This window comes from Kitasatospora sp. NPDC036993, from assembly GCF_055607525.1.
The window spans coordinates 56,926-113,813 of record NZ_JBVJRP010000003.1; the positions used below are offsets into that span (position 1 = coordinate 56,926).

The 56,888-nt window shown below is 72.4% G+C and carries 47 protein-coding genes and 2 pseudogenes (2 of these 49 only partly in view); 20 read left to right on the forward strand and 29 right to left on the reverse strand.

Features of this window, described 5'->3' with window-relative positions; all coding sequences use genetic code 11:
• Positions 1–151, forward strand: partial view of a barstar family protein gene (locus ACZ7C5_RS06400; protein ID WP_188295769.1) — the 3' end only. The gene continues 233 nt to the left of window position 1, outside the view; 151 of the gene's 384 nt are visible here — the last part of the coding sequence; its start codon lies off the left edge, out of view; its stop codon occupies positions 149–151.
• An 88-nt stretch (positions 152–239) separates the two neighbouring features.
• Here ACZ7C5_RS06400 and ACZ7C5_RS06405 read toward each other — a convergent pair whose 3' ends face one another.
• A complete protein-coding gene (locus ACZ7C5_RS06405) occupies positions 240–1,151 on the reverse strand; it encodes a polysaccharide deacetylase family protein (protein WP_470322125.1) in 912 nt (303 codons plus the stop codon).
• Between the two features lie 205 nt (positions 1,152–1,356).
• On the opposite strand from ACZ7C5_RS06405, the gene ACZ7C5_RS06410 reads away from it, so the two are divergent.
• A complete protein-coding gene (locus ACZ7C5_RS06410) occupies positions 1,357–3,018 on the forward strand; it encodes a CehA/McbA family metallohydrolase (RefSeq protein ID WP_470322126.1) in 1,662 nt (553 codons plus the stop codon).
• Positions 3,019–3,225: 207 nt separating this feature from the next.
• Positions 3,226–3,720: an ATP-binding protein gene (locus tag ACZ7C5_RS06415; protein WP_470322127.1), complete on the forward strand. Its 495-nt coding sequence runs from the start codon at positions 3,226–3,228 to the stop codon at positions 3,718–3,720.
• Between the two features lie 71 nt (positions 3,721–3,791).
• On the opposite strand, the pseudogene ACZ7C5_RS06420 reads toward ACZ7C5_RS06415, so the two are convergent.
• Positions 3,792–4,250 (reverse strand): annotated as a pseudogene (locus ACZ7C5_RS06420) (DinB family protein).
• A gap of 277 nt (positions 4,251–4,527) precedes the next feature.
• On the opposite strand from ACZ7C5_RS06420, the gene ACZ7C5_RS06425 reads away from it, so the two are divergent.
• The 4 genes from ACZ7C5_RS06425 (at position 4,528) to ACZ7C5_RS06440 (ending at position 8,279) form a co-directional block, all read left to right on the forward strand.
• Complete coding sequence (locus ACZ7C5_RS06425) at positions 4,528–5,340, forward strand: class I SAM-dependent methyltransferase (RefSeq protein ID WP_470322128.1); 813 nt, start codon at positions 4,528–4,530, stop codon at positions 5,338–5,340.
• A gap of 283 nt (positions 5,341–5,623) precedes the next feature.
• The gene (locus ACZ7C5_RS06430; protein WP_470322129.1) at positions 5,624–6,745 is read left to right on the forward strand and encodes a replication initiator; all 1,122 of its coding nucleotides are present in this window, start codon (positions 5,624–5,626) and stop codon (positions 6,743–6,745) included.
• The gene (locus ACZ7C5_RS06435) at positions 6,745–6,951 is read left to right on the forward strand and encodes a helix-turn-helix domain-containing protein (protein WP_470322130.1); all 207 of its coding nucleotides are present in this window, start codon (positions 6,745–6,747) and stop codon (positions 6,949–6,951) included. The genes ACZ7C5_RS06430 and ACZ7C5_RS06435 overlap by 1 nt, the downstream gene beginning before the upstream one ends.
• Positions 6,951–8,279 (forward strand): tyrosine-type recombinase/integrase, encoded by a 1,329-nt coding sequence (locus ACZ7C5_RS06440; RefSeq protein WP_470322131.1) that lies wholly within the window; start codon positions 6,951–6,953, stop codon positions 8,277–8,279. Before ACZ7C5_RS06435 ends, ACZ7C5_RS06440 begins: the two co-directional genes overlap by 1 nt.
• A gap of 299 nt (positions 8,280–8,578) precedes the next feature.
• Here ACZ7C5_RS06440 and ACZ7C5_RS06445 read toward each other — a convergent pair whose 3' ends face one another.
• A complete protein-coding gene (locus tag ACZ7C5_RS06445; RefSeq protein ID WP_401091781.1) occupies positions 8,579–8,716 on the reverse strand; it encodes a hypothetical protein in 138 nt (45 codons plus the stop codon).
• 532 nt (positions 8,717–9,248) lie between these two features.
• Here ACZ7C5_RS06445 and ACZ7C5_RS06450 point away from each other — a divergent pair.
• Positions 9,249–9,599, forward strand: coding sequence for an XRE family transcriptional regulator (locus tag ACZ7C5_RS06450; RefSeq protein ID WP_401091783.1), 351 nt, complete (start codon positions 9,249–9,251; stop codon positions 9,597–9,599).
• Between the two features lie 56 nt (positions 9,600–9,655).
• Here the strand turns inward: ACZ7C5_RS06450 and ACZ7C5_RS06455 are convergent, their stop codons facing one another.
• The 5 genes and pseudogenes from ACZ7C5_RS06455 to ACZ7C5_RS06475 form a co-directional block, all read right to left on the reverse strand.
• Entirely contained in the window at positions 9,656–16,096 is a 6,441-nt protein-coding gene (locus tag ACZ7C5_RS06455; protein WP_470322315.1) for an RHS repeat-associated core domain-containing protein, read from the reverse strand.
• Positions 15,981–17,027 (reverse strand): MFS transporter, encoded by a 1,047-nt coding sequence (locus tag ACZ7C5_RS06460; RefSeq protein WP_470322132.1) that lies wholly within the window; start codon positions 17,025–17,027, stop codon positions 15,981–15,983. The genes ACZ7C5_RS06455 and ACZ7C5_RS06460 overlap by 116 nt, the downstream gene beginning before the upstream one ends.
• Positions 17,028–17,100: 73 nt before the next feature.
• Positions 17,101–17,697, reverse strand: a pseudogene (locus ACZ7C5_RS06465) (MFS transporter); the annotation flags it as partial.
• Positions 17,591–18,037, reverse strand: coding sequence for an RrF2 family transcriptional regulator (locus ACZ7C5_RS06470; RefSeq protein ID WP_401091787.1), 447 nt, complete (start codon positions 18,035–18,037; stop codon positions 17,591–17,593). The pseudogene ACZ7C5_RS06465 and the gene ACZ7C5_RS06470, both read right to left, overlap by 107 nt.
• A 214-nt stretch (positions 18,038–18,251) precedes the next feature.
• Positions 18,252–19,856, reverse strand: coding sequence for a gamma-glutamyltransferase (locus ACZ7C5_RS06475; RefSeq protein ID WP_470322133.1), 1,605 nt, complete (start codon positions 19,854–19,856; stop codon positions 18,252–18,254).
• 262 nt (positions 19,857–20,118) lie between these two features.
• On the opposite strand from ACZ7C5_RS06475, the gene ACZ7C5_RS06480 reads away from it, so the two are divergent.
• Positions 20,119–21,366: an MFS transporter gene (locus ACZ7C5_RS06480; RefSeq protein WP_470322134.1), complete on the forward strand. Its 1,248-nt coding sequence runs from the start codon at positions 20,119–20,121 to the stop codon at positions 21,364–21,366.
• A gap of 49 nt (positions 21,367–21,415) precedes the next feature.
• Here the strand turns inward: ACZ7C5_RS06480 and ACZ7C5_RS06485 are convergent, their stop codons facing one another.
• The 10 genes from ACZ7C5_RS06485 to ACZ7C5_RS06530 all read right to left on the reverse strand — a co-directional run bounded on the left by ACZ7C5_RS06485 (position 21,416) and on the right by ACZ7C5_RS06530 (position 31,554).
• Entirely contained in the window at positions 21,416–22,132 is a 717-nt protein-coding gene (locus ACZ7C5_RS06485) for a gamma-glutamyl-gamma-aminobutyrate hydrolase family protein (RefSeq protein ID WP_401091792.1), read from the reverse strand.
• Positions 22,129–23,619, reverse strand: coding sequence for an aldehyde dehydrogenase (locus ACZ7C5_RS06490; RefSeq protein ID WP_401091794.1), 1,491 nt, complete (start codon positions 23,617–23,619; stop codon positions 22,129–22,131). The genes ACZ7C5_RS06485 and ACZ7C5_RS06490 overlap by 4 nt, the downstream gene beginning before the upstream one ends.
• Positions 23,620–23,698: 79 nt before the next feature.
• Positions 23,699–25,147, reverse strand: a complete 1,449-nt coding sequence (locus tag ACZ7C5_RS06495) for an APC family permease (RefSeq protein ID WP_401091795.1) — start codon at positions 25,145–25,147, stop codon at positions 23,699–23,701.
• Positions 25,148–25,321: 174 nt separating this feature from the next.
• Entirely contained in the window at positions 25,322–25,933 is a 612-nt protein-coding gene (locus ACZ7C5_RS06500) for a TetR/AcrR family transcriptional regulator (RefSeq protein WP_470322135.1), read from the reverse strand.
• Positions 25,934–25,960: 27 nt separating this feature from the next.
• Positions 25,961–26,806, reverse strand: coding sequence for a fumarylacetoacetate hydrolase family protein (locus tag ACZ7C5_RS06505; protein ID WP_401091798.1), 846 nt, complete (start codon positions 26,804–26,806; stop codon positions 25,961–25,963).
• Between the two features lie 13 nt (positions 26,807–26,819).
• A complete protein-coding gene (locus ACZ7C5_RS06510; protein ID WP_401091800.1) occupies positions 26,820–27,755 on the reverse strand; it encodes a 3,4-dihydroxyphenylacetate 2,3-dioxygenase in 936 nt (311 codons plus the stop codon).
• A complete protein-coding gene (locus tag ACZ7C5_RS06515; RefSeq protein WP_401091802.1) occupies positions 27,748–29,211 on the reverse strand; it encodes an aldehyde dehydrogenase in 1,464 nt (487 codons plus the stop codon). Before ACZ7C5_RS06515 ends, ACZ7C5_RS06510 begins: the two co-directional genes overlap by 8 nt.
• 35 nt (positions 29,212–29,246) lie before the next feature.
• Positions 29,247–30,053 (reverse strand): acetoacetate decarboxylase family protein, encoded by an 807-nt coding sequence (locus tag ACZ7C5_RS06520; protein WP_401091803.1) that lies wholly within the window; start codon positions 30,051–30,053, stop codon positions 29,247–29,249.
• Between the two features lie 88 nt (positions 30,054–30,141).
• Complete coding sequence (locus ACZ7C5_RS06525) at positions 30,142–31,362, reverse strand: NAD(P)/FAD-dependent oxidoreductase (protein WP_470322136.1); 1,221 nt, start codon at positions 31,360–31,362, stop codon at positions 30,142–30,144.
• Between the two features lie 3 nt (positions 31,363–31,365).
• Positions 31,366–31,554 carry a ferredoxin gene (locus ACZ7C5_RS06530; RefSeq protein WP_401091806.1) on the reverse strand — a complete coding sequence of 63 codons (189 nt, stop codon included), beginning with the start codon at positions 31,552–31,554 and terminating at the stop codon, positions 31,366–31,368.
• A gap of 421 nt (positions 31,555–31,975) precedes the next feature.
• Here ACZ7C5_RS06530 and ACZ7C5_RS06535 point away from each other — a divergent pair, with 421 nt between their 5' ends.
• Positions 31,976–33,331 (forward strand): glutamine synthetase family protein, encoded by a 1,356-nt coding sequence (locus ACZ7C5_RS06535; RefSeq protein WP_401091808.1) that lies wholly within the window; start codon positions 31,976–31,978, stop codon positions 33,329–33,331.
• Between the two features lie 17 nt (positions 33,332–33,348).
• The gene (locus tag ACZ7C5_RS06540; protein WP_470322137.1) at positions 33,349–34,644 is read left to right on the forward strand and encodes a cytochrome P450; all 1,296 of its coding nucleotides are present in this window, start codon (positions 33,349–33,351) and stop codon (positions 34,642–34,644) included.
• 95 nt (positions 34,645–34,739) lie between these two features.
• Here the strand turns inward: ACZ7C5_RS06540 and ACZ7C5_RS06545 are convergent, their stop codons facing one another.
• From ACZ7C5_RS06545 to ACZ7C5_RS06560, 4 genes are all read right to left on the reverse strand, one after another.
• The gene (locus ACZ7C5_RS06545; protein ID WP_401091811.1) at positions 34,740–36,227 is read right to left on the reverse strand and encodes a SulP family inorganic anion transporter; all 1,488 of its coding nucleotides are present in this window, start codon (positions 36,225–36,227) and stop codon (positions 34,740–34,742) included.
• A 148-nt stretch (positions 36,228–36,375) separates the two neighbouring features.
• Positions 36,376–36,978 (reverse strand): carbonic anhydrase, encoded by a 603-nt coding sequence (locus tag ACZ7C5_RS06550; RefSeq protein ID WP_401091813.1) that lies wholly within the window; start codon positions 36,976–36,978, stop codon positions 36,376–36,378.
• Between the two features lie 646 nt (positions 36,979–37,624).
• The gene (locus ACZ7C5_RS06555) at positions 37,625–38,785 is read right to left on the reverse strand and encodes a serine hydrolase domain-containing protein (protein WP_470322138.1); all 1,161 of its coding nucleotides are present in this window, start codon (positions 38,783–38,785) and stop codon (positions 37,625–37,627) included.
• A gap of 317 nt (positions 38,786–39,102) precedes the next feature.
• On the reverse strand, positions 39,103–40,434 hold the full coding sequence (locus ACZ7C5_RS06560) for an MFS transporter (protein ID WP_470322139.1): 1,332 nt from the start codon (positions 40,432–40,434) through the stop codon (positions 39,103–39,105).
• A 243-nt stretch (positions 40,435–40,677) separates the two neighbouring features.
• Here ACZ7C5_RS06560 and ACZ7C5_RS06565 point away from each other — a divergent pair, with 243 nt between their 5' ends.
• From ACZ7C5_RS06565 to ACZ7C5_RS06575, 3 genes are all read left to right on the forward strand, one after another.
• A complete protein-coding gene (locus ACZ7C5_RS06565) occupies positions 40,678–42,081 on the forward strand; it encodes a condensation domain-containing protein (RefSeq protein WP_401091818.1) in 1,404 nt (467 codons plus the stop codon).
• Between the two features lie 34 nt (positions 42,082–42,115).
• The gene (locus ACZ7C5_RS06570) at positions 42,116–43,219 is read left to right on the forward strand and encodes an alkene reductase (protein WP_401091820.1); all 1,104 of its coding nucleotides are present in this window, start codon (positions 42,116–42,118) and stop codon (positions 43,217–43,219) included.
• Between the two features lie 106 nt (positions 43,220–43,325).
• Positions 43,326–44,135 (forward strand): AAC(3) family N-acetyltransferase, encoded by an 810-nt coding sequence (locus ACZ7C5_RS06575; protein ID WP_470322140.1) that lies wholly within the window; start codon positions 43,326–43,328, stop codon positions 44,133–44,135.
• A 56-nt stretch (positions 44,136–44,191) separates the two neighbouring features.
• Here the strand turns inward: ACZ7C5_RS06575 and ACZ7C5_RS06580 are convergent, their stop codons facing one another.
• The 6 genes from ACZ7C5_RS06580 to ACZ7C5_RS06605 all read right to left on the reverse strand — a co-directional run bounded on the left by ACZ7C5_RS06580 (position 44,192) and on the right by ACZ7C5_RS06605 (position 51,068).
• On the reverse strand, positions 44,192–45,721 hold the full coding sequence (locus tag ACZ7C5_RS06580) for a M1 family metallopeptidase (protein ID WP_470322141.1): 1,530 nt from the start codon (positions 45,719–45,721) through the stop codon (positions 44,192–44,194).
• Between the two features lie 184 nt (positions 45,722–45,905).
• A complete protein-coding gene (locus ACZ7C5_RS06585) occupies positions 45,906–47,432 on the reverse strand; it encodes a M1 family metallopeptidase (protein ID WP_470322142.1) in 1,527 nt (508 codons plus the stop codon).
• Between the two features lie 214 nt (positions 47,433–47,646).
• The gene (locus ACZ7C5_RS06590) at positions 47,647–48,519 is read right to left on the reverse strand and encodes a sulfurtransferase (protein WP_401091828.1); all 873 of its coding nucleotides are present in this window, start codon (positions 48,517–48,519) and stop codon (positions 47,647–47,649) included.
• 219 nt (positions 48,520–48,738) lie between these two features.
• Positions 48,739–49,821, reverse strand: coding sequence for a class I SAM-dependent methyltransferase (locus tag ACZ7C5_RS06595; RefSeq protein WP_401091830.1), 1,083 nt, complete (start codon positions 49,819–49,821; stop codon positions 48,739–48,741).
• 157 nt (positions 49,822–49,978) lie between these two features.
• Positions 49,979–50,305, reverse strand: a complete 327-nt coding sequence (locus ACZ7C5_RS06600; RefSeq protein ID WP_401091832.1) for a hypothetical protein — start codon at positions 50,303–50,305, stop codon at positions 49,979–49,981.
• A gap of 154 nt (positions 50,306–50,459) precedes the next feature.
• Positions 50,460–51,068 carry a polysaccharide deacetylase family protein gene (locus tag ACZ7C5_RS06605; protein WP_470322143.1) on the reverse strand — a complete coding sequence of 203 codons (609 nt, stop codon included), beginning with the start codon at positions 51,066–51,068 and terminating at the stop codon, positions 50,460–50,462.
• Positions 51,069–51,601: 533 nt separating this feature from the next.
• On the opposite strand from ACZ7C5_RS06605, the gene ACZ7C5_RS06610 reads away from it, so the two are divergent.
• Positions 51,602–52,462, forward strand: coding sequence for an SAM-dependent methyltransferase (locus tag ACZ7C5_RS06610; protein ID WP_188300970.1), 861 nt, complete (start codon positions 51,602–51,604; stop codon positions 52,460–52,462).
• Between the two features lie 44 nt (positions 52,463–52,506).
• Here the strand turns inward: ACZ7C5_RS06610 and ACZ7C5_RS06615 are convergent, their stop codons facing one another.
• Positions 52,507–53,376 carry an Fpg/Nei family DNA glycosylase gene (locus ACZ7C5_RS06615; protein WP_401091837.1) on the reverse strand — a complete coding sequence of 290 codons (870 nt, stop codon included), beginning with the start codon at positions 53,374–53,376 and terminating at the stop codon, positions 52,507–52,509.
• Between the two features lie 117 nt (positions 53,377–53,493).
• Here ACZ7C5_RS06615 and ACZ7C5_RS06620 point away from each other — a divergent pair, with 117 nt between their 5' ends.
• The 5 genes from ACZ7C5_RS06620 to ACZ7C5_RS06640 form a co-directional block, all read left to right on the forward strand.
• Positions 53,494–53,982, forward strand: a complete 489-nt coding sequence (locus tag ACZ7C5_RS06620; protein ID WP_401091839.1) for an SRPBCC family protein — start codon at positions 53,494–53,496, stop codon at positions 53,980–53,982.
• 108 nt (positions 53,983–54,090) lie between these two features.
• Positions 54,091–54,750 carry a hypothetical protein gene (locus tag ACZ7C5_RS06625; RefSeq protein ID WP_470322144.1) on the forward strand — a complete coding sequence of 220 codons (660 nt, stop codon included), beginning with the start codon at positions 54,091–54,093 and terminating at the stop codon, positions 54,748–54,750.
• Between the two features lie 120 nt (positions 54,751–54,870).
• Positions 54,871–55,662, forward strand: coding sequence for a DsbA family protein (locus ACZ7C5_RS06630; protein ID WP_188300966.1), 792 nt, complete (start codon positions 54,871–54,873; stop codon positions 55,660–55,662).
• Positions 55,659–56,297: a vitamin K epoxide reductase family protein gene (locus tag ACZ7C5_RS06635; protein ID WP_401091842.1), complete on the forward strand. Its 639-nt coding sequence runs from the start codon at positions 55,659–55,661 to the stop codon at positions 56,295–56,297. The genes ACZ7C5_RS06630 and ACZ7C5_RS06635 overlap by 4 nt, the downstream gene beginning before the upstream one ends.
• A 64-nt stretch (positions 56,298–56,361) precedes the next feature.
• Positions 56,362–56,888 carry the 5' portion of a dihydrofolate reductase family protein gene (locus ACZ7C5_RS06640; RefSeq protein WP_401091844.1) on the forward strand. It continues 58 nt past the right edge of the window, so the window shows 527 of its 585 coding nt (coding positions 1–527); the start codon lies at positions 56,362–56,364; the stop codon falls past the right edge of the window.

Here is a 56,888-nt window from a genome sequence, read left to right on the forward strand (position 1 = left end):
GGAGCTGCGGCTGGCCCACGCCCACCCCGCCAACCGCGAGCGCGTCACCGCCGAACTGAGCGCCGCCAGGGCGGGCCGGGGGCCGACGGTCTTCGACTGGCTGGTCCGGATCATCGAGGAGGAGCACCCGGGCGGCCTGCGGCTGGCCTGAGCCCCCCGGCCAACGTCACCCGGCTCACGGCGTGTCCGGGTCACGGCACACCCGGGTCACGGCACGTCCGGTTCACAGCCCGTCCGGTTCACAGCACGTCCGAGAGCCGGACGAAGCGCCGCCCCGCCGCCAGCAGCCCCGGCACCGCCGCCGCCACACCGGGGGCGGTGCCACCGCCCGGGTGGTTCAGGTGGCCGATCACGATCGCGCCCGGCGGGGCCGAGCCGACCTCCTGCCGCACCTCGGCGGCCCGGAGCGTCGCGCCGCCGTCCCCGTTCACGCTGAAGCCGGCCACCTGCTGGCCCAGGTCGGCGACCACCCGGGTGGCGACGTCGTCGTAGTGCGCGGTGCCGGAACGGAAGAACCGGGGCGGGTGCCCGAGCAGCTCGGCGAGCTTGTGGGCGTTGCCCGCCACCTCGTCGTAGACCTCGCCGACGCCGTCGGTGCCCGCGATTCCGTAGGCGGAGCGGCCGGTGACCGAGAGCGGGCGGTGGGCGGTGCCGTGGTTGCCGATCTCGAACAGCGGGTCGGCGGCGAGCAGCTCGAACTCGTCCGGGTTGGCGTCGACCCAGCGGGCGTTCAGGAAGAGCGTGGCCGGCACCTCGTGCGCCCGCAGGAAGTCGATCAGACCGGCGTCGTAGCCGTTGCCGCCGGGACCGCCACAGGCGTCGAAGGTGAGCGCCGTGGCGCTCTCACCCTCCGGCAGCTCGGTGACCACCCCGGAGACCTCCAGCCCCCACTCGCTCGGGGCCAGCGTGCCGTACCGCTCCACCAGCTCGGACCGGGTCGGCTCGCGCGGCGGTTGCCGCGCGGGCTCCGGCGTGCTCTCCGGCGCGGACGCGGCGGCTTCCGCAGGCCCCGCGGACGGTACCGCCGAGGCCGCCGCGGCGGAGACCGACGGTGACGGCGAGGACGAGCCGACGCCCGCCGCCCCGGCCCGGCACCCCGACAGCGCCCCTCCGGCCACCACCAGCAGCAGCGTCCGCCGACTCACCGACACGCTCGTCTCCCGTTCGCGCTCTTTCTCATATAAACCGATGACATGACTATGAACCGACCATTCGTCACTCCCCGCAACTCGCCCCCGCCCCCGCCGGGCCCCTCTTCACCGGCCCGCCCCGTCCCCGTGGGCCCCGACTCACCCCCGGTTCACCCAGCGGGGTAGGCACGCGAGCGACCCGCCCGTCCCGATCCGGAGGCCTCCGATGCCGACCGAGCCCAGCGCCCCGCGACCCGACCAGCCGACCCCCCGACCCGGCGACCCGTCGGCCGCACAGCCGGCCAACGGGCCCGCCCGCCGCGACCTGCTCCGCACCGGCCTCGCCACCGGCGCCGCCACCGCCCTCGGCCTCGCCGCCGCCACCGGCCCGGCGCACGCCACCCCCGCCGACGGCCCGGGCGCCACTTCCGGCGGCTCGCCGGGCGGCACTCCCGCCGACCGCACCCTCACCCTCACCGGCCACCTGCCCACCGGCTCCCCCGACTTCGTCCACCTCCCGGTCGAAGTCCCCGAGGGCATCCGCGAGATCGTCGTCTCCTACGGCTACGACAAGCCCCAGGTCCCGGCCGGCACCCCCGGCAACTCCTGCGACATCGGCATCTTCGACGAGCGCGGCACCGACCTCGGCGGCCCCGGCTTCCGCGGCTGGTCCGGCGGCTTCCGCACCGAGTTCAGCCTCTCCCGCGGCGCCGCGACCCCTGGCTACCTCCCCGGGCCGGTCAACCCCGGCACCTGGCACGTGGTCCTCGGCCCCTACCAGATCGCCCCGCAGGGCCTGGACTACCACGTCGAGGTCACCCTCAGGTCCGGTGCGCCCGGGCCGCGGTTCACCCCGCACTACCCGGCGGAGCGGGCCCGCGGCCGCGGCCGCGCCTGGTACCGGGGCGACTGCCACCTGCACACCGTCCACTCCGACGGGCGGCGCAAGCCCGAGGAGGTGGCCGCCGGAGCCCGGGCGGCCGGCCTCGACTTCATCGTCTCGACCGACCACAACACCAGTTCCTCGCACGCCGCCTGGGGCCCGCTGGCCGGCCCCGACCTGCTGATCCTCCCCGGCGAGGAGATCACCACCCGCAACGGCCACTGGCTGGCCCTCGGCCTGAAGCCCGGCCAGTTCGTCGACTGGCGCTACCGCTCGCGCGACGAGGAGTTCCCGCGCTTCGCCCGCCAGGTCCACCGCGCCGGCGGCCTGGTGGTGCCGGCGCACCCGTACTGCCCGTACGTCGCCTGCCAGTGGAAGTTCGGCTACGACCAGGCCGACGCCGTCGAGGTGTGGAACGGCCCCTGGACGTACGACGACGAGTCGGCGGTGGACACCTGGGACGGCCGGCTCGCCGTCGCCCTGCGCGAGGGCCGCTCCTGGCTGCCCGCCCTGGGCAACAGCGACGCCCACAGCGAGCCGCAGCCGATCGGCTCCCCGCACACCGTGGTGCTGGCCGAGGACCTCACCCGGGACGCGATCCTGGACGGGCTGCGCGCCGGGCGCAGCTGGCTGGCCGAATCCTCCGCCGTCGGACTGGAGTTCACCGTCACCGGGAACGGCCGCCAGGCGGGCATCGGCGAGGAGCTGACCGTCCCGGCCGACGCCCCGCTGGACGTCAGGGTCACCGTCTCCGGCGTGCCCGGCGGGACGGTCCGGCTGCTCACCGACGAGGGCCAGATGCACCAGGAGTCGCTGCCCGCCGGCGGCTCGGGCACCGTGGTCTGGCGCACCACCGCCTCGCTCGCCGCCTACGTCCGGGCCGAGGTGCGCCACCCGAAGGCGGACGGCACCCCGGGCAGAGGCAACGCGATGGGCCCCGACCTGCCCTGGGGGCTGATGGCGGCGCTCACCAACCCGATCGTGCTGAGCACCGGGGGCCGCTGACAACCCCCTTCCGGCCGGCCGACCCGCCCGGAACCCGGGCGGGGGAGGACTCGGACCACCCGTTTGGACTAGGTTGAACCCCGAAACGCATCAGTCGTAGGGACGAGGCGGTCGGTTGTCCGATCCGGGCCGACCAGCCCGTTCGCACGCCGACCGCCCCGCCCCGGCTACCCGTCCGACCCCGGCCCCGCGAAGGGATCAGCAGCTGTGAACCGTACGACCGTAGGTGGGCCGGAGCTCGGGGGCGGCCTGGGCGCCGGGGGCGTCCTCGTCCTCGTCGACCCGGCCGGGGCCGGGAACAGCCCGGTCGCGGAGCTGCTCGCCCGGGAGCTGAACCCGAGCGTCCACCTGCGGACGGACGACTTCCTGCGGGTCATCCGCAGCGGCCAGCTCCCGCCCCACCTGCCCGAGGCCGGCCGCCAGAACGCCACCGCGATGGCCGCCGCCGCCCAGGCCGCCTTCGCCTACGCCACCCGCGGCTACCAGGTCGTGGTGGAGTCCCCCACCGTCCCGGCCGCCCTCGACACCTTCCGCCGCGAGAGCCGCACCACCGGTGCCGCCCTCCACTACGTGGTGCTCCACCCAGGCCCGGCCGCCGAGGACGCCCCCCACACCCTCGACACCACCGACCTGGACGCCGAGGCCACCGCCGTCTCCGTCCTCGCCGTCCTCACCCGCCGCACCCACCTGCTCGGCTGGTAGGCACCGCCCCGGCGGCCGGCCGCTCTCCGGCGCGGGCCGCCTCCGGGTCGTCCTCCGGGTCGTCGGCACGGTCACGCGCCCACCGTGCCGTCGATCGCCTCCCGCAGGAAGTCCGCGTGCCCGTTGTGCCGGGCGTACTCGTGGATCAGGTGGAGCATCACCAGCCGCAGCGACACCTCGGCGTCCCACCGGGCCTGGTAGCCGGTGACGTCGAGGGAGTCCGCGGCGAGCTCGATCCGGCGGGAGTGCCCGACCTCGGCCCGTCAGGCGTCGAAGGCCTCGGCCCGGGTGGCGCCGGCCGGGTCGTACGCGGCCTGGTAGTCGCCGTCCTCGGACCAGACCAGCGGCAGGTCCTCGCCGTCGATCACCCGGCGGAACCAGGTGCGCTCGACCTCCGCCATGTGCCGGACCAGCCCGAGCAGACTGAGCGTCGAGGGCGGGCTCGCCCGCAGGCGCAGCTGCTCGTCGGTCAGGCCCTCGCACTTCAGGGCGAGGGTCGCCCGGTGGAAGTCCAGGAAGCCGCGCAGCATCTCGCGCTCACCGCCGGTCAGCGGCGGGGCGGGGCGGTCGTCGGGGACGTTCACGGTGTCGTTCTCCTCGTACCGGTCGGGAATCCCCGCGGACTGTAGCGGACCACCGGGCCGGTCCGGCGGGTATTTTTCCGGCCCGCCCCGGGCGTCGCAGCGTTCCCCGCCGTCCCGCGGACATCCCCTTATCACGTACCGTGTTCGGACCACCACAGGTTTGGGTACGTACCTCGGCGCGCCCGACCGCCGGGCGCCCACCGAGCAGGAGACCCAGCGGCCCATGGATCACAACCGCATCCCCCCGACCGTGCGCCAGACCTACGGCGCCGACGACCTCAGCACCGCCCCGTCGTTCGCCGGAGGCTTCATCAACTTCGGCTACTGGCAAGGGATCGACCTCACCGCCCCGACCCCCGAGGACCGGGTGCACAGCCAGGAGCAGCTCTACCGGCGGGCGTTGCGGGAGTTCCCCGAACCGCGCCAACGACTGCGACTGGCCGAGGTCGGCTGCGGCCGCGGCCTGGGAGCCGCCCTCGCCCTGCGGGAGTTCCGGTTCGCGGCGGTGACGGGCGTGGACATCCACCCCGACCAGATCGAACGAGCCCGCGCCGTCAACGCGAGAGCCCTGGCGACGTACCCCGATCGGTTGGCCTACACCCTGGGCTCGGCGGACGAACTCCCCTTCTCCGACGGCTACCTGGACGGCGTCTTCTCCGTCGAAGCGGCCCAGCACTTCCGCGAACTCACCGGCTTCGCCCGCGAGAGCGCCCGCGTCCTGCGCTCCGGCGGCCGCCTCGTCGTCACCACCTTCTTCACCGCCCCCGGCCCCGACGCCGAGGAACGCCTCAAGATCCTCCTCGCCAGCTTCGCCGACGGCCTCGACATCGCCCACCCCCTCGACGACTTCACCGCCGACCTCACCCGCCACGGCTTCACCGACATCACCACCGAGGCCATCGGCGCCGACGTCTGGCCAGGCCTCGACCGCTACCTCACCGACACCGTCCCCACCGCCCACTGGACCCGCCACTTCCTCCCCGCCTGGCGCGACGCCCTCCTCGACTACCACGTCCTCACCGCCATCCGCATCTGACACCAGGCCCGAGCCCGGGGTGCGATCGCCCCGCACCGCGTCCCTGGGCCCACCGGAGCGTCCACGCAGCGAGAGCCCCGCCGGACCTGTTCGGCGTCTCATGGCCGTCGCAACACCCCAGCTCAAGGGGTGCGATGGACTTCGAGATCTGTGGAGACCGGATGCCGTAGGGCGGTAGGAAGCTCCATGTCGAGCGGGCGGAATACTTCCGGCTCGCGGATCAGGGCTACAGGACCATAGAGGCGTCCCAGCTGGTGGGCCTCCACGAGTGGACCGGACGCGAATGACGCAACGGCCGGACCGATCCGAACAGGTTCCGGGCGCCCGCTCGACCGAGCGGGCGCCCACCGCCGTGTCCGGTTACTCCCGTTGCCTGAGCGAGGACGAGCGGACCCGGATCGCCGACCGGCTGCACGAACCCATCGACGCGCTGCTCGGCACGCCGTTGGACCTGAAGACCTACGGCTACCCGGGCGCGGTGCTGTTCAACGCCCACGCCGGAGCCCTGTGGGCGCGGTTCACGATCTACCTGCGTCGTGAGATCGCCGCCCGGCTCGGACTCACGCAGAAGGCGGCCCGCGCGGTGCTGCGCGTCTCCTTCGCCAAGGTCGCCGAGTACCAGAAACGCGGCCTGGTCCACTTCCACGCCGTCATCCGCCTCGACAGCCCGGACGGAAGCACCCAGCCCCCGCCCCCATCCGCCACCGTGACCATGCTCACCGACGCCATCCGGGCCGCCGCCGCCCGCGTCTCGGTCAGCGTCGTCTCGGACGCGGTCGGAGAACGCGAACTCGCCTGGGGCGAACAGCTCGACGTGCGCGAGATCGCCGCCTTCGGCACCGACACCGAGCTGACCGATCACGCGGTCGCCGCCTACGTGGCCAAGTACGCCACCAAGTCCGCCGACTCATCCGGCGCTCTCGACCGCGCCCTGTTCTGCCGCCCCTGCCAGGGACGCGGCATGACCCTGACCGGCCACGGAACCCCGCTCCAGTGCACCACCTGCGGCGGCACCGGACAGGCCCGGCCACTTCCCCGCCTCGCCGTCGAACGCCACGTGCGGCAGATGATCCGCACCTGCTGGGAACTGGGCAAGCGCCCGGAGTTCGAAGCGCTCAAGCTCTGGAAGTGGGCGCACATGCTCGGCTTCCGAGGCCACTTCTCCACCAAGTCCCGCTGCTACTCCGTCACCCTCAGCGCGCTGCGCGCCGCCCGCCGCGCCTGGCGCACCGAACAGGCCCGTGCACACGCCGGCCTGCCCGACCTCGACCCGAGCACGATCCTCGTCATTGGCCACTGGGCCTACCACGGCTCGGGCTACAGCCCCGGCGCGGAACTCCTCGCCGCCGCCGTCTGGCACCGCCGAGAACTGGCACGGCGGTTCACCGCAGAGGGCGGCTGCTGATGACCACGCGCCTCGGGCCAGGTACGGGCGGGGAGCTGCTGACGGTCCCCCAGGTCATGGCCTGCCTCCAGCTCGGGCGCTCCGCCGTCTACGACCTGCTCCGCACGCGGCAGCTCGCCTCCATCACCCTCGGCCGCGCCCGCCGCATCCCCGCCCACGCCCTCACCGACTTCATCCGCACCCGACTCGAACAGGAAGCCGCCTGATGACCGCACCCCGCGACACCCCCACCTCCCGCCGCAGCCGCGCCAATGGCGATGGAACCGTTTACCAGCGCAAGGACGGCCGCTGGGAAGCCGCCGGATACGTCCTCGCCCCCGGCAACACCCGCAAGCGCATCCGCGTCTACGGCACCACCCGTAAGGAAGCCCTCGCCAAGCTCACCGAGAAGACCGCCTCCAGTAACCGCGGCGTCCCCGTCGTTACCTCCCAGGGCAGCCTGGCCGCCTATCTGACGTACTGGCTGGAGAACGTCGCCGTCCACCAGCTCCGCGAAACCACCCACACCCGCTACACCGCCTGCGTCAACCAGTACCTCACCCCCGGCCTCGGCAAGAAGAAGCTCGCCAAACTCACCGCCAAGGACATCCGCACCTGGCTCAACGAGCTCCGCACCGTATGCCAGTGCTGCGCACGTGGCATCGACGCGCGGCGCAAGCCCGACGCCCCGGCCGGCCGCCAGCCGCGCTGCTGCGCTATCGGCAAGTGCTGCCGTAAGCACCTCTCGCCGCTGACGCTGGCCTACATCCACTCCGTGCTCAAGTCGGCTCTGGAGCATGCCGTCCGTGAGGAGGAGATCCCGCGCAACGTCGCCCGCAACGTCCGCACCGGGACGCCCCGGCCGCGCCGCTTCAACCCGCTCACTGCCGACGAGGCCCGCACCTTCCTCACCGCCGCGCGGGGCCACCGGTTGCACGCCCTCTTCGAACTCGCCCTCCGCACGGGACTTCGCAAGGGAGAACTCCTCGGCCTGCGCTGGGAAGACCTCGACCTCGACGCCGGCGCCGCCACCATCCGCCGCACCCTCCAGCGCACACGTACCGGCGGCCTCACCACCTTGCCGACCAAGACGATCAGCTCGGAGCGCCGAATCGCGCTGCCCTCGTTGTGCCTGCGTTCTCTTCGTGCCCATCGCGAGCAGCAGGCCCAGGATCGGGTGAAGGCCGGTAGCGGGTGGACGGACAGCGGTCACGTCTTCACCCGGCCCGACGGGCACCCGATCGAACCCGCTACCCTCACCCGCCACTTCAAGGTGTTACTCGGCCATTCTCGCCTCCGGGCGATCCGTTTCCACGATCTTAGGCACTCGACCGCGACTCTCCTCCTGGAACAAGGCGTCGAACTCGTCGTAATCAAGGAACTCCTCGGCCACGCCCACATCGGCGTCACCGCCACCGTCTATGCCCACGTCCGCCTTCGCCTGCAACGGCAAGCCATCGACCTCCTCGGCTGTGCCCTTCGCGAGCCCGCCGACGCTGCCGGCCAACCCAAGGACGGCGACGACCCGCCGCTTGGTGCAGCACCCGTCCGCTGACGTTGCCGTCAACTACTGCCGTCAAGGCACGACGAAGCCCTCCCCGCGAGCCTGTGTGGGAGGGCTTCGTCGTGCCTTGAGATGGTTTCTTAACAGGGAGCATTGAGAGCAATCTCGGAATGCGGGAATAGCGCCCACTAAACCAAAATTCCAGACCGAATGATTCCATCGAGATCGACCCTAGTCGATAATTCCAATGGCCTCAGGAAGTCCAATGATCGCACTCCTGCGGTCAACACCCTCTTCCTGTTCCGCACTCTCCAGAATCAAGGAGCAAACCTACTGTCGATCTTCTTCAGTCAGCCCTGGAAGAAGACGGCTGGCGGTTCGAGGATCCCCATCGCGACATCGGGATCGATTCCCTCATCGTCGGCCAAGTCGATCGACACGGCAATGCTGAAGAACGCCTGCGCCAGGACCTTGTTCACGCTCATCATGGCACCACTCTCACTCGAATGATCAAGAGATTTCCAAGAATCTTCCGCGCCCTCATGGCCGCGGCAACAGTTGGAGCTCCCACCGGCCTGCGCAGCCGCTCCACTCAAGCGCCAGGGGTTGGCTAGCAGGCTTGCCCGCACGACTTGCTGAACGTTGTGACGGCTATCTTACGGCCAATCAGTACGCCGTTCACTTCACCGAGTCCGTCAAACCTGATCTGCCGCGTCTGGCCAGAGGGGTAAATATAGTCGAGCGCCAGCCCTGCACGTGAGAAAGCAGTGATCCTGCGCAACCGGTCAAAACTGACACACTCGCCGTGATCGACCCCCTAGACCCCGCCCCCATCCATCCAGACCGCCAATCCATCGATAATCTCAACGAGACCCGTGGATACCGATGATGGCTCCGACGAACCACCGGCCCCAGCAGACGTCCACCGATGTTGCGGCCACTGCTGGATGCCACACCAACGCAGCGACGTTCACACCTGGACCCTGGCGCCAGACTTGGTTTACTCAGTAAGCTACAAGAATGACTCAACGGTTTGCCGACATCCTGCAGGGCCTCATGGACAACCGCGGATTGTCTCCTCGAAGTATTAGCCGAGCATCGGCGCGAGCCGAATCTACCATTTTGCAGTTGCTCCATGGAAGCATTCCACCATCGCCGGAAATAATGAAAGACATCGCGCCGGCATTGCAAATCTCCGAGGTCGATCTGCTCGTAATTGCCAACCTTTCCACGAGGCAACCCTCAAGCCCTGCCAAACCCTACCGTAATTCGATGGAAATCGGCGAGCTTGTTTCGATCGCAAGCTCACTGGAAGACGAGAAGATTCGGCAATTGATCGATTTCGCCCGAAACCTAAAGTCGGAAGATTAAACCCGAGCCAAGCGTCTGCCCCGCCTGCCAGGCAGGCAGGGCAGACGAGCGGGAACTCACTTAAATTTAAATGGATCCCAGGCTGCTCCACTCGCGTCGAATCCATTCCTGTTCAGAGCGCCTCGCGCCACCAATTCCATCCCCTCCCCGTCCGGCCTATAATGGCCAGAGAAGTTGCCAAATTTTACGATGGATCCGTCCAGTACATTAAATGTGCCGGCCATGGATACAGGCATGCCGCCAGATAGGCTCGTATGCCCCGCCCAAACCTCGGCATCGTAGATGCTTTCGTGAAACGCCCTCACTGAACCACCCGGCATCACTACGTAGGTGTACTCGCCTTCCCGGAGATTTCCTCCCCTCGTCACCAAATCGCCCTCCCGGAGGGGAGCCTGCGGCGTAGTGTCGGCGCCAGGGCGCCCCGTGGGATACATCCTGGTCTGCTCTGCGCTCAGATCGCAGTTGTGGACGAGGATGGGCGAGGAACCCGCCAGCACATAGTACGTGTGGAGCTGGTCGATGGTGAGGTTGTAGGTGACCTCGTCGGCCTGGTGGTAGTTGCGGACGGCTGTGAGAGTGATGGTGCTGCCGTCGGGCTGGCGGAGCTGGTCGCCGGGGGTGAGCTGGGAGGCGTCGGTCCAGCGGTCGGTGCTGACGTCCCAGAAGGGGTGGTGCCAGGTGGTGGTGAGGGTCTGGGCCGGGGCGAAGGGGACAGCCGGCGGGGCGCGGTCTCCCGGCTTGGCCTCGATGGTGAGGTCGGTGAACTCCTGGTCGTCGGGGGTGGTGATGGTGGCGACGATGGGCTGGGGAATCGTTTCGCCAGTGGTGGGCGCGGTGGCCGTGACCAGGTCACCGACAGCCAGCCGGTCGATGGCCTTGGTCGTTCCGTCAGCGAGCAGGACCTGGGTCCCGGCGGGGAAACTGTTACACGCCCCCGCGCCCAGACGGGCAGCCAGTGCGCCGAAGGCGGCTCCGTTGGCTGCCGCGGTCGCCTCTTCCGTCAACAGCGCCTTGGTCGAATGGTCTGCATTGCCGTCCAGAATGTTGTTCAGTCCGGCTCCGAGCGCCGCTACTGCCCCGCCGCATACCGCACCGGCCGCGACCGCGCTGGCGCCACCGGTGGCGAGACCGCCGACGGCCCCGCCCCCATAGCAGACCACGCCCGCAATGGTGGTGACGGTCGCGACGACGATCTCACGGACCACCGGATGGTCGGTGGTGAAGTTCTGGGCGCGCTTGGCTCCGTTGCTGGCGTGGCAGCCGATCCCTGAAAGGGACGTCCACGATCCGCACTTCTTGGTTCCTCGGCCGTTGCCTCCTCCTCCTCCTCCTCCTCCGCCGCCGCCGCCGCCGCTGCCGCCACCACCGCCACCGTTGCTGCCGCCATTACCCGCGCTGCCCGCACCATTGCTCACGGTGGTGGGAGGGAAGGCCCCCGGATCGGTACCTCGGGTCTGTTCGGCACACTCCAGGGTGGCGCAGAAGGAGGCCGAGCTCTTGGTGGTCTGTTCGGCACACTCCTGACTGGTACACCAGCTGCCATAGAGGCCGCTGGGATCGCTCATGTTGATGGGGTCGTTGTTGCTGTAGGCGTATCCGTTCCACTGCTGGGGATCGGAGTCGCCGAGCAGTGGGTCGGGGTTGAGGAAGCGTCCGGTGAGTGGCTGGTACTCGCGGGCACCCAGGTTGGTGAGCCCGGTGGACGGGTCCAGGGTGCCGCCGACGAAGCCCTTGTCGCCGGCCCAGGTGGAGGGGTCGGGCTGGGTGCCGCGCGGGTTGCCGAACGGATCGGTGGGACGACGGGACACCGTCTGGGCCGCGCCGGTGTCGATCTGAACGCCGTTGGTGCCGTGCGGGTCGGCGCACTGGTAGACGATCCTGCCGCCGCCGGTCGCCGCGGTGACCCGGGTGATGGTGATGCCGCCGGGCGCGCTGTAGTAGCGCACGTCGGACATCGACCGGGACGGGGACTTGGTGTCCAGGGTGAGTTCGTCGGCACCGAGGTTGAGCGTGGTGCTGCCGGGGTTGCGCCGGATCAGCTGGTTTCCGTCGGCGTCGTAGAGGTACGAAGTACCTTCGGCCTCACCTGTTTTGGTGACCGAGGCGAGCTTGTCCTCGCCGTCCCACGTCAGGGTGGTGGTGCCGGTGGTGTCGGTGACGGCCGTGGTGTTGCCGAGCGCGTCGTACTGGTAGGTGGCCTTCTTCGTCCCGGCGGACGAAGTGGTGGTGCTGGTCAGCAGCGCGTGCGGACCGCCGGTGCCGCCACCCGTGTTCGGCGCGTTGGTCCTGGTATTGAAGGAGCCGGGAGCGCCGAAGGTCTGGACAGTGGTGACGTCCTTGGTCGTGTCGCCGGCAGGGTCGTGCTGGGTCAGGCCGGTGCGGTTGCCCGTGGCGTCGTAGGTGTAGCTCTGCCAGTAGGGAGCAGGACCACCGACCGATGGCTTGGCCGGGTTTCCGCTGACGGCCGGGCCGTTGGCGTTGTTGCACCCGCCGATGCCGGGGACCGAGGTGGGGGCGCCACTGCCGGTGGTACTGCCGCTGGTGTCCGACCAGCTGCCGCTGGGTCGGGTGACGGTGCCTCCGGTGTCCGTCCAGGCGTTGGTCAGGCGCCCGAGGTGGTCGAAGGTGAAGCACTGGGTGTCGGTGCCTGTGGCGTTCTGCAGGTCACTGACGGAGGTGATCCGGCCGGAGGGCGTGTAGGTGTAGGAGGTCCGGTCCAGTGTGGTTGTGCCGAGCTGTCGGTCCAGGTAGGAGTTGATGAGGCGGCCGGTCGCGGCGTCGTACTGCTGGGTGGAGACCACCTGGGTGCCGATGTCACCGACGGTGGTGACGATCGGTCGCCCCTCCTCGTCGTACTGGACGTCGGTGACCAGGGTGCTGTTGCCGCCGGAGGTGATCATCAGACCGGTGTTGAGGTAGAGGTACGCGACGCTCTCCGCGGGCAGACCTCCCATGGCCGGCAGTTCGGTGCGCTTGAGAGAACCAAGGATGGGCGAGTATTTGTTGCTTGTGGTGTATGTGCCCGCGAGCTCGAGCTCGTTCGACGGGATGGTCGTCGTGGTGCCGAGCGGGTGATAGGCGGTGTCGTAGCCGGTGACAGCCTGGGTATAGGCCTTGCCGCCGTCGGCGCCCCCCACATAGCGGGTCGAGGAGACGGGCTTGCCCTTGGCCCCGGGCAGCGTGTCGTAGGTCCAGCCCGCGAGCTGGTTGGCGCGGCTGACCGACCCGGCGTACATGCCGGTCTTGCGTCCGAGAACATCGTAGGAGTAGGCGAGGACGTTGCCCCTGCCATCCGTGGTGGACGCGACGTTGGAGGCGGCGTCGTAGGTGGTCAGTGACGTGCCGGTGTCAGGGTCGGTCGAGCTGACCTTGCGGCCGCGCAGGTCGTAGACGTAGGACCAGGAGTTGCCCGAGGAGTCGGTGCGCTTCGCGACCTCGCCGCTGGGCGTGTACGCGTACGAGGTGACGTCCGCGTCGGCTGCCACCCCGGTCGGCGTGGGCGTCCGGTACTGCCACAACTGGGTCGTCTTGCCCCGGGCGCTGGTGAACACGCTGGTAGGGAACGCGCCCTCGGGCGGGGTGGTGTCGGTGCGGTCGACGCCGGGGTAAGCGGTCGTGGTCGCCCACTGCTGATGTCCGTACGAGACGAGAGCGCTGGTGGTGGCACGTCCCAGGCCGTCGTACGTCACCCAGGTCTGGGCGGGCACCTGGGAGTCCTGCGACACGAACACCGTGCCGTTCGGCTGGCTCTTGGGGTCGTAGTGCGCCGCAGAGGACTTGATCGGCCAACCGTGCGAGTCGTACGCCGTGTCGGTGATCAGCCGGCCGTCGTCGCCCAGGGCAGTGCTCCGCTGGGTCTGCCGGATCCGGCCCAAGCCGTCGTACAGCTCGGTCTGGACGTTGTAACTCTTGTCCTCACGAATGGACTTCGAGGTGACGGTGGACGGCGCAGTGATGCCGTTGACCGCGTACTCGAAGACGTAGTTGGCAGCCTCATTGGTGGGCCGCTCGGGCTGCCACACCGCGACGATCCGGCCGAGGGCGTCGTACTTCCGGGTGAGGGCGCGCCCGTTCTCGTCGGTGGCGACCAAGGGCTGGCCGCGTCCCGGATCGACGGTCTGGTTGGTGGCCCAGGTGGCGCCCATCGGCCCGGTGACGGTGGTCTTGACGGGTAGGGAGCCGGTCGCCGGGGTGTAGGCGGTCGTGGTGACGGCCCCGTCCGGCCCGGTCACGGAGACCGGTCGCCCGTAGTCGTCGTAGGTGGTGGCGGTGAGCTGGGTGTAGACCGGCTGGCCGCTGCCGTCGTAGTGGTCGACTGTCCAGGAGGAGGTCTGGTTCCCGGTCGCCAGTGCCTCGCCGAAGGGCTTGCCGTCGAAGTAGCCACGGGACTCGGCGATGGTCGTGGCCGTACCGGCCTTGGTGGTGCACGGGCCGGCCACCGTGAGCGTCCCCGAGGACAGCATCACCATCATGGGGTCGGCACTCTTGGCGTAACTCGTGGTGGTGCAGGTCTCAGGTGCGGCGGAGGTCCCGTCGCCCTGGTCGTCGACCTGGAGCGGGCGGTTGCCGTGGTCGGGGTCGGCGTCCGACGTGCGGACCCTGCTGGTGGTGCGCCAGGTGCCGTCCGCCAGGCGCCCCCAGCTCTTCTCCGTGACCTTGGTGGCGCCGAAGCGGGCGACGATGTCCGGCAAGTTTCCGGACTGACTGCGGGTGGCGGTGACGACGTCGCCACTGGTGAAGGTGGAGTTCGCCGAGACGACGGAACCGCCGGCCCGGTCGTAGGTCTGACTGCCCAGCACCGTTCCGGCGAGCCACTGGTCATCGGTGTGGGTCACGGTGGCCGCGCCCGGGTACGGGGTGAAGGAGACGGAGGCGTTCCTGGTTCCGCTGCCGGTCGCGTCCCCGTTCATCCCGCGCAGGTAGGTACTGACGGCCTGGGTCCGGGGTGCCTCGGTCGCATTGCCGCTACCGGTCGTGGTGGTGACGGTCTGGTAGCCGCGGAACTCGTCCCAGGTGCGGGTCTTGGGGTCGACGAGCTCGCTGTCGTTGCGGTGCCAGGCCGCTCCGCCGCCGTAGGCGTAGTGCGTGGACTTGATGAGGTCGGTGCCGGTGATGGAGTCCTGCTCGGTGACGTCCGTCACCAGGACCTTGTTGAACCAGTCGCTGACCGGGTCCGGCGAGTCCGACCCGGGCAGGTGCCACTTCACCGGCATGCAGGCCATCTGGTTGTCGTCCGCGGAGGCCGGCATGTGGCCACTCGTACGACTGCACTCGGACTCGGCGTAGACGACGTTGATCTGGCCACCGGTCTCGGTGGTGATCTGCTGGATCCGAGGGCGCTTGAACATCGGGGCGGCCACCGCCAGGCCGTCGACCCGGTTGGAGATCTGACGAGGCGTGAAGGTGACCGCCGGCAGGGCGATCGGCTGCTGACCGTTGCTTCCGGTTCGGGTGATGGAGGACAACCACAAGGACGGCTTGGTCTCGTCCCCCGGAGCGGGGAAGGCGTACTTCAGGTCCCAGGTGTCGACCGTCGTGTACGTGGACCCGGTGAGCACCTGGGTGGCGATCTTCGACAGGCGTAGCGGAGACCAGTAGGTGGGCGAGTAGTTGGTGCAGGCGCCGCTGGAGGCGCAGGCCTGGTCGAGCGGAGTGTCGGGCCAGTTCAACTGGTTGGCGACGACACGCTCGGCCGGGGTGCAGGTCACCTTGCCCGAGGCACTGCATCGTTCCTCGGTGCTGAACACGATCTTGGCGGCCGGCTTGGCGCTGCCGTTGGCCGCGAGTTGGTCGGGCAGACGCTGGCCGTAGCCGATCTCGGTGACCTGGTCGGCCCGCACGTAGGGGGTCAGCGTGCCCGAGGCGCTGTTCTGGCCCCCGCCCCGGCTGTAGTAGTTGACGTCCTGCTTGTAGGCGAAGGTGGTGAGGTTCTGGTGCGGGTCGACGATGTAGTCGAGGTTCCAGCGCCATCCCTCCTGACACCACGAGGACGTGCCCTTGGCCGCGTCATAGCAGTCGTCCCCGCTGTTCGGGGAGTAGACGGGCTGGTAGTCGACGGAGTTCGCTGCCGGATCGCTGTGGTTGCCGCCGGGCAGGTGGTTGAGCCCGAAGTAGTACTGCGTGCCGTCGGTGATGGTGACGCGCCAGTACTCTCCGTTGCGGGCCTCGTTGGCGGCACCGGTGAGTCGCTCGATCCGGGTGCCGTCGTCGTGCTGCAGGCGGTAGGTACCGGTCTTGTCGGGCACCAGGGCGCCCGAGTGGCCGCCGAGGTTGAGTGAGGCGATCTGCCCTGCCCAGCACTGGTCCCCGGAGTTGGCGATGCCGGCGTTGGCACAGCCCTTGTAGCTGCGCTCGATGTAGCCGGGTCGGTAGTCCCAGCCCTCACCCATCCAGGACGACTGCGCGTTGGTCGAGGAAGTCTTCCCGTCGACGGACGAGGAGTCGTAGAAGAGGCCCACCTCGGCCGACGCGCCGCCGATCGAGGCCGGTGTCTCGATCGGGTAGGAGTAGGTGAAGTTGCCCATGTTCGAGCCCGCCCCCCACGACGCCGACGGCGTCATCGGGGAGGCCGAGTAGCTCCCCAGCGGGCCGCCGGCCGTCGGGGCAGCCGTCAGCACCACCGGGGAGCCGGCCGGCGACGAGCCCGCGGAGAGCGCAGCCGGAGCGCCGGACACGGCGCTCGGTAGCCTCACCTCCGCGCTCAGCACTCCGGTGGCGGCGTCCACCGTCGACGGAACCGGGGTCTGTTGCCGGCACTGGGGCAGGTCGGGCGTACTCAGCACAGTAGAGGGGGTTGACTGCGTCACTGGCGCCCTGCTGCCTCGCGGACACCAGCACGCCGAACACGGCGGGGCCGGTACCGGCCCCGAGGAACTGGGCCCCCTGGAGGATCCCGAGGCCGGCACCGACCTGCTCGGGGGGCAGCTCGCTCGCCGCGGCGCCGATGATGCTGGTCATCACGAGAATGAAGCCGATGCTCAGCCCGAGGATCCCGACGCCCGCGAAGACCACCGAGGAGCCGCCGGTGAAGGCCGAGAGGAACAGCGAGAACAGACCGATGAGGCCGAGCCCGGAGAGCACCAGGACCCGCGTGTCGACGCGGCCGGCGAGGCGTCCGATCCACGGCGAGAGCAGCGCGGTCACGACGCCGGCCGGGATCATGACCAAGGCGCCCTGGCCCGGGGTGAGTTCGTTGACCTCCACCAGCAGCAGCGGGACGAACACCAGACCGCCGAGGTTGACGACCATGGCCAGGAACGCGACGAGGATGTCAGTCCGGTAGACGCGATGGGTGAACAGCGCCGGCGGAACGAACGGCTGGTCGACCCGGACGGTGCGCACCCCGAAGACCACGAGCGCCGCGATCGCGACCACGAGGCTGCCCCAGGACAGGGGGTCGGTGAAGCCGGAGACCTGCGCCCGGGTCATGCCGAACAGGACGAGACCGGCTCCGAGGCCGAGGAGTACGCCGCCGGGGAGGTCGAGCCGGACCGCGCCGCTCCGGCGGCAGCAGCGTCGTGACGGCGAGGACCGAGAGCACGGGGATCGCGGCCGCGCCGATGCCCGTCACGATCCGCCCGGCCACGAGCACGGCCAGGCTCGGGGAGATCGCGCAGATCAGGCTCCCGACGGCGTAGGTGAGGAGCGCGAAGGCAAAGAGACGACGCAGGCTCACGCGGTCCGAAATGCGGCCGTACAGGGGAATCCCGACCGAGAACATCAGCAGGAAGCCGGTGACGACCCAGGCGAGTTCGGCCTCGGAGGCCCGGAACTCGGACCCGATCGTCGGAAGCATCAGATTGACCATGTCGCTGGCCGTGACCGTGGCGAGGATCGCCGGCATCAGCACGGCCAGTAAGCCCAGTTCCGAGCCGGTCTGCCCGGTCGTTGTCGACGTGGAAGTCATAGGAGGCCCTTCGGGTGGCTTTCCGCCACCGTGATGGTTACAGTTAGGGCACAAGAAAGGCGGAGGACACTGCCTCCGCCATCGGTCAGTCGGTGACGTGCTGCACGGCCTCGCGCTCACTGTCCCGCACCTGCCGGACGAGGTGGGCGATCGTCGTCCGCCCGAGCCGTTCTTCCAGGGCCCGCTCCGCATCCTGGAACTCCGCCTCGAGCAGCTTCTGCATGTTCCGCCCCACCTCGCATTCGGCGCTCGGTGGATGCGGGTGCCGCGACAGGATCGGCCCCGCCTCCACGGCGGTGTACACGTCGTAGAGCGTGATCTCGCGGGCGGGACGGGCAAGCGACCAGCCGCCGTTGCGCCCCTCGGTGGACCGGACCAGGCCGGCATCCCGCAGACTGCCGAGGATCCGCCGCACCAGCACCGGATTGCCGGCCAGGCTCTCCGCGATCTCCACCGAGGTCAGCGAGCGATCCCAGCGCCCCAGCATGGTGAGTGCGTGGATCGCGACCGCGCTCCTGCTGCTGATGCTCACGACTCCCCCTTCGCGACGGACGCCCCGCCGATCCAACTGTAACGACGCTAGTAGCAGTTTGAATCAGGTGTCAATCCGGCGGCGACGCCCCGGCGTTCGAGGGACGTGTTCGGAGCACGGGGCATCCGCCGGAACGACACCTCGGTCGCCGCACCCAGGGAGGCCATGGCGTTGCCGGCCCCGGCCACGCGCAGTGGTGCGCCGCCGGCGGCTCTCAGCCGTCGGCGCGCGGGTCGGAGGCGGCGCGCGGGCCGTCCGGGGTCTCGCGCACGACCTGGAGGTGGCCCGCCGCGTCGTCGAGGGCGGCGAGTGCGGTCGTGTGGAAGCCCGCGGCCCGCAGGCCGTCGGCTGCCGCGTCGCCGGCGCCCTGCTCCACCGCGATGCCGAAGCCGTCCTCGCCGGGGCGGGCGCCGGCCGTCAGCCGGCCCACGATCCAGCGGGGCCGGGCGACGGCCTCGCCCGCGGTGAGACCGGCGGCGAGGTTGAGTGCCAGGTGGGTGTGGATCTGGGGCTGGGCGCGGCCGCCCCTGGTGCCGTGGGCGCCGACCAGCCGGCCGTCCCGGCGAACGAGGACCGGCATCAGCGTGTGCGCCGGCCGTCGGCCCGGCCCGATCTCGTTGGGGCTCCCGGCGACGCCGCTGAAGCAGGCGCCCCGGTTGTGGAGGAGGATGCCGGTCTCCGGGTCCACGACGCCCGACCCGAAGGTGTGGAACACGCTCTGGATCAGGGACACCCACCGGCCCTCGCCGTCCGTGGTCACGATGGCGACCGTGTCCCCGGAGGCGCGCGCGGGGATGTGCGGCGGCCGGCCGTCGGCCCGGGTGGAGAGCAGCCGGTGGATCGGGGTGCTCCCGAGGGCGGCCTCGACCAGATCGGAGACCTCGCCGACATCGCCGACCTCGCCGTGGTCGCCGTGGTCCGGGGAGAACCCCGGATCGCCGAGGAGCCGGTCCCGCTCCGCGGCACACAGGGCGAGGACGCGCCCCACCGGTGCCGCCTCGGCCCCCAGGGCGTCGGGGACGCGCACCCGGCGTTGCCGGATCACCTCCAGGGCCACGAGTCCGCGCAGGAAGAAGCGGCCCTGGCTGTTCCCTCCCGAGCTGAGGTACTCCTCGCCGGCGAAGCGGGCGCCGAGCGGCGCGGACAGGGACGAGGTGTGCGCCGCGAAGTCCTCGGCGTCCAGCGCGCTGCCGCCCGCCCGCAGGGTGGCGACCACGCTCGCGCCGAGGGCTCCGGCGTAGAACGCCCCCGTCCCCTCCGCGGCCAGGGTGCGGAGACTGTCGGCGAGCCGCGGAAGCGTCACGTGCTGTCCGGTCCGGAGCAACTCGCCGCCGGGGAGGAACAGTTCACGGGCGCCGGGATCGGCGGCGAGGGCGTCCGCCTCGTGCTCCAGGCCGCGGCGCAGACCGGGCGCCACCGCGAACCCCTCGGCCGCGATCCCGGCCGCGGCGAGGAGGGCCGCGCCGAGCGGACGGTTTCCCCACCGGTCCGCCAACTGCTGCCAGAGGTCGAGGACTCCGGGCACCGTCACGCTCCTGGCGCCGGTCACCGGCACCTGCCCGCCGGCGTCGAGGTGGTCCGCCCGTCGCCACCCTCGGGCGCTGCGGCCGCTGCCGTTGACGACGACCGGTTCGTGGTCCGGCCCTCCCACGAGTGCGAAGGCGTCGCCGCCGATCGCGCACTGGTGCGGGTAGACCACGGTGAGGACCGCGGCGGCCGCCAGGGCGGCGTCGACGGCGTTGCCTCCGTCTGCGAGGACCGACTCGGCGGCCCCGGTGGCGGTCCGGTGGGGAGTGGCGACCGCGCCTGGGTGGTTCATGTCGGCCCCTTCGTGATTCGTCGTCGTCCGTCGTCGTGCGGCTGTGGGACAGGAGGGATACGGCTCCGGAGATGCGCCGGTGAAGGCCGGAGGGGTTGGTCACGCCCGTCACCACCATCCACCGAAATCCACGATTCCGGTTGCGCGGAGCGGGTGGAACGACGCGATCCGGACATCAGGCCCGGCCGTCGCCCGCGTCGGGCCGCCGTCGGACCGGGTACGCCCCGTACCGCGGGGCACCACGGGCGCGTACGATCCGGGCGTGCCCCGTAGGACGTCCGTCGCAACCGCCCCCGGCATGCCGCACCTGCTCCTGCTGGCGCTCTCCTGCGCCTCGGGCTTCGCGCTCCTGCTGCCCGTCTCCCCGCAGTGGGCCGTGCACGGAGGCGCCGACGCGTTCGGCGCCGGACTCGTCACCGCCACGCTGATGGCGACCACCGTGCTGGCCCAGCTCCTCGTCAGGGCGGCGCTGCGCGGGCTGGGCTGGTCGCGCACCCTCGCCCTGGGCGCCCTGCTGCTCGGACTGCCCGCACCGGTGCAGGCGTTCAGCGACGGCCTGGGGGCGATCCTGCTCACCACCGCCCCGCGGGGGCTCGGCTTCGGCATCCTCACCGTGTGCGGCTCCACCGCCGCCGCGACCCTGGCTCCCCCCGGGCGCCAGGGAGCGGCCATCGGCCTGTACGGGCTGGCCCTCGCCCTGCCCCAGACGGTGCTGACGCCGGCCGCCCCGGCGCTGGCCGCGGCGCTGCCCCTCCCCGCGGTCATCGCCTGCGGCGCGCTGCCCGTCCTCGGCCTGCCGTTCGCCCGCGGCCTGGGACGCGCGGTCGAAGCCCGCACCGCGCCGCCCGCACCGGAAAGGACGGCCGCCACCGCCACGGTGCTCCGCCGCATCCTGCTGCCGCTGGCCACCCTGCTGCTGGTGACGTCGGCCGGAGGTGCCGTGCTGACCTTCACGCCCCAGTTCGCCGGCCGCCCGGCCCTGGCGGCGACGGCGCTGTTCGTCTTCACCGCCGTCGCCGCGGGGGCCCGCTGGGTCTGTGGAGTCCTGGCGGACCGCTTCGCGCCCCGCCCGCTGACCTGCGCCCTCCTGGTCGCCGCTTGCGCCGGCCTCGCGCTGATCGCCCTCGCCGTCCGCTCCGAGCGGCCCCCGCTCCCCGGGCTGCTGACCGGTCTCGTCCTGCTGGGGGCGGCGTACGGCGGGCTGCAGAGCATCACACTGGTGCGGGCCCTCGACGAGGCCGGGCCGGAGAACCGGCACACCACGTCCGTCGCCTGGAACATCGGCTACGACTCCGGAACCGGCCTCGGCTCCCTGCTGCTCGGTGTCGCCGCACAGGTCGCGGCCTTCTCGACCGGGTTCACCGTACTGTCCGGAGTCGCGGCGCTGGCCGCGGTCGTGGTCCTGTCGGCGGGCAACCGGCCGCACCACGGGCCCGCAGCGTCCGCCGGGGCCGCCAAGGCAGAGGCCGCGGACCGCGAGACCTGCCGGCCGCTGTCCGGCCACCCGTAGCATCGGACGCCGACGGAGAACTCCCGGACGAAGCCCTCCCCGCGACGGCTCAGCCTGCGGCCCGCACCAGGGCGTCGAAGAGGCGCTGCTGGGCCGGGTCCTCGTCGGCGGTGTCCTCCGGGTGCCACTGCACGGCCGCGAACCAGCCGTCGTGCTCAGGGAGTTCGACGGCTTCGACGGCTCCGTCGGCGGCCCGGGCGGTGACGGCCAGGCCCGCCCCGAGCCGGTCCACGTGCTGGTGGTGGTAGCAGGACGCCTCGACCCGCGCGGCGCCGGTGATCCGGGCCACGGCGGAGCCGGGGGCGAGCGGGACGGGGTGCCGCAGGTGCCGGTGCTCGCGCCCTGGGCCGCCCATGTCCTGGTGCAGGGTGCCGCCCAGGACCGTGTTGACCACCTGGAGTCCACGGCAGACCGCCAGCAGCGGCACCGCGTCCGCGAGAGCCCGCCGGGCGAGTTCCAGGTCGAACCCGTCCTGCTCCGCGTCCACGTCGTAGACGGCCTCGTGGGCGTCGGACGCTCCGTAGCGGTGCGGGGCGAGGTCGCCGCCGCCGGGGAGCAGCAGCCCGTCGAAACGGGAGAGCCTGGCGGCCACCTCGGCCGGGTCGGCGACGCCGCCCGGGGCGTGCGGGTGCAGGGTGACGGGCTCGCCGCCGGCCCGCCAGACGGCCTCGGTCAGGGCCCGGGCGCTGACCTCGGCGGCGTACCGCAGCGCGGAGGTGGAGGCGGCGAAGCGGGCGGGGATCGCGATCAGCGGTCGGTGGTTCACAGCTGGATCCAGGTGGTCTTGAGTTCGGTGTACTTCTCCAGGGCGTGGGCGGACTTGTCGCGGCCGTTGCCGGACTGCTTCATTCCGCCGAAGGGCACGGTGAGGTCGCCCTCCTCGTAGCAGTTGACCCAGACCGTACCGGCTCTGAGTGCGCGGGAGACCTTGTGCGCGGTGGAGAGGTCGGAGGTCCACAGCCCGGCGGCGAGGCCGTACTCGGTGGCGTTGGCGAGGGCGACGGCCTCGTCGAGGCCGTCGAAGGTGAGGACGGCGAGCACCGGGCCGAAGACCTCCTCGCGGGCCAGCCGGCTGTCCGGGGCGACCCGGTCGAAGACGGTCGGTTCGAGGTAGCAGCCGCCGGTCGCGGTCAGGGTGCGCGCGCCGCCGGTGCGCAGCCGGGCGCCGTCGTCCAGGGCGGTGCGGACGTGGCCGAGGACCCGGCCGAGGTGCTGCTCGCCGACCAGGGCGCCCATCTCGGTGGCGGGGTCGAGCGGGTCGCCCACCCGCAGGGCGCGGGCGCGGGCCACGACGGCCTCGGTGACCTGCTCGGCGACGGAGGTGTGGACGAGCAGCCGGGAGGGCGCGGTGCACATCTCGCCCTGGTTGAAGAAGATGCCCCAGGCGGCCGTGGCCGCGGCCCGTTCCAGGTCGGGGGCGTCGGGCAGGACGATGTTGGGCGACTTGCCGCCCAGTTCCAGCCAGACCCGCTTGAGGTTGGAGTCGGCGGAGTAGCGCAGGAAGTGGCGGCCGACGGCGGTGGATCCGGTGAAGGCGAGGACGTCCACGTCGGGGTGCAGCCCGAGGGCCCGGCCGGCCACCGGTCCGTCGCCGGCGACGACGTTGAGCACGCCCGGCGGCAGCCCGGCCTCCAGGCCGATCCGTCCGAGCAGCAGGGCGGACAGCGGCGAGTTCTCCGAGGGCTTGAGGACGACCGTGCAGCCGGCGGCCAGGGCGGGTGCGATCTTCCAGCCGGCCAGGGTGAGGGGGAAGTTCCAGGGGACGACCGCGCCGACGACGCCTGCGGGCTCCCTGGTGACCAGGGCGAGGGCGTCCGGCGCGGTGTGCGGGGACTCGTCGGTGAGCTTGTCGGCGAGGCCGCCGTACCAACGGAACGTGCCGATGACGGCCCGCAGTTCGATGTCGTGGGCGTCGGTGACCGGCTTGCCCGTCTCCAGGCTGACGGTGAGCGCCAGTTCGGCCCGCCGCTCCTCCAGGAGGTCGGCGAACCGCAGCAGGGCGCGGCCGCGGTCGGCGGGGGCCAGCCGGGGCCAGGGGCCGTGGTCGAAGGCGCGGCGCGCGGCGGCGACGGCCGCGTCGACCTCGGCCGCGCCGGCGTCCGCGACCTCGGCCAGCACCCGGCCGTCCCGGGGCGACACCACGGCGAAGGTGTCACCGCCGCCGGCTTCGTCGGCGCCGTCGATCAGATGCACGCCGGTGGGCCGGAAGGCCCCGGCCCGGCGGAGCCAGTCGGCGTGGGTGGCGAGGGTCATGCGGTCCTCCAGACCACGTGGGGGAAGCGGAAGGCGGAGGGCGCGCGCCCGGATTCGGGACGCGCGCCCTCCGGGCGGGTCAGCCGGAACGTCGTTGCCGGATCCGCTGGTTGGCCACGCCGAGCGCCATGACGACGGGCACCGACAGGACGAGCCACAGCGCGGTGCCCGCCGCCCCGCCGATCAGGGTGGTGAAGTTGGCCAGGATGAGCCAGATGGCGCCCGCGATGCCGAGCGCGCCCAGTACGGGGGCGACCACGGTGTTCCACACCCGGGTGTCCACCCGTCTGCGGCGGAAGAACACCACGACCGAGACCGAGGTCAGCAGGTAGATCAGCATCATCGCCAGGACGGCGAGTCCGCTGAACCAGGAGAAGAGGGTGAGCACCGGGTCCTGGCCGGCCAGCGCGAAGGGCGCGACCAGGAGTGCGGCGATGGCGGTCTGCACCCGGCCGGCCGCCGACGGGGCGTGCCGGCGGTTCAACCGGGAGAGCCGTACCGGAAGTTGGCCGTCCCGGGAGAGGCAGAAGAGGTAGCGGGCGGCCGAGTTGTGGAAGGTCAGCACGCCGGCGAACAGCGAGGTGGCCAGCAGGACCGGCAGGACGCCGCCGATCCAGCCGCCGAACAGGTCGGTGACGGGGGCGAAGACGAAGCCGGCCGAGTCCCCTGCGGCCAGGGCCCGTTCCGCCGCCGCCGGTGCCTTCGAGGCGCCGTGGGCGGAGATCAGCGTCCACGAGGTGAGGGCGAAGAAGCCGGTGACCACGAGCACCGAGAGATAGGTGGCCCTGGGCACCGTCCTCTTCGGGTCCTTCGCCTCCTCGCCGTAGATGGCGGTGGCCTCGAAGCCGAACATGGACGCCAGCGCGAACATCACGGCGACGCCCGGCGCCCCCTGGAGGGCCGCCGACGGGGAGAAGCTCTCGGCCACGCCGAGCCCTTCGGGTCCGCCACCCCTGACCAGGGTGACCAGGCCGAAGACCAGCAGGATGCCGAACTCGGCGAGCACGAAGGCGGCCAGCACCCGCGCGCCCATCTCGATCCCGGCGGCGCCGAGGGCCTGCACGACGGCCATGGTGACCAGCGTGTAGACCCACCACGGCAGGTCCAGCGGCGTGTGGTCGGCGACGAGGGCGCTGACGATCGAGCCGTACAGGCCGTACATCGCCGCCTGGATGACGCAGTAGGCGAACAGCGCGACGCTCGCGCCGCCCGCACCGGCGGCCCGGCCGAGGCCGGTGCCGATGTACGTGTAGAAGGCGCCGGCGTCGACGACGTGCCGGCCCATCGCGATGAACCCGACGGAGAAGAGCAGGATCACCGCCCCGGCCACCACGTAGGCCGCGGGGGTGCCGGAGCCGTTGCCGATGGCGACCGAGATCGGGGCGGCGCCCGCGATGCCCGTCAGCGGGGCCTGGCCGGAGAGGACGAAGAAGAGGATGCCCAGGACACCCAGGGCGTCGGCTTTGAGCGTGGTCGCTGTGGGGGCGTCCCGCTCGGTCCGCGCTGTGGAAGTCGCCCGACGGTCCACAGGGATCACCTCCGAAAGAGGGGTGGGGGATCGTTTCAGGTCAAACGAATTGCCTCATCGTGGGGTGCGCTCACCCGTTTGACAAGGGGTCGGGAGACGGGCCCGCCGGCGCCCGGCAGCTCAGGTCAGGGCACGTCAGGTCGCGGCAGCACAGTCAGGGCACGGCAGCGCCGGTCAGCGCCCGTCCGGCTCTCCGTCCGACCCGGACAGCAGACTCCTGAGCGCCGCCAGCGCCTCCTCGGTGGCCGCGCTCTCGCCGAACACCAGCTGGTGCAGCACCAGACCCTCCAGCGCGGCGAAGACCAGCCGGGACGTGCCCGGGTTCACCGGCCCGGGCAGGATGCGGTCCAGCTCGCGCCGACTGGCCTCGAAGTACTCCTCGTAGAGGCCGCGCAGGTGCGCCAGCAGCTCGGGCCTGCGCCGGGCCTCCAGCAGCAGCTCGTACTGGAAGGCCTGGAGCTCGGGCCCGGTCTCGACCATGTCCACGAGGCCGGTGGCGAAGTCGGCCGCCGTGCCCTCGCCGGCACCGAGCGCGCTGATGCTCAGCGAAGAGTGGATGGCGTGGGTGAGTGCCTCCTCGATCAGCGCGTCCCGGGAGCCGAAGTAGTGCACGACGAGCCCGTGGGTGACGCCGGCCTCATGGGCCACCGCCCGGTACGTGAGTTGGCGCAGACCGCCCCGGGCCACCACGCGGACGGCCGCGTCCAGCAGCGCCGTCCGGCCCGTCCCGTAGTTCGTCACGCGCTTGCGGGGGCCGCGCGCGGCGGACTCGGCGGGCTCGGTCATGGCGTCGACCCTACCGGGGCGTCCCGGTCACCGCTTCGGCGGCCTGACGCCGCGGAACTCCCAGTCGCCGCCCAGCGCGGTGGACAGCACCTCCTCCGACTCCGTGGGCTGCGCCCCCACGTCGGTGCGCACCGGGGTCGGCCCGGTGACGACGTGGTTGGTGAGCCGGCCGAGGCCCTCCACCTCCACCTCCACGACGTCCCCCGGCCGGACCGGCCTGGAGTTGGCCGGGGTGCCGGACAGCAGCACGTCGCCGGGGTACAGGGTGATGGTGCGGGCGATGTCGGCGACGAGGTAGTGCATGTCCCAGGTCATCTCGTCGGTGGAGCCGTCCTGGACGACCTCCCCGTTGACGTGGGTCCGCAGCCGCTTGCCGCGGAAGTCCCAGTCGGTGACCAGCCCGGGGCCGAGCGGGCAGAGGGTGTCGGAGCCCTTGACCCTGAGCATGGAGCCGGCGTCGGTGTCCCGGAAGTCGTGGAGGCCGAAGTCGTTGGCCACGGTGTAGCCGGCGATGTACTCCCCCGCCTCCTCCGGGGAGATGTTGCGCGCCGTGCGGCCGATGACGATGGCGACCTCGCCCTCGTAGTTGAGCCACCGGCAGCCCTCGGGGCGGACGACCGCGCCCCGGTGGGAGTTGAGCGCGGAGGTCGGCTTGTGGAAGTAGGTGGGCGTGTCGGGCAGGCCGATCCGGAACTCCTCCACCCGGCTGCGGTGGTTGAGGTGGACGGCGATCACCTTCGACGGCTCGACGGGCGGCAGGTGGTGGGCGTCCTCGATCGCGACGCGCCGGCCGTCGCCGGCGACCAGTTCCTCGCCGTCGCGCACGGTCCGGACGATGGCGCCGTCGAGGAGGATACGGCGGTACTCGGGCATGGCGGGGGCCTTTCTAGACGAGGCTGTGGGGGTTGCGGGGCGTGCGGGAGGAGGGCGCTCCGGTGCCCGTCCAGCCGTTCTCGGGGCGGTCGAACCAGAGGTGCGCCTGACCGGTGCCGATCGAGTTCTCGTACTCGCCGTACTGGCGCGCCTTCGCGGTGCAGGCCTGCTCGCCGAGGGCGCCGGCCATCATCAGGTAGTGGGAGAACCTGGCCTCGGGCTTGTACCGCCAGAACTCGTCCATGGTGTCGAGGACCCGGTCGTGGCGGCCCTCCTTGAACCAGGCGATCCGTTCCCGGTCGGCCGCCCTGGCCTCGGGGGTGAAGATGTGCGACGGGTCGCCGTCCTCGTGGTCGCGCAGCTCGCGCAGCGGCCAGAAGGTGTGGGACAGCGCCCCCGAGGCGATCAGCAGCACCCGCCGGCCCGGGGTGGCGGCGATGCCGTCGGCCAGCGCGCGGCCCAGCCGCAGGTGGTCCTCCATGTCGCCGGTCTGGCAGACGCCGATCGTCACCCAGCGCTTGTCCGGCAGGCCCTCGCCGAGGTACTTCCAGAGGTTGATCGTGGCGTAGTAGACCGGCAGGTAGGCGTCGTCGATCGGGGTGATCCAGGTGCCGTGCCGGTCGGCGAACGAGGCGATGCTGCGGGCGAGTTCGGGATCGCCGGGGTAGTCGTAGGGCATCCGGCACATGCCGCGCGGCAGCTCCTCGGAGGTGAACAGCCCGGCCCGGCGCCGCTGGGCGGTGACCACGAACTCGACGGTGGTCGCCCAGTGGGAGTCCAGGACGACGACGGTGTCGTAGTCCGCGCGCCCGAAGACCTCCTCGCGCAGCCGCCGCAGGCCGGAGACCAGGGTGAAGTCCCTGCCCCCGTTCAGCTGGAGCCTGGTCTCCTCCGGCAGCACGATGGTGGGGACGTGGGCGAGCAGGCCGGCTCCGACGATCTCACCCATGGTCCCGCCACCCCTTCGGCGAGGTGACGGTGTTCTTGAGGTCGCAGTAGAAGTCGAAGCTCCAGGTGCCGCCCTCGCGGCCGACGCCCGAGTGGCGGGAGCCGCCGAACGGGGCCCGCAGGTCCCGGACGAAGAAGCAGTTGACCCAGACGGTGCCCGCCACCAGCCGCCCGGTGACGCGCCGGGCGCGCTCCTGGTCACCGGTGGCCACGGTGGCCGCCAGACCGAAGCGGGTGTCGTTGGCCAGCCGCACGGCCTCCTCCTCGTCGCCGAAGGTCTGGAAGGTCAGGACGGGGCCGAAGACCTCCTCCTGGACGATCTCCGAGTCCTGGGCGACACCGGCGAGCAGCGTCGGCTCGAAGTACTGGCCCTCCCTGCGGTGGCCGCCGATCACGGCCCGGGCGCCGGCCTCGACCGCCCGCCGCACGAAGCCCTCGATCTTCTCCAGCTGGCGGGGGTGGATGGTGGGGCCGATGTCGGTCGCCTCGTCGCGCGGGTCGCCCTGCCGCAGCCGGGAGGCCCGGTCGACGAAGCGGCGGGTGAACTCCTCGGCGACCGTCTCCTCGACGAGGATGCGGGTGGCGGCCAGGCAGACCTGGCCGGCGTTGTCGTACTGCTCGACCGCGAGGTCGACGGCGAGGTCCAGGTCGGCGTCGGCGAAGACCAACAGCGGTGACTTGCCGCCCAGTTCGAGGCTGAGCGGGGTGAGGTTGGCGGCGGCCGACGCCGCGATGCGCCGGGCGGTCGGCACGGACCCGGTGAAGCTGATCCGGCGCACGTCCGGGTGCGCGGTGAGGGCGTCGCCGATCTCGGAGCCGTACCCCTGCACCACGTTGAGGACGCCGGCCGGCAGCCCGGCCTCGGCGGCGATGTCGGCGAGCAGCGAGGCCGTCAGCGGCGACCACTCGGCGGGCTTGAGAACGACGCTGTTGCCGGCCGCCAGCGCCGGGGCGACCTTCCAGGTGGCCAGCATCAGCGGCGCGTTCCACGGGGTGATCAGCACACAGGGGCCGGCCGGGTCCCAGCCGACGTGGTTGGTGTGACCGCGGGTGTCGAAGTCCTCGTGCCCGAGGCGCAGCAGCCAGTCGGCGAAGAACCGGAAGTTGTGCGCGACCCTGGGCATGACGCCGCGCCGGTGGGAGCGCAGCAGGGCGCCGTTGTCGGCCGTCTCCACGACGGCCAGGTCCTCCAGCCGGCGCTCCACGCCGTCCGCGATGGCGTGCAGGACGCGGGCGCGCTCCTCGCGCGGGGTGGCGGCCCAGCCGGGGAAGGCCTCCCTGGCGGCGGCGACGGCCGCGGCGGCCTCCGCCGCGGTGCCCCGGGCGACCTCGCCGAGGACACCGCCGTCGACGGGCGAGACGTCGGTGAAGGTGCCGGCGGAGGCGACGCGTTCGCCGCCGATCCAGTGCCGGGTGTCGACGGCCACTCCGGCGACGGTGATGGTGTGTTCGCTCATGTCTCGGGGCTCCTCGTGGTCGGTGCGGCGCGGGTTCACTCGGCGCCGGAGGCGTTCGACTCCAGCAGCCGGCCGCCGTCCCACACCACGCCGACCTGCCGGTAGTAGGCGGCGATCGGCTCGCGGACCTCCAGCCGGGCCAGCTCCTCGGTGGGCGCCTCGAACAGCTCCAGCTCGGCGTCGCCCACCCAGGACTGTCCGGCCTCGAAGGCGGCGGCGCCGGACTCGACCAGCTCGTCCAGGGCGAGGCCGCCGCCCTTCTCGATGGAGGGCAGCCAGCGGTGGTGGGCCATCGGGTGGCTGTTGACGAAGCCGTTGGTCCCGGACGGCTCGCGCAGTGTGACGACGGCCTGGGCCAGGCGCCGGTCCGCGGCGGCGAGGGTCGCGCCGAACCGGGCACCGGCCTCGATGCGCGGGGCGGGCCCGTACGGGTGCGGGCGGGTCTGGTGGATGGAGCCGAGCTTCTTCGGGTAGCCCTGGTGGAGTCCCCGGGCGATGGCGAAGTCCTTGTCGACCCAGATGTGGACGCAGCGCGAGTAGGTCTGCCCCCGGTACGTGCAGCGGACGACGGCGAACGCCTCCTTGTACTGGGCGAGCACCGGGTCGAGGAGTTCCTGTCCGGAGGCGGAGCAGGACTGCCAGTCGGCCCAGATCAGCGCGACGGCCCCCGGGTCCTCGTCGGCGAGTTCCAGTGGCTCGGGGAGCAGTTCGCGCACCCGGGCCGGGTCGGTGCGGTACTCGATGGTGAGCAGGTCGCCGGAGTAGCGCCACGGCGGCGAGGGGATCAGCGACGAGGCGCCCGTCGCCGTCTTGGGGTGGAAGTATCCACGGACACTGGCCACTTGGGGTTCCTTACGCGGTGGGAGCGGGTTGCTGGGAAGCGGGTTGCCGGGAAGCGGGTTACCCGGAAGCGGGTTGCCGGGAAGCGAGCTACTGGAGAGCAGGCTGCTCGTCGGCGGGCTGCCGGAGCAGTTCGGCGCGGTAGCGGGCGGCGGCGGCCGCGGCGCTCTGACCGCCCAGGGCGACGACGCCGACCAGGCGGCCGGCCCGGTGGTAGCCGACCAGGACGTCCCCGTCCGGGTCGCCGCCCAGGACGCGCACGTCGTCCCTGCCGAGGGCGGGGGCGCCGAAGGACTGGAGCCGGAAGTCGTGCTGGTCGCTCCAGAAGGTCGGCAGCGGTGCGAACGGCGCGAGGCCGTGGCCGGCGCCGGCGAGGTGCGCGGCGAGCACCCTGGCGCCGTGCCTGGCCGTGTCGGTGGGGATGGACCAGTGCTCGACGCGGCGCGGGACGCCGTCGTACCTGGGGTTGGGGAAGCGGGCGACGTCGCCGACGGCGATCACCTCCGGGCGGCCGCCGGCCCGCAGGTGCCCGTCCGTCAGCACGCCGTCGGTGAGGTCCAGGCCGTTGCCTTCGAGCCACTCGGTGTTGGCCACCGAGCCGACCGACTCCACCACCACGTCCGCGGCGAGCACCCTGCCGTCCGCCAGGACCACCCCGGTGACCTCGCGCTCGCCCTGGAAGGCGGTCACCCCGGTGCCGAGCGCGAAGCGGACGCCCCGTTCCCGGTGGCGGGCGAGCAGCGCCCGGCCGAGCAGTTCGCCGAGTGGTCCGGCCATGGGCAGCGGCAGCGGGTCGACGACGGTGACCTCGGCCGCGCCGAGGGCCACGGCGGTGGCGGCCACCTCGCAGCCGATGAAGCCGGCGCCCACCACGACCACCCGCACGCCCGGCCTGGTCAGCGCCTCGCGCAGCCCCCTGGCGTCGGCCAGGGTGCGGACGGTGTGCCGTCCGGCGGCGGGGCCCGGGCAGCGCAGCCGCCGGGCGCGCGTGCCGGTGGCCACCACGAGTCCGCGGTAGGGCAGGGTCTCGCCGTCGTCGAGTCCGACGGTCCTGCCGTCGAGGTCGGCCCGGACGACCGTGCTGCCCAGGCACCACCGCACGTCGGCGACGCTGGGCCGGGGCCGGAAGGCGAGCGACTCGAAGGACGCCTTGCCGGCCAGGACCTCCTTGGACAGCGGGGGCCGGCTGTACGGCGGGTGGGGCTCGTCGCCGACGAGGGTGATCGGCCCGTCCCAGCCGGCGGCGCGCAGCTGCTCGGCGGCGCGCAGCCCGGCCATGGAGGCGCCGGCCACGACGATGGGTGCGGTCACGGCTCAGCCCTCGATCCGGATGGCCTGGAGCGGGCAGACGTCGGCGGCCTCCTCGACGTCGGCGCGCAGGGCCTCGTCGGGGTCGGCGACGTACGCCAGGCGTCCGTCGTCGTCGAAGCGGAAGACGTCGGGGGCGGCGAAGACGCACTGGCCGTGGTCCTGGCACTGGTTCATGTCGACGACGACCTGCATGGCCGGTCCTCCTGGGGCTGGGGGAACGCAAGGAGACGGGGGAGGGAAGGGGCCCGGCCCGGGACCACCGGGGCCGGATCTCGGCCGAGGGGGTGCGGGGCGTGGGGGGCGTGGGGGGCGTGGGCGGGAGAACATCCGCCATGGCTCATTTGGTGTCAAACAACATAGGAACCGCCCGGCCCGCGGTCAAGAGTTATCCGGATGGATAATTTCTGCGGCAGACCCCTTGCGGCCGGGCGATCGCTGTCCATACGGTGGGCCACCAACGAGCGAGCGGTGTCCTGCGCCACCCCGCAGTCCCGAACCCGCCGCCCCCTTCCCCCCAGTGCCGCGGGCTCGCACTCCCCCAGTGCCGCGAGTCCCCGTTCCCCCAGAGCCGCGAGCCCTGGGAGGCGCCCCACTTCCCCCAGAGGAGACGCCGGTGAGCGCATCCGACATCCCGCCCGTCCGCCACCACGTGGAGCGACTGGCCGCCGAGGGCATCGACGTGGTCCGGGTGACCTATCCCGACCTCACCGGCAGCGAACGGGCCCGGGACGTCCTGCTGGACCACCTGCCCTCGGTCTGCGACCACGGCCTCGCCTTCTGCCGCGCCGTCTACCACACCAGCCCCCAGGGGGACGTCGTCGCCGTCCCCGGCGGGCTGGAGGCCGGCCTGCCCGACATCTGCGTACGCCCCGACCTCACCACCCTGACCGCCCTGCCGTGGGAGCCCGGCGTCGCCACCTGCCTCGGCGACGTCACCGACCCGGCCACCGGACGGCCCGCGCCCGAGTCGCCGCGCGACCTGCTGCGCCGGGTCGTCGACCGCTGCCGGGAGCACGGCCTGCACCCGGTCGTGGGGCCGGAGTTGGAGTACTTCCTGTGCGACGAGGCCCCCGGCACCGCCCGGGGCTGGCGCCGCTACAGCGACGCCACCGGCGCCGTCTACACGGCGGGCCTGCGCGCGGACGGCGACAACCACCTGCTGCGCACCCTGCGCCTGCTGCGCGACCTGGACATCGGCGTCAGCAGCGGCAACCACGAGTTCGACGGCTCCCAGTTCGAGATCAACCTGACCCACTCCGACGCCATGACGGCCGCCGACCGCGCCTTCCGCTTCAAGTCCGCGGTCAAGGAACTCGCCCGCAGGGAAGGCCGGCTGGCCACCTTCATGGCCAAGCCCTTCCAGGGCGCGGGCGGATCGGGCTTCCACCTCCACCTGTCCTGCGTGGACGCCGGGGGCGGCAACATCTTCGCCGACCCGGCGGCCCCGTACGGCCTGAGCACCACCGCGCGCCACGCGGTGGCCGGCATCCTCTCCCACGCCCCGGCACTCGCCGCGCTGGCCAACCCGACGGTCAACTCCTACAAGCGCTTCGGCCCCGGCACCCTCGCGCCCTGGCTGATCGACTGGGGGCTGGACAACCGCAGCGCCATGGTCCGCATCCCGCCGGAGCGCGGCCCGGGCGCCCGCTTCGAACTGCGGCTGGGCGACGCGAGCGCGAACCCCTACCTGCTGATCGCGGGCACCATCGCGGCGGCCCTCCTGGGCGTCCTGGCGGGCGCCGAGCCCGCCGCCCCGCTGGAGGGCTACGGCTACGACCCCGCCAGGTCCGCGGTCCTGCCGGTGTCGCTGCCCGACGCCCTCGACGCGCTGGAGGCGGACACCGCCCTGACCGACGTCCTCGGCGAGGACTTCACCACCGCCTACCTCGCGTACAAGCGCGACGAGGTCGCACGCTTCCACCGGCACGTCACCGACTGGGAGTTCACCGAGTACGCCCACCACCTGTGATGCCGAGGAGCGAACCCATGACCACCGCGCCGACCGCGCCCGCATCCGGTGCCGCCCACGAGCCGATGCCGCTGGACCAGGTGAACCTGGCCGATCTCGACAACTTCACCGACGGCGTCACCCCGTGGCGCATGTTCCACACCCTCCGCCACCAGGACCCGGTCCACTGGCAGCCGGAGGAGGCGCCCGACTCCGGCTTCTGGGCCGTCACCCGGCACGCCGACATCGCCCGCGTCGACCGGGACGCCGAGACCTTCACCTCGGCGAGGTTCGTCAACCTGGAAGAGGTCGACGACGACCAGATCAAGAAGCGCGCCTCCATCCTGGAACTGGACGGAGTCCGCCACCGCGCCCTGCGCGGCATCCTCCAGCGCCAGTTCGGCGCGAGCGTCATCAACAGCTACGCCGACTTCCTGCGCGGCCTGACCGCCACCACCCTGGACGCGGCCCTGTCCAAGGGCACCTTCGACTTCGTCGAGGAGGTCTCCGCCGACTTCCCGATCAACGTCCTCGCCCGGCTCCTGGACGTGCCGCCGGAGGACAACCGGCAGCTCATCGACTGGGGCAACCGGATCATCGGCAACACCGACCCGGACTACGCCGACGTCCTGCTGCACAGCGCGGAGAGCGAGAAGTACCGCGACCTGCCCTTCCGTTCGCCCGCCTCGCTGGAGGTCTTCGGGTACGGCCGCGAACTCGCCCGGCAGCGGCGCGGCGGCACCGGCACCGACCTGGTCTCCAGGCTGGTCAACGAGGTCCCGCGGGACGGGACGCCACTCTCGCCGCAGGACTTCGACAACTACTTCCTGCTCCTGGTCGTCGCCGGCAACGAGACCACCCGCCACACCATCAGCCACTCCATGCTGGCCCTCCTCCAGCACCCCGAGCAGCTGGCCCGCCTCCAGGAGGACCCCTCCCTCATCCCCGGGGCGGTCGAGGAGTTCCTGCGCTGGGCCTCCCCGGTGTACCACTTCCGCCGCACGGCCACCCGCGACGTCGAACTCGGCGGCAGGCGGATCAGGGAGGGCGAGAAGGTCGTCATGTGGTTCGCCTCCGGCAACCGCGACGAGGAGGTCTTCGGCAACCCCTACGACTTCGACGTGACCCGCCGGGACAACGACCACGTCACCTTCGGCAAGGGCAGCCCCCACCTGTGCCTGGGCAACCTGCTCGCGCGCACCGAGATCCGGATCATGTTCGAGGAGCTCATCCCGCGCCTGGCGGGCATCCGGCTCGCCGGCGACGTCCCGCGGGTGCGCTCCAACTTCGTGAACGGCATCAAGAGGCTGCCCGTCGAGGTCACCCCGGCCTGACCGGCCGCGCCGCCGTACGGCCCGGAGGCCCGCGCCCCGGGCCGTACTCCCGTGATCGTCGGGGGTACGGCCCACAGGGGGCGCGGGCCCTCGGGTCAGGCCACCGCGGCGGGCAGGCCGAGGAGTTCGGCGGAGCCGCTGCGGTTGTGGCGCTCCTGCCAGAGTTCGAGCGCGCTGCGACAGGCGTGGTCCAGGTGCCGCACGCCGCCGAGGTCGAGGCGCACCGGACGGTCGGCCGGCAGCCCCTCCAGCGATTCGAGGGTCTCCAGGAGACGGGGCAGCCGCAGGAACGTGGCGTTGCCGTGGAGGATCACCCGGACCGCGCCGTCCGGCAGTTCGGTGACCGCGACCTGGAGGTGGGAGGTGTCCCAGGCGCTCTTGAACACCGCGAGGAGCAGGCCCAGCAGCACCCCTTCGAGCAGGTTGGTCACCACGATGGCGACCGCCGTGACGGCCAGGATCACCGCCTCGCCCCGGTCGGCCCGCCAGAGCGGCCGCAGGGTGCGCAGCGGGACCAGCTTGGCTCCGGCGTGGACCAGGACGCCGGCCAGCGCGGCGAGTGGGATGGCGGAGAGCGCGGCGGGGAGCAGGGCCGCGAAGAGCAGCAGCCACACGCCGTGGATCACCCGGGAGGCCTTGGTACGGGCGCCGGCCTGGACGTTGGCGGCGCTGCGGACGATGACGGCGGTCATCGGCAGGGCGCCGAGCAGGCCGCAGACGGTGTTGCCGACGCCCTGGGCGAGCAGTTCGCGGTCGTAGTCGGTGCGCGGGCCGTCGTGCAGCCGGTCGACGGCGGCCGCGCTGAACAGCGTCTCGGCCGAGGCGATCAGCGCGAACGCGAGGGCCGTGCCGAGGACGCCGACACTGCCGAGCGCCGCGAGGTCGGAGGCGCCGGGCAGGTCGATGACGCCGGCGAGTCCGGCCACCTCGACCCGGGCGACGGGCAGGTCGAACAGGGCGGTGACGGCCGTCGCGGCGGCCACCGCGGCGAGCGGGGCGGGGACCGCCCTGACCCTGGCGGGCAGCCGCGGCCAGAGCAGCAGGACCGCGATCGTCCCGGCGCCGATCGCGGCGGCGGCGAGCGCGTGCGGCCGGCCGGCGACGTCGGCGACCAGTCCGGGGAGCCCGGCGAGCTTGGCGGGGCCGCTCGCCGGCCCCTTGGTGTCGGCCAGTGCGTAGAGCTGGCCGGCGATCAGGACCAGGCCGATCCCGGCGAGCATGCCCTGGACGACCGAGACGGAGATCGCCCGGAACAGCCGGCCCAGGCGGGCGGCGCCCATGGCGAGTTGGAGCAGGCCGGCGGCGGCGGTGATGACGCCCAGGGTGGCGAGGCCGTGTTCCTGGACGGCGGCGAAGACCAGCACGGTCAGGCCGGCGGCGGGGCCGGAGACCTGGAGGCTGCTGCCGGGCATCAGCCCGGTCACCAGGCCGCCGACGATGCCGGTGACCAGGCCGAGTTCGGCCGGGACGCCGGAGGCGACGGCGACGCCCACGCAGAGCGGGAGGGCCACCAGGAAGACGACGAGGGAGGCGGGGAGGTCGGCGCGCAGAGTGCTCAGCCGGAGGGCGGGACGACGAGTCATCGGGTCCTCGGGGCGGTGTCGGTACGGACGGCGGTGGTCCGGAGGCGGACAGTGGTGGTCGGAACGTCGACGGCGGACGGGCCGCGGAGGGCCGGGCCCGGGGCCGCGGGAATCGGAGTGGTCACCGGGATCACGGCGGGCACCGGGATCACAGCGGCAGGAAGAGGCCGGCGCCGGGCCGGTGCGCGAGCACCAGCCCGGTGTGGATCTCGTAGAACCAGCCGTGCAGCCGGATCTCCCCCGTGTCCAGCCGGCGGGCGACGGCCGGGTAGCCGCGCAGCCGGTCGAGCTGGTTGAGCACGTGGCGCTGGACCGGCCCCGCGACCGTCGGGTCGAAGACGTCGGTCTCGTCCGCGCGGAGCACGGCCTGGTCGGCGTGGCGCAGCCAGGCGCGGACGGCGGGCACCACACTGAGGTCCTCGTCGCGGACCACGGCGCCGACGGCTCCGCAGTGCGAGTGGCCGCAGACCACGATGTCGCGGACGCCGAGCACCTCGACGGCGTACTCGATGGTGGCGGTCTCGCCGGAGGACCCGTCGGCCCGGTAGGCGGGGACGATGTTGCCCGCGGTGCGGAGTTCGAAGAGGTCCCCGGGGTCGGCGCTGGTGATCAGGGCGGGCACCACGCGCGAGTCGGAGCAGGTGATGAACAGGGCCTGCGGGGCCTGGCCCGCGGCGAGTGCGGTGAGTTCCCGGCCGGTGTCCCCCGCGCGCTGCGGGAACGCCCTGGCTCGGTCGATGAGCGGTTCCATCAGGGTGGATGCCTCCTTCGGTGACCCTCGCGGTGTGGTCCGGGAGGGGCGGTGGGCGGGCAGGCACGTCGGAACCAGTTGTCCCCGGCAGAAGGGTGTGACGGCGGCGGGCGCGGAAATGCCCGGGCCGCGTCGGTGCCCCCCGGCGACCTGTTGACGCGTCAAGGGCAAGTAAAGCACGGGCATGGGGAAGGCAAAAAGCATTCCAAGGGCGGGGAATGTGCCGATCTGGTTAACATCGTGTCACCTGAAACGGGATCCGGCCTTCCGCCCTGGAAAGCCTCGCACGGAAGGAACCTGACGGACCGTCGGGACGTTGGGGTGCGCGCGAGGGCCGCCACCGTTCCGGGAACGGTGGCGGCCCGGGAGCCCGGCCGGGACGGCCTCGCTGTTCCGGCCGAAGCCGAGCAGCGTCTGCCGCACCTGCTCCTGCTGTCCCAGTGCGTAGGTCTCGGCGATGGCGGCGTCCCCCAACGGGTCTCCGGTACCGCGCATCCGGTCGAGCAGGTCATCCGTCCGGCCATTGGCGGCCATGTGGTCCTCCGTCGGGATCGGCACGTGATCCGCATACGTATCACCACGTTCCCGGCCGGCCCGCCAGCCTCACTCGTTCGAGGGCGCGCCGCCCGGGCGGCACCGGGGCGGCTCACCCGGAGCCGGGGCTCCCGGCGCACAGCGCGTGGTCGATCAGCGCGCCGGCCGCGTCCTCCTGGGCCAGGATGTGGTCCCAGGTGTCGCCGCGCGCTTCGGACATGGAGACCACGGCACTGCGCCGCCCGTCCCCGGTGACGCCGTTGAGGGTGATGTAGCCGCCGTCCCCGCCGTCGTGGCCCCAGTACGTTCCCCCGCAGGTCAGCGAGCGTTCGACCAGACCGAGCCCGTACTGGCCGCCGTGCCACATCGTCGCTGTCTCCTCGTCCACCTCCACGGTCTCCTTCATCTCGGCCAGCTGCCGCGCCGGCAGCAGTCGGCCTCCGAGCAGTGCCCGGAGGAAGGCGTTCTCGTCGCGCGTGGTGGTGACCCACGAGAGCCCGCCGACCAGCGGCACCTGCTCGGTGACGTCCACCCGGCCGTCGGGGGCGGGGAAGAGCTGGTAGGCCTGGGCGTGCGGCCGGGGCAGGGTGGGGGAGGCGCCGATCGACCGCGTCCGGTCGAGGCCGAGCGGGCGCAGGACGCGCTCCTCGATCTCCCGCTCGGCGGCGCGCCCGGTGGCCCGCTCGATGATCATGTCGAGCAGGATGTAACCGGTGTTGGAGTAGCGCCAGTTCGTGTCGTCGAGGAACTCCGCCCCGGCCACCAGCTCCTCGGCACTGTGGACCTGGTAGCGCTCCCGCTCGTACTCGTCCCTCGTGTTGTATCCGGGCAGGTGGTCCTTGATGCCGCCCTCGTGCCGGAGCAGTTGGCGAACGGTGATCCCGCTGCCGCCCTTGGCCCGCGCCACCTCCGGCAGCCGGTGGCCGAGCGTGTCGTCCAGCGACAGCCGGCCCTCGGCCTCCAGTTGGAGGACCACGGTCGCGACCATCGTCTTGGCCGTACTGGCCATCCGGAAGTAGCCGTCCGGTGAGACCGGGCGGCCGGTGGTCACGTCGGCGGTGCCGCTGGTGGCGACCGTCTGCCGGCCGTCGGGCCCGACCACCCGGGCCTGTACGCCGGCGATGCCGAGGTGGTGGATCGCCGCGGTGTCCTGGCGCAACCGCTGGGCGACGGAGGAACCGGCGGGTCTGGCAAAGGCGTTGGCCGTGCCGGCCGCCAGCAGCACGGCGACACCGGCCGCCACGACGAGGTGCTTTCGCAGGATCGAGGTCATGGCCGCACGCTAGCCAGTCCAGGACCGGACCGGTCGCGGTCCGGCACCACCCGGGGGCGGATTGGGGGATGTCCCCGAGTGCGCCCCCGAGAATCCCCTGCCGTTCCCTCGGGGCTCAGCCGGGGAACTCCCCCAGGGCGGGACCCGGAGCGCGGGAAAGGACGTGGGAGCGCGGGCTGACCACGAGCCCTCACGTCCATGGGCGCTCACGCCCGCAGGAACGCCGGCACCGCCGGCACCAACCGGACCAGCGCCGCCCGGCCGCCCGCCAGGGCGCGCCGGAGCGCAGGACCGGCGTTGCCGCCCGGCCCCCCGCATCAGCCCACCGAAGCCGTAGCCGGCCGCGGTGACGGCCCGGCACCGGCCCCTGCGGCCACCGCGTCCAGGGCCGCCAGCCGCCCCAGGCTGGCCCGGCGCTGGAGCGCGCCGAGCCCGACGGCCGCCACGCCGAGCCCCACCCAGCCGACCGGCCCGGCCGCCATCACCACCCCGGTCAGCAGCAGCGGCCCCACCGACTTCTGCACCGACTGGGACATCCCGGCGACCCCCAGGTACGAGGCCCGGGCACCCGGCGGCGCCAGCACGACCGCCAGCTCCCAGGAGCTCACCGAGCGCATCAGCTCCGCCACCGTGACCAGCACCGCCGCGGCCAGCAGCGCGACCGAGGCCACGACCGGCCCGGCGCCGGTGGCGAGCACGATCAGCAGGCAGCTGCCCAGCACCGCGACCCCGTACCAGCGCACCGCCGTGGCCGCCCCGCGCGGGCCCTCCGCCCAGGCCGAGACGCGCAGTTGCAGCAGCACCACGAGCACCGTGTTGAGCACCAGGAAGGCCGGGACGACGGCGTGCGGCGCGCCGGTGTGGTGCACCAGCCAGAGCGGCAGGCCGACGCCCAGGATCGAGTCGTCCAGGTTCAGCGGGATGTCCAGCAGGACGAACCGCAGGTAGCCGCGGTCGCGCCAGGGGCTGGGCGCGGCGGACGGCTCCCCGGCCCGCCCCTCCGCGCCTTCGGCCCCGCCTCCCGCACCGCCCTTCGCCGCGACCAGGCCGCGCCCGGACGGCTCCCGGGCGCGCCAGACCAGCACGGCCGCCAGCACGTACGACAGCCCGTTGGCCAGGATCAGCACCCGGTAGGCGGTCGTGCTCCCGACCGCGAGACCGATCGCCGCGACGCCCGCGCCGAGAGCGACCCCGGCGTTGGCCACACTGCGGAACAGGGCCTGGTAGGTGGTCCGCCGCTCGCCCGCCACCCTGGTCGCGAACAGCATCTCCAGCGTCTTGGCGGCCCGTTCGGCCAGGCAGATCAGGGCCACCACGGGCAGCAGCGCGGCGAAGTCGTCGACCACCAGCAGCAGGCCCATCGCCCCCAGCCGCAGCAGGTGGCAGCCGATCAGCAGCAGGCGCACCGGCACGCGTTCCGCCAGCCGCCCGGCCAGCGGCGAGCCGGCGATCCCGGCCACCGCGCCCACCCCGAGCAGCAGTCCCAGCTGCCGCGCGTCCATCCCGCACACGTACGTGAAGTAGAGCACCGAGGCCGCCGACCACACCCCCGTGCCGGTCCGGTCGACGCCCTGCGCCAGCAGCATGATCCGCGCGTCCCGCCCGCCGGGCGGCCGCCGCAGCTGCGCTATCAGTCCGTTCCCCCGCATGGCAGGCCCCCGTCGCATGAGTCACATGAATCGCGTGGTCACGATCAATCTCGACATCAAGATACTTCACATCAAGAGACCTGCGGAACCCCCGAGCCGCCCCGCCCGGCACGGCACCGCAACCCTCGACGCACGGCGGGCCGTACGCCACACTCTCCCCAGCAGCACCCGCGCTCCCAACGCACCCGCGCTCCCAACGCACCGGCACGACGCCATGACCACCGCACAACGGAGAGCCGATCGGTGACCACTCGCCAACTGCTGGAGATCGCCTTCTCGTCCGGACGGACCGGGTCCGGACCGGCCACCTGGGGCCAACGGGCCATCTGGGACAACGTACGAAAGCTGCCGCCGGCCGACGCGCCGCGCTACAACATCGCCACCGCGGCGCCGCTGGACCCAGGACTCCCGGTGCCCGTCCTGCTCGCCGCACTGGAGCGGCTGCTGCACCTGCACGACTCGCTGCACACCCGGCTGCTCCCCGACGAGGACGGCGGCCTGCGCCAAGTCGTCGACGGCGAAGGAACCCTGGGCGTCCACCTGCTGCCCGCCGCGACGCACCAGGACCCGGCCGAACTCGGCGCCCGGCTGCACGAGGAGCTGGCGGCGCAGGCCTTCGACACCGCGACCCAGTGGCCGGTCCGGGTCGGCGCGGTGACGGCTGACGGGCTGATCCGGCACATCAGCCTGGTGCTCTCGCACACCGCGGTGGACGGCTCCGGGATGAGCCGCCTGGTCGCCGACCTGTCCGCGCTCTGCCTCGGCAGCTCGCCCGAGGAGCTGGCCGAGCTGCGCACACCCGCCCGACAGCCCCTGGAGGAAGCCGAGTTCCAGACCTCCGAGCGGGGGCTGCGGCGGGACGCGGGGGCCCGCAGGCAGTTCGTGCGCAAGCTCCGGCTGGGCCCGGCCAGGCTCTTCCCACCGGCCGCCGGACAGCCCGCCCGCTTCCCGAACGCGGTGCTCCGCTCCCCCACCCTGCCCCGGGCCGTGGAACGGGTGGCCGCCAGGCACCGGGTCAGCACCGGCTCGGTCCTGCTCGCCGCGGCGGCCACGATGACCGCCAGGCTCGCCGGCTCCTCCGAGGCCGTGCTGAACGTCGTGGTCAACAACCGCTTCCTGCCCGAGCTGGCCAACGCGGTGAGCGTGGTCGCGGGCGACGGGCTGTTCCATCTCCCGGACGCCGCCGCCGAGTTCGGCGACGTCGTACGGCGCACCCACGCGGCGGCGATCGGCACCTACCGCCACGCGTACTACGACAAGCTGGCGCTGGCCGCCGAGGTCGCCGCACTGACCGCCGAGGGAGTCGAACCGGCCGACCGCTCCTGCGTGTTCAACGACACCCGCGAGCTGCTCCCGGTCGTCGCCGACCCCGGCGACGACCGGACCACCCTCAGCTGGCCGGTGGAGTTCGAGCCGCGCCCGGGCCTCACCTACGCCCTGGACGCCCTCCAGTCGGCCGAGGCACTGAGCCTGGCCATGACGGCGGACCCGTCCGTACTCCCGAGACCCGCGATGGAGCGGTTCCTGCGCGGCATCGAGGAGTTGATCCTCACCGAGGCCGACACGGCGACCGACACCGCGACGGACACCGCGACCGACGCACGGACGGACGCACCGCACGACGCACGGACCGCCGTCGGCGCTTGAACCTGACACCGGTGTCAACTTCTACCGTACCGGCATGACCACGACCACCACCGCATCCCTGCTCACCCCGTACCGCCTCGGCCGGCTCGACCTGCCGAACCGCGTCGTCATGGCTCCGATGACGCGGTACCGGGCCGCCGAGGACGGTACGCCCCTGCCCGTCGTCGCCGAGCACTACGCCCAGCGCGCGGGCGCCGGCCTGATCGTCACCGAGGGCATCTGGCCCAGCCGGCAGGGCCAGTCCGGCTGGCGCCTGCCCGGCCTGGAGACGCCCGCGCACCTGGCCGGCTGGCGCGCGGTGACCGGGGCGGTGCACGCCGCCGGCGGGCGGATCGCCGCCCAGCTGATGCACGGCGGACGCCAGGGCCACCCGTTCAACCGGCTGCTCGGCGACGTCCCCGCGGGCCCCTCCGCCGTCCCCGCCCCCGGCCCGGTGCACATCAGGGACGGCGGCAAGGCGGAGGCCGTCACCCCGCGCGCCATGACCCGCGAGGAGATCCACCGCACCATCGCCGACCACGTCGACTCCGCCCGCCGCGCCCTCGCCGCCGGCTTCGACGCCGTCGAACTGCACGGCGCCAACTCCTACCTGATCCACCAGTTCCTGGCCGACAACACCAACCTGCGCACCGACGAGTACGGCCCCCGCACCCTCCCCGACCGGCTGCGCTTCGCGATCGAGCTGGTCACCGCCGTCGCCGGGGCCGTCGGCCCCGACCGCCTCGGCCTGCGGCTGTCCCCCGGCAACCCGCAGTTCGGCATGCACGAGGCCGACCCGGCACCGGTCTACCGCGCGCTGCTGGCCGAACTCGACGGCCTCGGCCTGGCCTACCTCCACCTCACCGACAACGACGACTACCCGGCCCTGGCCGACCTGCGCCCGCGCTGGTCGGGCCCGCTGATCGCCAACGTCGGCGAGAACCGCGCCGCCACCGACCGCGAGCGGGGCGAGGCGGTGCTCACCGCGGGCCTGGCCGACCTGGTCTCCTACGGCCGCGCCTTCATCGCCAACCCGGACCTGCCGGAGCGGTTCGCCGCGAACGCGCCGCTCGCCCCCGTCGACCCGGTCCACCTCTACGGCCAGGAGGCGGCCGGCTACACCGACTACCCGCGATTCCGGCCCGCCGACCGTCCCTGATCCGGCGGAGGGCACCCCGTCCTGACCGGTTGTCAGTGCCACCCGCTATGGTCGGCCCCGAACGATTCCAGTACGAACAGCACCACCGCCACCAGGGGGCACCACCATGACCGCACCGGGCACCGGCCCGCTCACCACCGCCGACCTCGTCGAAGGCTGGCGCCGGGTGGGCGTGCGCGAGGGCATGGCGCTGATCGTGCACTCCTCGCTCTCCAGCCTCGGCCGGGTCGAGGGCGGCGCGGCGGCCGTGGCGGCCTCCCTGCGCGAGGCGGTCGGGCCCGGCGGCACCGTCGCCGCGCCCACCTTCACCTCCGACACGGTCCGCGACCCGGCCCCCGGGCACGCGGGCCCGCCCACCCCCGGGATCGCGGAACGGCGGGCCGCCGTCCCGCTGTTCCACCCCGGGCTCCCCTGTTCCACCGGCGCGGTGGCGGAGGCGCTGCGCGCGCTGCCGGAGAGCCATCGCAGCACCCATCCCCAGGTCTCGGTGGCCGCCGTCGGCGCGCACGCCAGGGAGGTCACCGGCCGCCGGTCGCTCGGCTTCGCCGTCGGCCGGGAGTCGCCGTTCGGCGCGCTGCACGACCTCGGCGGCCACGTGCTGCTGGTCGGCGTCGGACACGACCGCAACACCTTCCTGCACTACGCCGAGACCTTCGCACCCAACCGCCGGCTCAAGCTCCGCCGCTTCCCGATGGCGATCCAGGGCGAGCGGGTCTGGATCGAGGCACCGGATGTGGCGGACGACAACGGCACCCACTTCCCGGTCGTGGGCCGGGAGTTCGAGGAACGGACGGGCATCCGCGAGGCCTTGGTCGGCAGCGCGCCCTGCCGGCTGCTCCCGGTCCGCGACCTCATACCCTTCGCCGTCCGCCGCCTCACCGAACTGCTGGCGGCCGACGGCCCCGGAGCGGCGTAGGCCGAGCCGGCGGTTCGCGTCGCACACGCGGCCCGCCGGCCCGATCCGTCACGCCGTCAGTTGCGCGCCTCGTGCACCGAGCCGGCCTCCTGGATCTTCTTCCAGGACTTCGGCTCGGCCGGCGGCTTCCCCTGGTCCGCACCCGCGCCCAGGGCCGGCGAGGCCACGACCGAGGCACCCGGCGGCACCGGCCCGACGGCCGGCTTGCTCGCGGTGAACAGCCAGGTGTTCAGCAGGTCGCCCAGCTTCTTGCCGGAGACCTTCTCCGCGTACGCCTGGAACTCCGGAATGGTGACGTTCCCGTAGCGGTGCTCGGTGGGCCAGCCCTTGAGGATCCGGAAGAACGCGTCGTCCCCGACGGCGTTGCGCAGCGCCTGGATGGCCACCGCGCCGCGGTAGTACACCGCGAGGGAGAACTGGTTCTCCTCTCCCGGGTCGCCCGGCTTGACGCTCCAGAACGGGTCGTCGGCCGGGAACAAGGCGTATACGTAGTCGGCCAGTTCCTGCGCGGTGCCCTCGTTCTCGTGCTCGGACCAGAGGAACTGCGCGTACTGGGCGAAGCCCTCGTTCAGCCAGATGCCGTTCCAGTCCGAGAGCGAGACGCTGTCGCCGTACCACTGGTGGGCCAGCTCGTGCACGACCACCGAGGCGTTGGAACCCCGGGCGAACAACCGGGGGCCGTAGGTGACCCGGGTCTGGGTCTCCAGGGCGCCGCTGGACTGGGTGTTGGGGACGTAGCCGCCGACCGAGCTGAACGGGTACTCGCCGAAGTAGCCGCTCAGCCAGTCGACCAGCTCACCGGTCCGCTCGACACTCGCCCTGGCCGCGGCGGCGTTCTCGCCGAGGTCCTTGCTGTACGCGTTGTAGACCGGCAGCCCGCTCGCCGTGGTGTCCGTGGTGATGTCGAACTTGCCGATCGCGAGGGTCGCCAGGTACGTCGCCTGCGGCTTGTCCTCGCGCCAGCTGTACCTGGTCCAGCCCGCCTGCGAGGAAGTGCCGGTCAGGACGCCGTTGCTGATCACCTGGCTGCCGTTCGGCACCTGCACCGAGACGTCGAAGGTGGCCTTGTCGCTCGGGTGGTCGTTGCTCGGGAACCACCACCCGGCCGACACGGGCTCGCCCGCCACCACGGCACCGTCCGGGGTGCGGTGCCAGGCGGTGAAGCCGCCGTACTTCGTCACGGTCGACGGCACGTCCTTGTAGCGCACCACCACGGTGGCCTGGCTGCCCTTGGCCAGCGGCCGGGCCGGGGTGATCTCCAGCTCCTGGTCCCCGCTGGTGGCGAAGGCCGCGGGCCGCCCGTTGACCCGGACCTCCGTGACGTTCAGCGCGAAGTCGAGGTTGAACCGGGAGAGGTCCTGGGTCGCCGTGGCGAGGATGGTCGTGGTGCCCTCCAGCTCGTCCGTGGCGGGCTGGTACTTCAGCCGGCTGTCGTAGTGCGAGACGCGGTAGCCGCCGTTGCCGAGGGTCGGGTAGTAGCTGTCACCGAGTCCGTCCGCGCCCGGCTGGAAGCCGGAGGCCGAGGCGGGGACGGCCAGGAACAGGCTCAGGGCACTGGCAGCGGAGACGATCAATCTCTTGCGCACGTGGTCCTCCAGGGATCACCAGAGTGATTGGGCTGAATCGATCCTTGTCCTGACTGCCCATCACCCACCACCCGATCGCGAGATCTCCATGGAAAGAAACACGCCGAAATGACGGCTTCGCAGCGGTGCGGCGAAGCCGTCATCCCGGCGCGTACGCGAACCGCCGATCCGATACTCGGGACCGTCAGTTGTGCGCCTCGTGCAGCGAGTTGCTCTCCTGGATCTTCTTCCAGGACTTCGGCTCGGCCGGCAGCCGCCCCTGGTCCGCACCCGCGCCCAGGGCCGGCGAGGCCGCCACCGAGGCACCGGCCGGCACCGGCCCGACGGCCGGCTTGCTCGCGGTGAACAGCCAGGTGTTCAGCACGTCACCGAGCTTCTTGCCGGAGACCTTCTCCGCGTACGCCTGGAACTGCGCGATGGTGGCGTTCCCGTAACGGCGCTCCGTGGGCCAGCCCTTGAGGATCCGGAAGAACGCGTCCTCCCCGACGGCGTTGCGCAACGCCTGGACGGCGACCGCGCCCCGGTCGTACACGGCGCCCGCGAACTGGTTGTCGGGACCGGGGTCGCCCGGCTTGACGGTCCAGAACGGGTCGTCGGCCGGGTGCGAGGCGTAGACGTAGTCGGCCAGCTCCTGGGCGGTGCCCTCGTTCTCGTGCTCGGACCAGAGGAACTGCGAGTAGCGGGCGAAGCCCTCGTTCAGCCAGATGTCGCTCCACTGCGAGAGCGAGACGCTGTCGCCGTACCACTGGTGGGCCAGCTCGTGCACGACCACCGAGGTGTTGGAGCCCCGGGCGAACTGCCGGGGGCTGTAGAAGATCCGGGTCTGGGTCTCCAGCGCGAAGCCGGTCGGCACGTTGGGGACGTAGCCACCGACCGAGCTGAACGGGTACTCGCCGAAGTAGCCGCTCAGCCAGTCGACCAGCTCGCCGGTCCGCTCGACGCTCGCCCTGGCCGCGTCCGCGTTGTCACCGAGGTCCTTGCTGTACGCGTTGTAGACCGGCAGGCCCTTCGCCGTGGTGTCCGTGGTGACGTCGAACTTGCCGACCGCGAGCGTGGCCAGATAGGTCGCCTGGGGCTTGGTCTCGCGCCAGCTGTACCTGGTCCAGCCCGCCTGCGAGGAGGTACCGGTCAGGATGCCGTTGCTGATCACCTGGTTGCCGTTCGGCACCAGCACCGAGACGTCGAAGGTGGCCTTGTCGCTCGGGTGGTCGTTGCTCGGGAACCACCACCACGCCGACTCGGGCTCGCCGGCCGCCACCGCGCCGTCCGGCGTGCGGAGCCAGGCCGTGAAGCCGTACTTCTTCACGCTGGACGGCACGCCCTTGTACCGCACGACCACGGTGGCCTGGCTGCCCTTGGCCAGCGGCCGGGCCGGGGTGATCTCCAGCTCCTGCTCACCACTGGTGGCGAAGGCCGCGGGCCGCCCGTTGACCCGGACCTCCGAGACGTTCAGCGCGAAGTCGAGGTTGAACCGGGAGAGGTCCTGGGTCGCCGTGGCGAGGATGGTCGTGGTGCCCTCCAGCTCGTCCGTGGCGGGCTGGTACTTCAGCCGGATGTTGTAGTGCGAAACCTGGTAGCCGCCGTTGCCGTAGGTCGGGTAGTACCGGTCACCGACCCCGGCCGTGCCGGCCTGGAAGTCGGATGCCGAGGCGGGAACGGCCAGGAACAGGCTCAGGGCACTGGCAGCGGAGACGATCAGCCTCTTGCGCACGTGGTCCTCCAGGGATCACCGGAACGATTGGGTTGAATCGATCCTTGTCCCGGAGGCGCCTCGTCCACTCCCCCATCGTGAGATGTTCATGAAAAGAAACGCGCCGAAATGACGGCTTCGCAGCGGTGCCGCGACGTCGTCACGCCGCCCCGCCCGTCACTCGCGCTCCATCCCCCAATCGCACTCCGCCCGTCACTCACACACTGCCCGCCACTCACGCCCCGAGCACCACGGGCGCCCGGACCAGCGAGCCGTACTCCGTCCACGAGCCGTCGTAGTTCTTGACGTGCGGATAGCCGAGCAGCTCGGTGAGCGCGAACCAGGTGTGCGCGGACCGCTCGCCGATCCGGCAGTACGCGATCACCTCGCGCTCCGACCCCACGCCCTTCCCGCCGTACAGCTCCCGCAGCTCCTCCGCCGAGCGGAACGACCCGTCGTCGTTGGCCGCCTGCGACCAGGGGATGTTGACCGCGCCGGGGATGTGCCCCGGCACCTGGGCCTGCTCCTGCGGCAGGTGCGGCGGTGCGATCAGCTCGCCCCTGAACTCGGCCGGGGAGCGGACGTCCACCAGCACCGCGTCCGCCCCCGGTTTGGCGAACACCTCCGCCTTGGCCAGCACCTCGTCCCGCATCGCCCGCAGCTCCGGCCGCTCGGGCCCGCTCAACCGGTAGCCGGTGTGCTGGTAGTCCATCACCTCCGGGGTGAGCTCCCGCCCCTCCAGCTCCCACTTCTTGCGCCCGCCGTCCAGCAGCCGCACCGGCCCGAAGCCGCGCAGCCGCAGCAGCCAGTAGGCGTAGGCGGCGAACCAGTTGTTGTTGCCGCCGTACAGCACCACCGTGGTGTCGTCCTCGACCCCGGCCGCCCGCAGCAGGTGCTGGACGCCGTCGCGGTCGGCGTAGTCACGGCCGACCTGGCTGTGCAGGTCGGTGGTCCAGTTCCAGCCGACCGCGCCGGGGATGTGGTCCCGGTCGTAGGCCTCGGTGTCCTCGTCCACCTCGACGACCCTGACCGTCCCGTCGTCCAGGTGGTGGGCCAGCCATTCGGTGCGGACCAACGCCTCGGGGTGCGCATAGCCGTTGCCGGTCATCCCAGGCCCTCCTTCGCTCTGCCCAGGCTGCGGCGCCCGACCACGGACACAGCGGGCCGCACCACCACGACAGGGCGTACGGGCACGGCGAGGCGCCGGCGACCGGGCCGGACAGTTCGAACCTACGCCGACAGCCCGGCCCGGGCCACCCCGGCGAGCCCCTGCGCGAGGCGCCCGACCGCCCCGGCCCGGCGAGCCCCGGCCCGGCGAGCCCGCCCGTCAGCCGTTCGCCGCGCCGTCGAGCCGCGCCACGTAGTACAGGTTCAGCACGTCGCCCTCGACCCGCTTCGTCTCGACCGGCCCGAACCCGGCCTCCGCCAGCATCCGCCGGGCGGTCTGCTCGCCCCAGACCGTCCCGAGCCCCTCCCCGCCCTCACCGAGCGAGACCGTCATGCAGTAGAAGGTCGAGAAGGTGTAGAGCGCGGGCGCCAGCGGGTGGCCGATGTTCTCCGCCAGCTCGCTGCTGGCGGCGATGTCACCCATCAGGAAGACGCCCCCGGGCCGCAGCGCTCCGGCGACGGCGGCCAGCGTGCGGGTCGGGCGGGCCAGGTCGTGGATCACGTCGAAGGCGGTGACCAGGTCGTACTCCCCGGTCAGCGCGGCCGAGTCGGCGACCTCGAACCGGGCGTTGCGCAGGCCCAGCCGGGCCGCGGACGCGCGGGCGGCGGCGATCCCCTCGGCGGAGATGTCGATGCCGGTGAAGCGGCTCTCCGGGAACGCCCGGGCGAGCACCGTGACGGCGTGCCCCTGCCCGGTGCCGATGTCCACCGCGTCGATCCCGGCCCGCAGCCGCTCGGTCAGCCCCGCCGCCAGCGGCACGATCGCGTCCACCAGGGCCAGGTCGTACACCCGGGCGGTCTCCTCGGCCTGGAGCCGCTGGAAGCGCGGGTACGCCGAGTACGGCATCCCGCCGCCGCCGCGGAAGTGCCCGAGCAGCTCCTGCTCGACCTCTCCCATCATCGCGAGGAAGGGCATCATCCCAGCCAGGTTGTCCGGCCCGGCCGCCCTGGTCAGTGACGCCGCGTGCTCGGGCGGCAGCAGGTAGGTGCGCTCCCGCGGGTCGTACTCGACGAAGCCCGCGACGACCATGCAGCCCAGCCACTCGCGGACGTAGCGCTCGTTCAGCCCGGCGGCCCGCGCGATCTCCTCGCCGGTCGACGGGGCGAGCCCGGCCATCAGGTCGTACAGCCCGGTCTGGTGGCCGAGGCTGGTCATCAGCCCCAGACAGGCGTCGTTGAGGACCTCCAGCACGCGCCCGCCGAAGGCCTCCTGCTTCACCGCGTCCGGTTCCCGTACGGACATGACGTCCTCCTCAGCGGCCGGGATGGCGCCCCCCTCCCCAGTCACGCTACGCCACTCACCCGAATGGCCCCACCGGAAGTGCGGTGGAGCCGATCACGGGTGGCCCGGCGGCTCCTGACCGCTCGCCGGACCGCCGTGGTCCGCGGTGACCGTCCGTTCAGGAGAAGAGGACGGAGCGCAGCTTCAGCCGGTCGCCGAGCTTCTTGCCGGGGGCCATGTCGTAGAAGACGTCGCCCGCGCAGCCGGCGGCCAGGAAGACGGTGGCCGTGGAGCGGGTGAGGTTCTCCGGCGCGAAGCCCGGCGCCGCCTCGGTGGTCCACGGCAGGTCGACGCACTCGCCGCTCTTCGGGTCGGCCAGGCCGGCGAGGACCCCGGGGCCGACCTTGTAGAGGAAGTCGCCCTCGGCGGCGTTGGCGGAGAACGGGACGGCGAGGACGAGGGCGATGGCGCTGGCGGCGGCGAGCACGGCGTTGCGGAGACGCATGAGTGAGGGCCTTTCAGGTGGTACTCGGCGATACCCGGTTAATCGGTGCGAGATCACCCTAGAGGCCCAAAATCCGCAGAAACGGTTCTCCCTCCTCACCTTTTCGAGTGGTTCAAGGGTTGAAGCCGCCACCCCGGATTCACCCGAAATGCTCTCAGTTCGGCGGAGCCGTGAAGTAGTACCCCGAGTCGACGAGCACCGGCAGGTACGCCTTCAGAGCCGCCACCGTCTGCGACCGGTCCCCGCCGCCGTCGTGGTTGAGCACGATCGACCCGGGCCGGACGCCCTTGAGGACGCGGTCGGTGATCGCCGAGGTCCCCGGCCTGGCCCAGTCCCGCGGGTCCACCGACCACGCCATGTTCCGCATCCCGAGGTCGGCGGCCACCTGGAGCGACTCCGCGGACCAGTCCCCGCCCGGCGCGCGGAACCAGGTGGGCAGCCGACCGGTGGTCCGGTGCAGCAGGTCGGAGGTGCGTTCCAGCTCGTCCCGCACCTTGGCCCCGGACAGGTGCCGCAGGTCCGGGTGGGTCCAGGTGTGGTTGGCGATGTGGTGGCCGCGGTCCGCGATCTCCCGCACCAGCGCCGGGTGCTCGACCGCGTTCTCGCCGATCAGGAAGAACGTCGCCCTGATCCCGTACTGCTCGAACAGCGCCAGCACGGTCGGCGTGTACCGGGGGTCGGGACCGTCGTCGATGGTGAGCGCCACCACCCGCTGCGCCGGGTCCAGGTCGTACACCGGCTTGCTCTCCGCCTCGGTGAGCACCCGGCGCACCGGCACCGCGCTCGGCGCGGCGGACGGGGGCGGGGCGGACGAGGGCGCGCCCCCCGAAGGCGCGGCGGACGGCGGTGGGGCGGACGAGGGCGTGCCCTCCGGGGCCGCCGCCGAGGGCGCGGCCGGAGCGGCGCCGGGCCCGTCGGGCGCCCCCTCGGGCCCCGCCGAGGCGGACGGGGCGACCGCATCGGCCGCCCCCGCTCCGCCCTCCCCGCCACCCCAGGGGTTCCGGCATCCGGCAGCCGCCCCCAAAAGGGACATTCCGGCCGCAACCAACAGCAATCTTCGCGAAGTAATCTGACGATCTGACAGCATTCTGGATGCTTCCCCCGGCCGTCACCTCGGTTCCCCGGGGGCAACTCAGACGGACCCGATCACCACTCCGACGGCCCAGGCGCGACGGGCGCACACCCCGCGTCCCGATCCCTTCCGCAGATCTTCCCCGACCGGACGCTTCACCTCCCGTCCGGACCGCTACGCTGTGCCTTCCCCAGTGTGATGATCTGCCATCAGAGGACGTGGCCATGACGACAAGTCAGGACTTCCCCCACCAGGGCCCGCAGGAACAGGACCCCGCCGAGCTGAGCCAGTGGGAACGTTTCGGCGTCGACACCACCGCCCCGCACTCTGCGCGCGTGTACGACTACTGGCTGGGAGGGAAGACCAACTTCCCGCCCGACCGCGCCATGGGGCAGGCCATCGAGCAGGCCGTGCCGAGCGTCAAGGAGATGGCCAAGGCCAACCGCGCCTTCCAGGGCCGGGCCGTGCGCTATCTGGCCCAGGAGCACGGCATCCGCCAGTTCCTCGACCTCGGCACCGGCATCCCGACCTCGCCGAACACCCATGAGATCGCCGAGGCGGTCAGCCCCGGCACCCGGGTGGTCTACGTCGACAACGACCCGATCGTGCTCGCCCACGCCCGCGCGCTGATGGTCTCCAGCCCGGCCAGCCGCACCACCTACATCCACGCCGACCTGCGCAAGCCCGAGGAACTGTTCGCCGACCCGGCGCTCACCGCCACCCTCGACCTCACCCAGCCGGTCGGCCTGCTGATGATCGCCGTCCTGATGCTGATCGCCGACGCGGACGACCCGTGGGGCCGGGTCGCCGCCCTGCGCGACGCCCTGCCGGCCGGCAGCTGCATCGCCCTGACCACCCCCACCCCGGACTTCGACCCCGAGGCCGTCGGCAAGGTCGCCGAGGCCGCCCGGGCCGGCGGGATGACGCTGGTGCCGCGCGGCTACGACGACGTGGTCCGCTTCTTCGACGGCTGGGAGCTGGTCGAGCCGGGCGTCGCCCCGGTGCTGGCCTGGCGCCCGGACGGCGAGCCCCCGGCCGACCCGAAGGCCGCGTACTACTGGGGCGGCGTCGCGATCAAGCGCTGACGCCCGCGAACCCGGGGGGACGAGCCGCACGCCGTCCCCCCGGGTCACTTCAGCAGCCGCGAGAGCCGCCGGTCGGCGAGCGGTCTGCCACCGGTCTGGCAGGTCGGGCAGTACTGCAACGAGGAGTCCGCGAAGGACACCTCGCGGATGGTGTCCCCGCAGACCGGACAGGGCTGACCGGTCCGGCCGTGCACCCGCAGCCCGAGCTTCTTCTCCGCCTTCAGCTCCCCCGCCGCCAGCCCGCGCGAGCGCTCCACCGCCTCGCGCAGCGTGCCGCCGAGCGCCTCGTAGAGCCGGGCCACCTCCTCCTCGCCCAGGCTCGCGGCCTGCTTGTACGGCGACATCCGGGCCGCGTGCAGCACCTCGTCCGAGTAGGCGTTGCCCACCCCCGCCAGCGCGCTCTGGTCGCGCAGGAGGCCCTTGAGCCGGCGCCGGTCCCCGCCCAGCAGCGCGGCGAAGTCGGCCAGGGTGAAGGCCGGGTCCAGCGGGTCGGGGCCGAGCCTGGCCACCCCGGGCACCTCGGCCGGGTCCCGCACCACGTAGACCGCGAGCCCCTTCTTCGAGCCGGCCTCGGTGAGGTCGAAGCCGTCCCCCGCCTCGCCCGCCAGCCGCACCCGCAGCGCCAGCGGGTTGCGCGGGCTCGGCCGCGGCGGCTCGGCGGGCAGGCCGTCCTTCCAGCGCAGCCAGCCGGCCCTGGCCAGGTGGATCACCAGGTGCAACCCCTCGGCCTCGATGTCCAGGAACTTGCCGCGCCGGCCCACCGGGCCGACCGTCCGCCCCTCCAGCGCCGTCACCGGCGGGTCGTACGTCTTCAGCGCGCTGATCGCCACCGGCTGCACCCGGGCGATCACGCGCCCGGTCAGCCGCTCGGACAGGAAGGCGCTCAGCGCCTCGACCTCGGGCAGCTCCGGCATGCGCCCAGTCTCCCGCAGCCCGCGTTCCGTCGCCCGTCGCCCGTCACACGCGCTGCCCCCCTTGGCCGGCTCCGGCCCCGAGGCGCAGGCTGGAACGGAGGGAGGTACCGCGCCACCATGAGCACCCTTGAGGAACAGATCGACATCGCCGTCCCCGTCCTCGCCGCCTGGGAACAGCTGCACCGGGTGCACGAGTACCCGCAGTTCGTCGACGGCGTCCGCAGCGCCCACCCGCACGGCCGCAACCTCGCGCACCTCGGGGTGCGGATCGGCGGCGCCGAGCGCTCCGTCGACACCGAGATCACCGACCGCGGCCGGGGCCGGGTGATGGCCTGGCGGACGCTGGACTCCGTCCGGCTGCGCGGCGCCTTCGCGCTGCTGCCGCTCGACGCCGGGCACACCCGGGTGCAGATCCGGGTGGAGTACGACCCGGACTCGATGCACCGGGAGTTCGGCGGGCCGCGCGGCTTCGCCCAGGCGGGGGCGGTCGAGCGGGCCGTACGCGAGGACCTGGACCACTTCAGGGAACTGGTCGAGACGCGGGGTGAACGGAGCCGCCGACGGTCGCCCGGACTCCCCCGACGCCGCCCCTCCGACTCCCCGTGAACACCCGTAAGCGCCGCATAAGCCCAGCTCAGCACGGTTGGTGAGGCTCTTCACAGCCGGCCGTCCGGCAGACCGTTCCACTTTCAACCTGTGGCAGACTCGGATGCCATGGACATCGGCCCGGTCACCAGGACGCTCCGCGCGGCGGTCTTCGCCGCGCTGGTCGTGCTGCTCGCCGGGCTCGGCCAGGTGCTGGTCACCGGCCGCTCGCTGCCGGTCGGCCCGATGCTGCTGGCCGCCACCGCGGTCTTCGCGGTGGCCTTCGCCCTGGCCGGCCGCGAGCGCGGCTACCCGGCGATCGCGGCGGTCTTCCTGCCCCTGGAGCTGGGCGCCGGCGCGCTGTTCGACCTCGCGCAGAGCACCTGTCCCTCCCTGCCGCCCGGCGCCGGGCACGGCCTCCAGCCGCTGCTGTGCGGCGGCGGCTCGCTCGGCGGCCTGCTGCTCGGCCACGGCGTCTCCCCGCAGACCGCCGTGCTGCTGCTCCTGCTGCTGCACACGGTGATCGCGCTGGCCGGCGCCTACTGGCTGCGCCGCGCGGACGCCGCGCTGTGCTGCCTGGCCGGCACCGCCCGGATGCTGGGCGGGTTCCTGCACCGCCACCTGCCGGCTGCCGCCCGCTGGCTGCGGCTGCTGACCGCTCCGCGGCCGGCCCGTCCCGTGGTCCGGGTGCCGTTCCCCCGGGCCAGCCGCGCGCTGGTCCCCGCCGAGGACGTCGTCGTCCGCCCGGCCGTCCGGCGCGGTCCTCCGGTGTTCGCCCTGGCCGTCTGAGCCGTCCGAGCCGCGGGTATCCCGCCCGCTCGGTCCCGCCCGGTCGGCCGTCTCTCTCCCGCGCGGGCCCCGACGGGCCGCGCGCCTCCCCGTACGCCCGAGAGCACAGGACGACACCCCATGAGCAACACCCGCAAGACCGCCACGAAGGCCTCCGCCACCGACCGGATGCGGGCCGCCCGCCTCCAGGCCGAGCGCTCCGACCGGATCCGCCGCCGGGTGGTGGTCGGCGGCGCCTCCGCCGCCGTGCTCGCCCTCGTGGCGGGCGTGGCCTTCGCCGTCGGCGGCTCCTCCGGCTCCGGTCCGGGCGCCGCGAACGGCCCGCTGGTCGTCCCGGCCAACGCGAGCGGCACCGGCGGCACCGTGATCACCTACGGCAAGGCCGACGCCCCGCACACCCTGGAGGTCTACGAGGACTTCCGCTGCCCGTTCTGCGAGCAGCTGGAGACCACCACCGGCAAGGCCGTGCAGCAGCTCGCCGACGACGGCACGTACAAGGTCGAGTACCACCTGGCGACGTTCCTGGACAACAACCTCGGCGGCAAGGGCTCGCGCACCGCGCTGGCCGCGGCCGGCGCCGCGCTGAACGAGGGCGTGGACAAGTTCAAGCAGTTCCACGACGTGCTCTACGCCAACCAGCCGGACGAGCGCAGCGACGCCTTCGGTGACGTCAACCACCTCCTGGACCTGGCCGGCCAGGTGCCCGGCCTGAAGACCGACGGCTTCGTCAAGGCCGTCCAGGAGGGCACCTACGTGCCGTGGGCGGCCAAGGTCAACGAGCAGTTCAACAAGAGCGACGTGACCGGCACCCCGACCGTCAAGCTGGACGGGAAGAAGCTGGACGTCCTCACCAACGGCAAGGCCGTCTCCCCCGAGCAGTTCACCGCGATGGTCAAGCAGGTGACCGGATGACGGCCGGCTCCGCCGCCGTACGGCCCGAGGCCACCGGGCCCCGGACGTACGGCGCGAGCCGCCCGTTCGCCTGGCTGCTGCTGATCGGCGGCGCGGTCGGCCTGTTCGCCTCGGCGGTCCTCACCCTGGACAAGATCCGGCTGCTGAAGGACCCGTCGTACGTCCCCAGCTGCAACATCAACCCGATCATCAGCTGCGGTTCGATCATGCGCAGCGACCAGGCCGAGGCCTTCGGCTTCCCCAACTCGCTGATCGGGCTGGTCGCCTTCGGGGTGGTGATCGCGGTCGGCGCCGGGCTGCTGTCCGGGGCGGCGTACCGGCGCTGGTTCTGGCTCGGCCTCCAGGCCGGGACGGTGTTCGGGGCCGGCTTCGTGACCTGGCTGATGTACCAGGCGCTGTACCGGATCGGCGCGCTCTGCCCGTACTGCATGGTGGTGTGGGCCGCGGTGATCCCGCTGTTCTGGTACACCACACTGCACAACCTGCGCTCGGGCGTGATCCCGGTGGGCCCACGCCTGCGGGTGGCCGTCCGGGAGGCGGCCCGCTACCACTGGGTCGTCCCGGCGCTCTGGTACGCGGTGATCGCGCTGCTGGTCCTCGACCGGTTCTGGTACTACTGGAGCACCCTGATCTGATCCCGTCCGCCGCCCTCTCCTCCGACCCGGGGCGGGCGGCGGCCATTCCTCCCGGTGGGGTGCCATGCGACGCAGGATCGTGCTCTTCGTCTCCCTATCGGTCGACGGCTACTTCGAGGGCCCCGACCACGACCTCGGCTGGAACCTCGTCGACGACGAGGTGCACACCCACTTCAACCGGGAACTCGCCCGGATGGGTGGTTTCGTCTCCGGCCGGGTGACACACGAACTGATGGCCTCCGTCTGGCCCACCGCCGACCGGGACCCGGACGCCGACGCCCCGATGATCGAGTTCGCGGGCATCTGGCGCGCGATGCCGAAGACCGTCTTCTCCCGCACCCTCGAACGCGCCGACTGGAACACCACCGTCGTCCGCGAGGTCACCCCCGAGTCGGTCGCCGCCCTCACCGCCGGCCCCGGCGGGGACCTCGCCCTCAGCGGCGCGAACCTGGCCGAGTCCTTCCTCGCCCAGGACCTCGTCGACGAGTTCCGCCTCTACGTCCACCCCGTCGTGCTCGGCCGCGGCACCCTCTTCTTCCGCCCGGGCGGCCACCCCACCCCGCTCACCCTGAAGGACACCCACCGCTTCAC

What these genes read in the sequence shown, in the direction of transcription:
- ACZ7C5_RS06410 (WP_470322126.1), top strand. Translation starts at nt 1,357, where the DNA reads ATGCCGACCGAGCCCAGCGCCCCGCGACCCGACCAGCCGACCCCCCGA.
- ACZ7C5_RS06425 (WP_470322128.1), top strand. Translation starts at nt 4,528, where the DNA reads ATGGATCACAACCGCATCCCCCCGACCGTGCGCCAGACCTACGGCGCC.
- ACZ7C5_RS06430 (WP_470322129.1), top strand. Translation starts at nt 5,624, where the DNA reads ATGACGCAACGGCCGGACCGATCCGAACAGGTTCCGGGCGCCCGCTCG.
- ACZ7C5_RS06435 (WP_470322130.1), top strand. Translation starts at nt 6,745, where the DNA reads ATGACCACGCGCCTCGGGCCAGGTACGGGCGGGGAGCTGCTGACGGTC.
- ACZ7C5_RS06440 (WP_470322131.1), top strand. Translation starts at nt 6,951, where the DNA reads ATGACCGCACCCCGCGACACCCCCACCTCCCGCCGCAGCCGCGCCAAT.
- ACZ7C5_RS06445 (WP_401091781.1), bottom strand. Translation starts at nt 8,716, where the DNA reads ATGATGAGCGTGAACAAGGTCCTGGCGCAGGCGTTCTTCAGCATTGCC.
- ACZ7C5_RS06450 (WP_401091783.1), top strand. Translation starts at nt 9,249, where the DNA reads ATGACTCAACGGTTTGCCGACATCCTGCAGGGCCTCATGGACAACCGC.
- ACZ7C5_RS06460 (WP_470322132.1), bottom strand. Translation starts at nt 17,027, where the DNA reads ATGACCCGGGCGCAGGTCTCCGGCTTCACCGACCCCCTGTCCTGGGGC.
- ACZ7C5_RS06475 (WP_470322133.1), bottom strand. Translation starts at nt 19,856, where the DNA reads ATGAACCACCCAGGCGCGGTCGCCACTCCCCACCGGACCGCCACCGGG.
- ACZ7C5_RS06490 (WP_401091794.1), bottom strand. Translation starts at nt 23,619, where the DNA reads ATGACCCTCGCCACCCACGCCGACTGGCTCCGCCGGGCCGGGGCCTTC.
- ACZ7C5_RS06500 (WP_470322135.1), bottom strand. Translation starts at nt 25,933, where the DNA reads ATGACCGAGCCCGCCGAGTCCGCCGCGCGCGGCCCCCGCAAGCGCGTG.
- ACZ7C5_RS06505 (WP_401091798.1), bottom strand. Translation starts at nt 26,806, where the DNA reads ATGCCCGAGTACCGCCGTATCCTCCTCGACGGCGCCATCGTCCGGACC.
- ACZ7C5_RS06510 (WP_401091800.1), bottom strand. Translation starts at nt 27,755, where the DNA reads ATGGGTGAGATCGTCGGAGCCGGCCTGCTCGCCCACGTCCCCACCATC.
- ACZ7C5_RS06515 (WP_401091802.1), bottom strand. Translation starts at nt 29,211, where the DNA reads ATGAGCGAACACACCATCACCGTCGCCGGAGTGGCCGTCGACACCCGG.
- ACZ7C5_RS06530 (WP_401091806.1), bottom strand. Translation starts at nt 31,554, where the DNA reads ATGCAGGTCGTCGTCGACATGAACCAGTGCCAGGACCACGGCCAGTGC.
- ACZ7C5_RS06540 (WP_470322137.1), top strand. Translation starts at nt 33,349, where the DNA reads ATGACCACCGCGCCGACCGCGCCCGCATCCGGTGCCGCCCACGAGCCG.
- ACZ7C5_RS06545 (WP_401091811.1), bottom strand. Translation starts at nt 36,227, where the DNA reads ATGACTCGTCGTCCCGCCCTCCGGCTGAGCACTCTGCGCGCCGACCTC.
- ACZ7C5_RS06550 (WP_401091813.1), bottom strand. Translation starts at nt 36,978, where the DNA reads ATGGAACCGCTCATCGACCGAGCCAGGGCGTTCCCGCAGCGCGCGGGG.
- ACZ7C5_RS06555 (WP_470322138.1), bottom strand. Translation starts at nt 38,785, where the DNA reads ATGACCTCGATCCTGCGAAAGCACCTCGTCGTGGCGGCCGGTGTCGCC.
- ACZ7C5_RS06560 (WP_470322139.1), bottom strand. Translation starts at nt 40,434, where the DNA reads ATGCGGGGGAACGGACTGATAGCGCAGCTGCGGCGGCCGCCCGGCGGG.
- ACZ7C5_RS06570 (WP_401091820.1), top strand. Translation starts at nt 42,116, where the DNA reads ATGACCACGACCACCACCGCATCCCTGCTCACCCCGTACCGCCTCGGC.
- ACZ7C5_RS06575 (WP_470322140.1), top strand. Translation starts at nt 43,326, where the DNA reads ATGACCGCACCGGGCACCGGCCCGCTCACCACCGCCGACCTCGTCGAA.
- ACZ7C5_RS06590 (WP_401091828.1), bottom strand. Translation starts at nt 48,519, where the DNA reads ATGACCGGCAACGGCTATGCGCACCCCGAGGCGTTGGTCCGCACCGAA.
- ACZ7C5_RS06595 (WP_401091830.1), bottom strand. Translation starts at nt 49,821, where the DNA reads ATGTCCGTACGGGAACCGGACGCGGTGAAGCAGGAGGCCTTCGGCGGG.
- ACZ7C5_RS06600 (WP_401091832.1), bottom strand. Translation starts at nt 50,305, where the DNA reads ATGCGTCTCCGCAACGCCGTGCTCGCCGCCGCCAGCGCCATCGCCCTC.
- ACZ7C5_RS06610 (WP_188300970.1), top strand. Translation starts at nt 51,602, where the DNA reads ATGACGACAAGTCAGGACTTCCCCCACCAGGGCCCGCAGGAACAGGAC.
- ACZ7C5_RS06615 (WP_401091837.1), bottom strand. Translation starts at nt 53,376, where the DNA reads ATGCCGGAGCTGCCCGAGGTCGAGGCGCTGAGCGCCTTCCTGTCCGAG.
- ACZ7C5_RS06620 (WP_401091839.1), top strand. Translation starts at nt 53,494, where the DNA reads ATGAGCACCCTTGAGGAACAGATCGACATCGCCGTCCCCGTCCTCGCC.
- ACZ7C5_RS06625 (WP_470322144.1), top strand. Translation starts at nt 54,091, where the DNA reads ATGGACATCGGCCCGGTCACCAGGACGCTCCGCGCGGCGGTCTTCGCC.
- ACZ7C5_RS06630 (WP_188300966.1), top strand. Translation starts at nt 54,871, where the DNA reads ATGAGCAACACCCGCAAGACCGCCACGAAGGCCTCCGCCACCGACCGG.
- ACZ7C5_RS06635 (WP_401091842.1), top strand. Translation starts at nt 55,659, where the DNA reads ATGACGGCCGGCTCCGCCGCCGTACGGCCCGAGGCCACCGGGCCCCGG.